Origin of the sequence: Thalassovita gelatinovora, assembly GCF_001458355.1 — a bacterium.
GTDB classification, from domain to species: Bacteria; Pseudomonadota; Alphaproteobacteria; order Rhodobacterales; family Rhodobacteraceae; genus Thalassobius; species Thalassobius gelatinovorus.
The window spans coordinates 55030-103510 of sequence record NZ_CYSA01000010.1 but is presented as its reverse complement, the minus strand read 5'-3'; the positions used below and the strand labels follow the sequence as shown (position 1 = coordinate 103510).

Annotated in this window: 40 protein-coding genes, 1 tRNA gene and 1 pseudogene (1 of these 42 cut by a window edge); 13 read left to right on the top strand and 29 right to left on the bottom strand. The window is 60.3% G+C overall.

Annotation, left to right across the window (positions count from 1 at the left end; genetic code table 11):
• The 3 genes and pseudogenes from TG4357_RS04745 to TG4357_RS04735 form a co-directional block, all read right to left on the bottom strand.
• A pseudogene (locus TG4357_RS04745) lies at window positions 1-302 on the bottom strand (IS256 family transposase); the annotation flags it as partial.
• A 332-nt stretch (window positions 303-634) separates the two neighbouring features.
• Window positions 635-721: transfer RNA gene (locus tag TG4357_RS04740), tRNA-Leu, on the bottom strand.
• A gap of 398 nt (window positions 722-1119) precedes the next feature.
• Entirely contained in the window at window positions 1120-2736 is a 1617-nt protein-coding gene (locus tag TG4357_RS04735) for a peptidoglycan-binding domain-containing protein (RefSeq protein WP_058261738.1), read from the bottom strand.
• 87 nt (window positions 2737-2823) lie between these two features.
• Here TG4357_RS04735 and lipB point away from each other — a divergent pair, with 87 nt between their 5' ends.
• Window positions 2824-3522: a lipoyl(octanoyl) transferase LipB gene (lipB, locus tag TG4357_RS04730; RefSeq protein WP_074647047.1), complete on the top strand. Its 699-nt coding sequence runs from the start codon at window positions 2824-2826 to the stop codon at window positions 3520-3522.
• A 192-nt stretch (window positions 3523-3714) separates the two neighbouring features.
• Window positions 3715-4212, top strand: coding sequence for a P-loop nucleotide/nucleoside kinase family protein (locus TG4357_RS04725; RefSeq protein ID WP_058261724.1), 498 nt, complete (start codon window positions 3715-3717; stop codon window positions 4210-4212).
• A gap of 85 nt (window positions 4213-4297) precedes the next feature.
• Here the strand turns inward: TG4357_RS04725 and argC are convergent, their stop codons facing one another.
• A complete protein-coding gene (gene argC / locus TG4357_RS04720; RefSeq protein WP_058261723.1) occupies window positions 4298-5209 on the bottom strand; it encodes an N-acetyl-gamma-glutamyl-phosphate reductase in 912 nt (303 codons plus the stop codon).
• A 239-nt stretch (window positions 5210-5448) separates the two neighbouring features.
• On the opposite strand from argC, the gene TG4357_RS04715 reads away from it, so the two are divergent.
• The 4 genes from TG4357_RS04715 to TG4357_RS04700 all read left to right on the top strand — a co-directional run bounded on the left by TG4357_RS04715 (window position 5449) and on the right by TG4357_RS04700 (window position 9239).
• Window positions 5449-5883, top strand: coding sequence for a c-type cytochrome (locus tag TG4357_RS04715; protein ID WP_058261737.1), 435 nt, complete (start codon window positions 5449-5451; stop codon window positions 5881-5883).
• A 415-nt stretch (window positions 5884-6298) separates the two neighbouring features.
• Window positions 6299-7972 carry a cytochrome c oxidase subunit I gene (gene ctaD, locus TG4357_RS04710; protein ID WP_058261722.1) on the top strand — a complete coding sequence of 558 codons (1674 nt, stop codon included), beginning with the start codon at window positions 6299-6301 and terminating at the stop codon, window positions 7970-7972.
• A 93-nt stretch (window positions 7973-8065) separates the two neighbouring features.
• On the top strand, window positions 8066-8731 hold the full coding sequence (locus TG4357_RS04705) for a MarC family protein (protein ID WP_058261721.1): 666 nt from the start codon (window positions 8066-8068) through the stop codon (window positions 8729-8731).
• A gap of 7 nt (window positions 8732-8738) precedes the next feature.
• Window positions 8739-9239, top strand: coding sequence for a DUF2244 domain-containing protein (locus TG4357_RS04700; RefSeq protein ID WP_058261720.1), 501 nt, complete (start codon window positions 8739-8741; stop codon window positions 9237-9239).
• Window positions 9240-9244: 5 nt separating this feature from the next.
• Here TG4357_RS04700 and TG4357_RS04695 read toward each other — a convergent pair whose 3' ends face one another.
• The 10 genes from TG4357_RS04695 to mraZ all read right to left on the bottom strand — a co-directional run bounded on the left by TG4357_RS04695 (window position 9245) and on the right by mraZ (window position 20041).
• Entirely contained in the window at window positions 9245-9916 is a 672-nt protein-coding gene (locus TG4357_RS04695; protein WP_199484624.1) for a phosphoribosyltransferase, read from the bottom strand.
• The gene (locus TG4357_RS04690) at window positions 9913-10569 is read right to left on the bottom strand and encodes a dienelactone hydrolase family protein (RefSeq protein ID WP_058261735.1); all 657 of its coding nucleotides are present in this window, start codon (window positions 10567-10569) and stop codon (window positions 9913-9915) included. Before TG4357_RS04690 ends, TG4357_RS04695 begins: the two co-directional genes overlap by 4 nt.
• A 161-nt stretch (window positions 10570-10730) precedes the next feature.
• Window positions 10731-12134, bottom strand: coding sequence for a UDP-N-acetylmuramoyl-L-alanine--D-glutamate ligase (gene murD, locus TG4357_RS04685; protein WP_058261719.1), 1404 nt, complete (start codon window positions 12132-12134; stop codon window positions 10731-10733).
• Between the two features lie 148 nt (window positions 12135-12282).
• On the bottom strand, window positions 12283-13365 hold the full coding sequence (gene mraY / locus TG4357_RS04680) for a phospho-N-acetylmuramoyl-pentapeptide-transferase (RefSeq protein ID WP_058261718.1): 1083 nt from the start codon (window positions 13363-13365) through the stop codon (window positions 12283-12285).
• Window positions 13366-13368: 3 nt separating this feature from the next.
• On the bottom strand, window positions 13369-14811 hold the full coding sequence (locus TG4357_RS04675; protein WP_058261717.1) for a UDP-N-acetylmuramoyl-tripeptide--D-alanyl-D-alanine ligase: 1443 nt from the start codon (window positions 14809-14811) through the stop codon (window positions 13369-13371).
• Window positions 14808-16304 (bottom strand): UDP-N-acetylmuramoyl-L-alanyl-D-glutamate--2,6-diaminopimelate ligase, encoded by a 1497-nt coding sequence (locus TG4357_RS04670; RefSeq protein WP_058261716.1) that lies wholly within the window; start codon window positions 16302-16304, stop codon window positions 14808-14810. The genes TG4357_RS04675 and TG4357_RS04670 overlap by 4 nt, the downstream gene beginning before the upstream one ends.
• Before the next feature lie 18 nt (window positions 16305-16322).
• A complete protein-coding gene (locus TG4357_RS04665; RefSeq protein ID WP_058261715.1) occupies window positions 16323-18107 on the bottom strand; it encodes a peptidoglycan D,D-transpeptidase FtsI family protein in 1785 nt (594 codons plus the stop codon).
• Window positions 18104-18451 (bottom strand): cell division protein FtsL, encoded by a 348-nt coding sequence (ftsL, locus tag TG4357_RS04660; RefSeq protein ID WP_058261714.1) that lies wholly within the window; start codon window positions 18449-18451, stop codon window positions 18104-18106. Before ftsL ends, TG4357_RS04665 begins: the two co-directional genes overlap by 4 nt.
• A gap of 3 nt (window positions 18452-18454) precedes the next feature.
• Window positions 18455-19444 (bottom strand): 16S rRNA (cytosine(1402)-N(4))-methyltransferase RsmH, encoded by a 990-nt coding sequence (gene rsmH, locus TG4357_RS04655; protein WP_058261713.1) that lies wholly within the window; start codon window positions 19442-19444, stop codon window positions 18455-18457.
• Between the two features lie 3 nt (window positions 19445-19447).
• Complete coding sequence (gene mraZ / locus TG4357_RS04650; protein WP_233487428.1) at window positions 19448-20041, bottom strand: division/cell wall cluster transcriptional repressor MraZ; 594 nt, start codon at window positions 20039-20041, stop codon at window positions 19448-19450.
• 746 nt (window positions 20042-20787) lie between these two features.
• Between mraZ and TG4357_RS04645 the strand changes: the two genes are divergently transcribed.
• Window positions 20788-22878, top strand: coding sequence for a DEAD/DEAH box helicase (locus TG4357_RS04645; protein ID WP_425329301.1), 2091 nt, complete (start codon window positions 20788-20790; stop codon window positions 22876-22878).
• A 123-nt stretch (window positions 22879-23001) separates the two neighbouring features.
• On the opposite strand, the gene TG4357_RS04640 is transcribed toward TG4357_RS04645, so the two are convergent.
• On the bottom strand, window positions 23002-24072 hold the full coding sequence (locus TG4357_RS04640; protein WP_058261712.1) for an Mrp/NBP35 family ATP-binding protein: 1071 nt from the start codon (window positions 24070-24072) through the stop codon (window positions 23002-23004).
• 307 nt (window positions 24073-24379) lie between these two features.
• Between TG4357_RS04640 and TG4357_RS04635 the strand changes: the two genes are divergently transcribed.
• Window positions 24380-24598 carry a YjiS-like domain-containing protein gene (locus TG4357_RS04635; RefSeq protein WP_058261711.1) on the top strand — a complete coding sequence of 73 codons (219 nt, stop codon included), beginning with the start codon at window positions 24380-24382 and terminating at the stop codon, window positions 24596-24598.
• Window positions 24599-25269: 671 nt separating this feature from the next.
• On the opposite strand, the gene TG4357_RS04630 is transcribed toward TG4357_RS04635, so the two are convergent.
• Window positions 25270-27690 (bottom strand): ATP-dependent helicase, encoded by a 2421-nt coding sequence (locus TG4357_RS04630; protein ID WP_058261710.1) that lies wholly within the window; start codon window positions 27688-27690, stop codon window positions 25270-25272.
• 196 nt (window positions 27691-27886) lie between these two features.
• Between TG4357_RS04630 and TG4357_RS04625 the strand changes: the two genes are divergently transcribed.
• Both TG4357_RS04625 and TG4357_RS04620 read left to right on the top strand, forming a co-directional pair.
• Complete coding sequence (locus TG4357_RS04625) at window positions 27887-29017, top strand: alpha-hydroxy acid oxidase (RefSeq protein WP_058261732.1); 1131 nt, start codon at window positions 27887-27889, stop codon at window positions 29015-29017.
• A 213-nt stretch (window positions 29018-29230) separates the two neighbouring features.
• Complete coding sequence (locus tag TG4357_RS04620; RefSeq protein WP_058261709.1) at window positions 29231-32668, top strand: pyruvate carboxylase; 3438 nt, start codon at window positions 29231-29233, stop codon at window positions 32666-32668.
• Window positions 32669-32849: 181 nt separating this feature from the next.
• Here TG4357_RS04620 and TG4357_RS04615 read toward each other — a convergent pair whose 3' ends face one another.
• Both TG4357_RS04615 and TG4357_RS04610 read right to left on the bottom strand, forming a co-directional pair.
• On the bottom strand, window positions 32850-33647 hold the full coding sequence (locus TG4357_RS04615; protein ID WP_058261708.1) for an inositol monophosphatase family protein: 798 nt from the start codon (window positions 33645-33647) through the stop codon (window positions 32850-32852).
• 155 nt (window positions 33648-33802) lie between these two features.
• Complete coding sequence (locus TG4357_RS04610) at window positions 33803-34708, bottom strand: LysR family transcriptional regulator (protein WP_058261707.1); 906 nt, start codon at window positions 34706-34708, stop codon at window positions 33803-33805.
• Between the two features lie 97 nt (window positions 34709-34805).
• On the opposite strand from TG4357_RS04610, the gene metF reads away from it, so the two are divergent.
• Entirely contained in the window at window positions 34806-35672 is an 867-nt protein-coding gene (gene metF, locus TG4357_RS04605; RefSeq protein ID WP_058261731.1) for a methylenetetrahydrofolate reductase [NAD(P)H], read from the top strand.
• Between the two features lie 71 nt (window positions 35673-35743).
• Window positions 35744-36232, top strand: a complete 489-nt coding sequence (locus TG4357_RS04600) for a PaaI family thioesterase (RefSeq protein ID WP_058261706.1) — start codon at window positions 35744-35746, stop codon at window positions 36230-36232.
• Here TG4357_RS04600 and TG4357_RS04595 read toward each other — a convergent pair.
• The 3 genes from TG4357_RS04595 to TG4357_RS04585 form a co-directional block, all read right to left on the bottom strand.
• Window positions 36216-37280 (bottom strand): T6SS phospholipase effector Tle1-like catalytic domain-containing protein, encoded by a 1065-nt coding sequence (locus tag TG4357_RS04595; RefSeq protein WP_058261730.1) that lies wholly within the window; start codon window positions 37278-37280, stop codon window positions 36216-36218. The two genes, TG4357_RS04600 and TG4357_RS04595, sit on opposite strands and share 17 nt — an antisense overlap.
• On the bottom strand, window positions 37246-39555 hold the full coding sequence (locus TG4357_RS04590; protein ID WP_058261705.1) for a xanthine dehydrogenase family protein molybdopterin-binding subunit: 2310 nt from the start codon (window positions 39553-39555) through the stop codon (window positions 37246-37248). The genes TG4357_RS04595 and TG4357_RS04590 overlap by 35 nt, the downstream gene beginning before the upstream one ends.
• Window positions 39556-39617: 62 nt before the next feature.
• Entirely contained in the window at window positions 39618-40748 is a 1131-nt protein-coding gene (locus TG4357_RS04585) for a type III PLP-dependent enzyme (RefSeq protein WP_058261704.1), read from the bottom strand.
• A 104-nt stretch (window positions 40749-40852) separates the two neighbouring features.
• On the opposite strand from TG4357_RS04585, the gene TG4357_RS04580 reads away from it, so the two are divergent.
• A complete protein-coding gene (locus TG4357_RS04580) occupies window positions 40853-41284 on the top strand; it encodes an Lrp/AsnC family transcriptional regulator (protein WP_058261703.1) in 432 nt (143 codons plus the stop codon).
• A 197-nt stretch (window positions 41285-41481) separates the two neighbouring features.
• On the opposite strand, the gene TG4357_RS04575 is transcribed toward TG4357_RS04580, so the two are convergent.
• The 8 genes from TG4357_RS04575 to TG4357_RS04540 form a co-directional block, all read right to left on the bottom strand.
• A complete protein-coding gene (locus TG4357_RS04575) occupies window positions 41482-42714 on the bottom strand; it encodes an NAD(P)/FAD-dependent oxidoreductase (protein ID WP_058261702.1) in 1233 nt (410 codons plus the stop codon).
• A 56-nt stretch (window positions 42715-42770) separates the two neighbouring features.
• Complete coding sequence (gene cynS / locus TG4357_RS04570) at window positions 42771-43223, bottom strand: cyanase (protein WP_058261701.1); 453 nt, start codon at window positions 43221-43223, stop codon at window positions 42771-42773.
• A 39-nt stretch (window positions 43224-43262) separates the two neighbouring features.
• On the bottom strand, window positions 43263-44120 hold the full coding sequence (locus TG4357_RS04565) for a sulfurtransferase (protein WP_058261700.1): 858 nt from the start codon (window positions 44118-44120) through the stop codon (window positions 43263-43265).
• A 116-nt stretch (window positions 44121-44236) separates the two neighbouring features.
• Window positions 44237-45340, bottom strand: a complete 1104-nt coding sequence (locus TG4357_RS04560; protein ID WP_058261699.1) for an acyl-CoA dehydrogenase family protein — start codon at window positions 45338-45340, stop codon at window positions 44237-44239.
• Window positions 45341-45429: 89 nt separating this feature from the next.
• Entirely contained in the window at window positions 45430-45984 is a 555-nt protein-coding gene (locus TG4357_RS04555) for an OsmC family protein (RefSeq protein ID WP_058261698.1), read from the bottom strand.
• 51 nt (window positions 45985-46035) lie between these two features.
• Window positions 46036-46851 carry an ABC transporter permease gene (locus TG4357_RS04550; RefSeq protein WP_058261697.1) on the bottom strand — a complete coding sequence of 272 codons (816 nt, stop codon included), beginning with the start codon at window positions 46849-46851 and terminating at the stop codon, window positions 46036-46038.
• The gene (locus TG4357_RS04545; protein WP_082644073.1) at window positions 46848-48143 is read right to left on the bottom strand and encodes an ABC transporter substrate-binding protein; all 1296 of its coding nucleotides are present in this window, start codon (window positions 48141-48143) and stop codon (window positions 46848-46850) included. The genes TG4357_RS04550 and TG4357_RS04545 overlap by 4 nt, the downstream gene beginning before the upstream one ends.
• A gap of 16 nt (window positions 48144-48159) precedes the next feature.
• A protein-coding gene (locus TG4357_RS04540) for an ABC transporter ATP-binding protein (RefSeq protein WP_058261696.1) crosses the window boundary here: on the bottom strand, window positions 48160-48481 show its 3' portion. 545 nt of this gene lie beyond the right edge of the window; 322 of the gene's 867 nt are visible here — the last part of the coding sequence; its start codon lies off the right edge, out of view — the gene reads right to left on this strand; its stop codon occupies window positions 48160-48162.

The following is a 48481-nucleotide window of genomic DNA, read 5'->3' as shown; positions in this document are numbered from 1 at the left end:
AGGATGCTGGGCGTGAAGGTGATCTTGTCTTCGCCCGCTCCGCGATCCCGAACGCGCGGCACCTTCACGGACACAGGACCAATGCCGGTCATCACCTCGCGTTCGGGTAAATGACCATGGCGCACCAGGCGCGCGCGGCCGTCATCCAGCCTGTCCCCCGAAAAGGCGGCCATGAGCGTAGACAGTTCCGCGTGGATCGCCTGTTCGATCAGCTTGCGCGCGCCATCTCGGAGGATGCCAGTGAACGGGTCAGTGGAAAAACCCGATGGATCCGGCAGTTGGGTGATGGTAGTCTCTGGCATGTGGCATATCCCTTTCTCGGCAGAGAATTGACGGCGTCTGAACACCGCCATGATATGCCGCCCCTCAGGGCATCACCAACTTTCGCGCGTTTCTCGCCATCCTGAACCGCTACACCACTCTTGGCATACCTGTCACAGTGCCCGTAGGATAAGTCTGTCTAGGGAAAGGGGAAGTCTGAACACACCCCGATTTGTGCAACAAAGCCGTCAGCGGACCATTTATAAGGAGAAAAGAATCGCGGGCTGACCTATCTGTCAACGGGGAGCATCCATCAAGCGGCCCACAGAACGGCCCCTTGAATTGGCATAACTCATTTATTTTACTGGATTTTTGGTGCGGTCGAGAAGACTCGAACTTCCACTCCGGTTAAGGAACAGCGACCTCAACGCTGCGCGTCTACCAATTCCGCCACGACCGCACTGTCTAGGCTCGGTGAAAGGCTATCTACGGGATGTTGGGATGGGCTGCAAGAAAGATTTTACACGATTTTCCGCCCGACGTCGGGCAATGATCTCGCGTAGCAGAAAAAGGGCGATAAGGCTCAGCGCGACGGCTATCACGCTATAGCCTCGTTCGGGTTGATCGGGGAAAAACAGCTTGTTGATCCTGCGCCCGGGCAGGAAGTTCACCGCAGCGGCGACCATCAGCCCGCGCCAGAAGACGGACCGGGCATCCCGGTCAGCCGTACCAATGTCATGACGATCAGGGATGCGGGTTTGTTGCCGTGATCGGTCCCTGCCCTACCGGATCATAAAATGACCGACTGGAGATGAGAACGCGGCCGCAAGATGGGCGGCCGCGTCTTTTTTTAAATACTCAATTATCCAGCGAAAAGCTGGGCAGACCCGATGCCGATCCACCAGCGGGCATGGTCATCGCGCCGCCATTCAGACCGGCAGAGGCGGCTTTGATCAAGCCGACGCGTTCGGGCTGACCGGGGGCAAAGACCGGTTCGGCCCCTGCTTCCAGCGCATTGACCGACAGCGCGTACCAATCTTGCGCCCGGGAAGCCGATTTCGTCACGCCAAAGCCCTGCGACAGGTGATGACCAACCAGTTCGGCATAAGGTGCCTGCCCGATGCCGACCATCAGCAAGGCCGATCCCAGCGCCACTTCCATCTTGTCGCGGCGATAGCCCGAAAACAGGCAGATCCGCGCGGTGTTGTTGAGCTGCGGCAGCGACATGTTCGATTGCAGCACGAATTTCTGCACCTCGCCGGTCACTTCGGCGGCGGTCGCGCCCTCGAGCTTGGCAATGAACGGAGCCAAGGCCGGGCCGAAAGCATCGCATTGCGCATCGACCTGGGCCGAGTTCAAGCCCTGCACCTTGGCGACCATGTCTTCACCCGCGCCGATCGCATAGGTCCGGGTCAGGCAGAACTGTTCGCTCAGTGCCAGATCGGGATCGCGCAACGTGGCCATGGTGACAAAACCACCATTGGAATTGGTCAACAGGCTGACTTTGCTGCAATGGCTGGCCAGCGAAGCCGCAGGTTTGCTGTCTCCGGCCATGGCGAAGGGTTGGATGCCGCCCAGCGGTGCCGCCGCCATCGTCGTTTGCGGCGCGGTGGTTTGCGGTGCCGGTGCGGGAACCGGAGCCGGAGCCGGAGCTGCAGCCATCGTGGTGCTGCCCGGTTCGATCAGCGAACAATTGCTTTGATGGCAAGAGAAGCTGGCCGGGGTCACACCACGGGCCTGAAAATCGATCCGGCGATAGCCCTGCGGCATCGAGGCAAAAACCATCACCGTACAATGCGAGGTGCCACACCAGAACGAACTGCCGCTGACGGAGGTGTCGAGAATGTAGTCGTTCTTGCCGTCATTGTTCAAATCGGCCAGTTGCATGAAACCCGACCGCTGCATCAGCTGTTCGGCGCTGGGTTCGGTGCTGCTGGCGATTTCGTCGATCGCTTGGCTGACTTCGACCGGGACGCCGCCATAGCCGGTGCCGTAGCCGCCAGCGCTGCGGCTGCCGGTCGCTTCGTCGCGCCAGGTATGCAACAGGCCGCGCACGCCCTGCGGGCCCTGCATCGCCTTGATCACCTGCGGGCCGCCGATTTGGGCCCGGCTGTAGGACGACACCAGAAAATCGCGTTCATAAGGGGACAGCCTGCCGGTCGCGGGAAAGCCCATAAAGACTTGATATTGCGAAATCGCGGAACGCGACCGGCTGCCCAGCACACCATCGGGAGTGCCCGCCGGGAATCCGAAATAGTTCAGCGATGACTGGACGTCGCGGTTTTGCTGACGAGTGACGGAATTGGTGGTGGTGTAAACGGTGCGTTTCTTGTTCTTGCTGGCCTCGTTCAGGATCGCGCCGCCGATGAGACCACCGACGATGGCCGCGCCCAGATTGTCAGAAAATGCCGGAGCTGTTGTCGTGCTGACAAGCAGAGCGGCGGCTAAGGTGGTCTTAAGCGACTTGGAAAACATCATCCTCGCTCCCTATAGATATGAAATAATAGAATCAGAGTAACGCAAAACCCAGCGTTTAGGCGAGGGAAAAGAACCCGCGCTTCAATGCGGCACAGGCGCAGGACAGAAAGGCAGACCATGGTCGAATGGATCACCACCGACGGATTGACCGGATATGACGAAGCCGTGGCCTTCATGGAAAACCGTGCCACGGCCATCGCGGCGGGCGAAGCCGGGGAATGCGTCTGGTTGGTTGAACATCCCCCGCTTTACACCGCTGGCACATCGGCCAAGCGTGAAGATTTACGCGATGCCGACCGGTTTCCGGTCCATCAAAGCAAGCGCGGCGGGCAATATACCTATCACGGGCCGGGGCAGCGGGTGGCCTATGTGATGCTGGATGTCGGCAAGCGCGGCCATGATGTGCGCCGTTTCGTGCAACAACTGGAAAACTGGGTCATTGCGACGCTGGACGAATTCAACATTCGCGGCGAAATCCGTGACGGCCGGGTCGGGGTCTGGGTGCAACGGCAGGACAAGCCGCTGACCGCTACGGGGGCCGTGCCCGAAGACAAGATCGCCGCCATCGGTATTCGGCTGCGCAAATGGGTCAGCTTTCACGGGGTATCGATCAATGTCGATCCCGATCTGGAGCATTTCGGCGGCATCGTGCCCTGCGGCATCACTGAACACGGCGTCACCAGTTTGGTCGATCTGGGATTGCCGGTGACGATGGAGGATCTCGACGTGGCACTGCGCCGCAGTTTCGACGCCGAATTCGGCGAATTGCCGTTGGAACGGTAAGGCAGGAGTGGTGCCGCGCCGCCGTGGACATCGGAATAAATATGGTGTTTCTACCGAGTATGAAAACCTTGATTCAGACAATCGACGTTCAGCGTCAGATCCGAATTACCGTCCCGGCCTGACACGCCGGGCCGGGCAATTGGTATCTGAATCTCATATGCGCCAGACGCGCCGAACCAAGGTTTCCTTTCAATGTCTCTTTCATCTCCAACACTGCACATGTTGTGCGGAAAAATCGCCGCCGGAAAATCCACGCTGGCAGCCAGACTTGGTCGTTCGAATGGAACGGTCCTTATTGCCGAAGACGATTGGCTGAACGCCCTTTTCGCTGCGGAAATGTCGTCGGCATCGGATTATGTGCGATGTGCGGGCAAATTGCGAACGATCATGGCGCCTCATATATCGTCGCTGTTGAACGCGGGGGTTTCGATTGTTTTGGATTTCCCCGCGAACACCGTTGAAAACCGTGCCTGGATGCGTGACATTCTTGAGGCGACCGACGCGTCTCATCAATTGCACGTGCTGAATCCGCCAGACGATCTTTGCCTGGCACGGCTGCGCCAACGCAACGCGCAAGGCGATCATCCGTTTGCGGTGACCGAGGAGCAGTTTCGCCGGTTTTCCAAGCACTTTGTCGCGCCATCGCCGGACGAAGGGTTCAATATCGTGTTGCACGATGAAAACGGATGACTGTGCGCTGCGGCTTTTGTCACTTTGGGGGCAAGACGGACATCACCGAAATGGAAACGCCCCGGTCAAACGGGGCGTTTTTAGTTTAATCCGCGCCAATCATCAGATCGAGGTTCTGCACCGCGGCCCCCGAGGCGCCCTTGCCCAGATTGTCCAGCACCGCGATCAACACGGCCCGCCCGGTTGCCGCGTCGCCGCGGACCGAGATTTCCAGATCGTTGCTGCCGTTCAGCGCGGTCGGATCGATGCGGCTGTCCTGATCTTCGATCGGCGCAATACGGATGCGGTCGGACCCGGCGTAATGCTGCGCCAGCGCCGCATGAACCTGCGCCATGTCCACCGTCCCCGGCAATGCCGACAGGTGCAGCGGGATCTGCACCGCCATACCTTGCGCGAAATTGCCCACCGAAGGGACGAAGATCGGCATCCGGTCAAGACCGCAATAGGCGACGATTTCGGGCAGGTGTTTGTGGGTCTGGCCGGTGGCATAGATGAAGGCACCGGGTGCTTCGCCCGCGTCATATTCAGCGATCAACCCTTTACCACCGCCGGTATAGCCGCTGATCGCGTTGATGCTGATCGGGTGATCCGCCGGGATCAGCCCCGCCGACACCAACGGCGCCAGCAATACGATCGCACCGGTGGAATAACAGCCCGGATTGGCGACATAGCGCGCGGTTTTGATCCGCGCGGCCTGATCCGCGTTCAGTTCCGGCAGACCGAAGGCCCAATCGGGATTGACCCGATGCGCGGTCGAAGCGTCGATGATCCGCACCGGCAGATCGGCGGACAAAGCCACGGATTCCTTCGCCGCCGCATCCGGCAGGCAGAGAATCGCGACATCGGCCGCCGCAAAGGCCGCTTTACGTGCCGCAGCATCCTTGCGCAGATCCGGGTCGATCTGGACCAATTCGATATCCGGACGGCGGGTCAGGCGATCGCGGATCTGAAGTCCCGTCGTGCCAGCTTCGCCATCAATGAATACCTTGGTCGTCATGATCGTCCTCTTTCATTCGAAAACCGCGCGTCTTTGCGCGATCCCGCTCCTATCCCGAATGACCCGGATTCAGAAGTGTTTTTTGCGGAAACCCGGGTAAAATCCCCGGAAAATCATCTGAATGGGGCCAAGACACGCGAGACTGCGACAATTCTTCTTGTCTTTAGCCTGTTGATAAAGTGTTGATGTGCGGTATCTATCACGGGACGCGAACCGAAACCAAATACAAGAGGCCCGCAATGAACAAACTGCTGACCGCTACCGCCGTACTGGCAACCTTGGCCGCACCGGTCTTTGCCGAAGGCGATATCGATAAAGGCGAAAAGGCCTTTAAGAAATGCAAAGCCTGCCACACGATTGAAGCCGATGACGGCACCGTGATCATGAAAGGCGGCAAAACCGGCCCGAATCTTTACGGCGTGATCGGTCGTACCGCCGGCACTTATGAAGGCTTCAAATTCGGCAACAGCATCATCGCTGCCGGTGAAGCTGGTGTTGTCTGGGACGAAGAGACCCTGGCCAAATATACCGCCGACCCCAAAGAGTTCCTGAAAGAGGCGACCGGTGACGGCGCGGCAAAATCGAAAATGTCGTTCAAGCTGAAAAAGGGTGGCGAAGACGTCGCGGCCTATCTGGCATCGGTGGCTCCGGCCCCGGAACCCGCTTCGGAATAAGCCCGAACATTCAGAGTTTCCGACAGGCGCACGGGTTTCCGTGCGCCTTTTTTTGTCCGGCACATGCGGCGGCGCGACAAAACACCGACCCCCAGCGGGGCACAGATATCCAAACCTTCCCGTCTTTTGCCGGGATTAATGCACGCTGATCGGGTTTACCGTCGGCCACGCAGCAGTGCCAGATGGTCGGTAGCCCCCTATTCGAATGGGGTTTGCCCGGCTTGCAAACCGGTTTCGACGGCTGAAAATCACCGCCGGTTGTCGGCAAACCGTCTGACAGGGTGCGACAATATTATTTGATCTGCATCAAATTCGGGAATTGCTGTTGCGGCCCGGGCATTCTAAAACGGGGAATGAACACGGGCGCATGGGGACTCTCTATGCGCTTTTCAATACACCAACAGGAGGCAAGAGCATGGCAGACGCAGCCATCCACGGCCACGAACACGAAGATAATCGCGGTTTCTTCACGCGCTGGTTCATGTCCACCAACCATAAAGATATCGGTATCCTTTACCTGATCACGTCCGCCATCGTCGGTCTGATTTCGGTTTGTTTTACCGTTTTCATGCGCCTGGAGCTGATGGAGCCCGGCGTTCAGTTCATGTGCCTGGAAGGCGCGCGGCTGTTCGCTGACGCGACCAGCGAATGCACCCCGAACGGGCATCTGTGGAACGTACTGATCACCTATCACGGTGTTCTGATGATGTTCTTCGTCGTTATCCCGGCGCTGTTCGGCGGTTTCGGCAACTATTTCATGCCATTGCAGATCGGCGCGCCGGATATGGCGTTCCCGCGGATGAACAACCTGTCTTACTGGCTTTATGTTGCCGGTACCGCGCTGGGGGTTGCTTCGATGCTCAGCCCGGGCGGCAATGACCAGTTGGGGTCTGGCGTCGGTTGGGTTCTCTACCCGCCGCTCAGCGTCAACGAAGGCGGCATGTCGATGGACCTGGCGATCTTTGCGGTTCACGTGTCTGGTGCCAGCTCGATCCTGGGTGCGATCAACATGATCACCACCTTCCTGAACATGCGCACCCCGGGCATGACCCTGTTCAAGGTGCCGCTGTTTGCCTGGTCGATCTTTGTCACTTCGTGGCTGATTCTGCTGTCGCTGCCGGTTCTGGCGGGTGCCATCACCATGCTGCTGACCGACCGGAATTTCGGCACCACCTTCTTTGACCCCTCAGGCGGCGGCGATCCGATCCTGTATCAGCATATCCTGTGGTTCTTCGGCCACCCGGAAGTGTATATCGTGATCCTGCCCGGCTTCGGTTTGGTCAGCCACGTGATCGCCACCTTCTCGCGCAAGCCGATCTTTGGCTATCTGCCGATGGTCTGGGCGCTGATCGCGATCGGGGGTCTGGGTTTTGTCGTGTGGGCGCACCACATGTACACGGTCGGCCTGTCGCTGAGCCAGCAGAGCTATTTCATGCTGGCCACGATGGTGATTGCGGTGCCAACAGGGGTGAAGATTTTCAGCTGGATTGCCACCATGTGGGGCGGTTCGGTTGAATTCAAGGCACCAATGTTGTTCGCATTCGGCTTCCTGATCCTGTTCACCATCGGTGGCGTGACCGGCATCGTGTTGAGCCAGGCCGGTATCGACCGGGCTTACCATGACACCTATTATGTCGTGGCACATTTCCACTACACCATGTCGATGGGCGCGGCCTTTACCATCTTTTCGGGGATCTACTTCTACTTCGGCAAGATGTCTGGGCGTGAATATTCGGAATTCTTTGCCAAGATCCATTTCTGGCTGTTCTTCATCGGCGTCAACCTGACCTTCTTCCCGCAGCACTTCTTGGGTCGTCAGGGTATGCCGCGCCGTTATATCGACTATCCGGAAGCATTCGCTTACTGGAACAAGATTTCGTCGATTGGTGCGCTGATTTCATTCAGTTCGTTCATCCTGTTCTTCGGCATCATCATCTATGCCCTGCTTAAGGGTAAGAAAGTGACCGAGAACAACTACTGGAACGAACATGCGGATACGCTGGAATGGACCCTGCCCTGCCCGCCGCCGGAACATACGTTTGAAACCCTGCCCAAGCAGGAAGACTGGGACAAGGGCCACGCGCACTAATCGGCCCGACCAGAGAATAAGAGATTGGCCCGGGCAGCAATGTCCGGGCCATTTCAATCCATCCCCTCACCCTCATTCAGCAGACACCCATAAATGTCCCTTGATCTGACCAACTTACTACGCGAATTCATTACCTTGTTCGTGGTTATTGACCCAATCGGGTCGATACCGGTGTTTCTCTATGCGGTTTCGCACGTGCCACCCGAACTACACCGCCGCTTTGCGATGCGCGCGGTCTTGGTCGCAACGGTCGTGCTGTTGGTTTTTCTGGCCACGGGGCAGTTGTTGCTGGAATCACTGGGGTTGCACCTCGGGGCGTTCCAAATCGCTGGCGGAATCATTCTGTTCCTGTTCGCGCTTTCGATGATTTTCGGGGACTCGAAACCCGCAATCGAAATTGAATCGGCCGAGCGCAACCACCTGTCCGGTGCAGTGTTCCCGCTGGCAATGCCTTCTATCGCCTCTCCCGGTGCGATGCTTGCCGTCGTCATCCTGACCGACAACAACCGCAATTCGGTCCCTGATCAGGCGATCACCGCTGTGCTGCTGCTGGGGGTGCTGGTCATCACGCTGGCCTTGCTTCTGTTGGCGGTTCAAATTCAGCGCTATATCGGTGAAACCGGTGCCAGTGTGATCAGTCGGGTCATGGGCATCATTCTGGCCACTGTTGCAGTGGACGCTGTTCTTGTCGGTTTCGTGACGTTGGGCGTCCTGGACCTGTCGAATGCACCGACCATATCCGACATCCCCACCCGCTGACGCCTGAATGCCTTATCGCTGGACCTCAGAACACGACACGCTTTTGACCCTGTGGCCACACCGGTCGTTGCCGCGCAAAGGGTTTGCGGCGATGATCCTGCTGGCCTTCACGCTGGGCACGGTGCCGCTTTATGCGCTGATCGGCACGGTGTTTTTGTGGGGTATTCTACCCTTCGTGCTGGCGATGGTCGGCGCGCTGTGGTGGGGGTTGGAACGGTCTTACCGCGATGGCGAAATCTTGGAACACCTGCGATTTGACGGAACCAACTTGATTCTGTGGCACAAACCGGTGCGCGGCGAGGTCAAGGAATGGGTCTGCAACATCTACTGGGTACGGGCTGAAATGCATGTCAGCGGCGGCCCAGTGCCGTTCTATATCACGCTCAGCGGCAATGGCCGCAGGGTGGAAATCGGCAGTTTCCTGTCCGAAGATGAACGCAAACAACTGTTCGCAGAACTCCAAACCACGCTATCCAGACTGCGCGCCGCCACCGATCCGGTGGAATAGCACAATCAGCCCTCGGGCGGTGGCGGTCCGGCAAGCCGATCCGCCTCGGCCAGCAGCCGCACCACCTCGTCATCATCGACCTGGGAAAAATCGTCATAATGCAGTCCGATGGCACGTAGAGGGTCGGGCATCGTCAGACAGATCACCTCGTCCACCTCTTTGCCAAGATCGGCGATCACCTCGCGCGATGCGACCGGCACCGCCAGCACCAGCCGCGCCGGATCGCGCCGTCGCACTGCCAACAGGGACGCCCGCATCGTCGCCCCGGTGGCGATACCGTCATCGGTGACGATAGCGGTGCGGCCCTTGACCGGCACCGGTTTGCGATCCCCAAGATAGAGCGCCCGGCGGCGCGCAATTTCTTGCAAGCGTGGTTTCGACATCGCTTCGATATCCGCCGCGTTCAATCCGAAAGCGCGGGTTATACTGTCATTGATGACGATCTGCGGGTCGTCACCATTGACCACCGCCGCCACCGCCAGTTCCGGCTGTCCCGGCGCGCCGATCTTGCGCACCATGACCAGATCCATCGGTGCGTGCAGCGCCCGGACCAATTCGATCGCCACCGGCACGCCGCCGCGCGGCAGCGCCAGGATCACCGGGTCGGCATAGGCTTTCTGCGCCACGACCTCGGCCAAGGCCTGCCCCGCGGTCTGGCGGTCTGCAAAACGCATCATGGCTGACCTCCTTCGGCCTTGAAATGGGTTTCGAACCAATCCGCCGCCAATGCGATCACGCGGTCCAGCGTGCCGGGTTCTTCGAACAGATGCGTGGCTCCGGGAACGATCTGAATTTCATGCGGGCAGGTCATCTGCGCCGCCGCCGTCTCGTTCAGGTCGATCACCGGCCCGTCATGGCCGCCCACGATCATCAGCACCGGCGCGCGCACCTTCGGCAAGACCTGCCCGGCCAGATCGGGCCGCCCGCCGCGCGAAACCACGCTGGCAAAGCGGTCAGGCGCCTGCGCCGCCGCGACAAGGGCGGCAGCGGCCCCGGTGCTCGATCCGAACAGGGCCACCGGCAGATCGGCCAAAACCGGCTGCCCGACGACCCAGTCCACCGCCTCGACCATCCGCCCGCCCAGCAGCGGGATATCGAAGACGTTGCGCCGATCCAGCGCCTCTTCCTCGGTCAGCAGGTCGAACAGCAGCGTAGCGATGCCGCGCTGCCCAAGGGCCTCGGCCACGTGGTTGTTGCGCGGGCTGAGATGGCTGCTGCCGGCACCATGGGCAAAGATCACCAATCCGATCGGCACCTCGGGCCGTCGCAAGACGCCGGCAAGCCGCGTTGTCCCCACCTGAACCTGACGTTTGGTCGAATGATCATCCATCACCGGGCCCCCTTGTTGCCATGGCCGAAACCCTGATTTGGGTCCACGATCATCCAAGAAAAGGTGAAGGACAGCCCCCCGGCTGTCTTTGACAGAAGTCATTGCCCGCGCCGCTGCCACGATATTTCCACGTGGCCCAGGCAGCCCTGCCCGGCCCCAGGTCAGAGCCCGAGAGCGGCCATCACACAAGCCGCGAAATCATCGCCGCGTTGTTCGAAATTGTCATATTGATCGAAACTGGCTGCCGCCGGGGCCAACAGCACCGTATCTCCCGGTTCGGCGTCTTTTATCGCTTGGGCAACGGCCTGCGCCATCGTGGTGCAGACCTCGGCCTCGCAACCGTCCAGTTGCAGCGCGAACCCGGCTGCTTCGCGGCCGATCACATAGGCTTTCTTCACCGATCCCAGCGCGTCCTGAAGCGGGCCAAGCCCGCCTTCCTTCTGCAACCCGCCGCAGATCCAGCGGATGTTGGAAAACGCCTGCAGTGCCTTTTCGGCGCTGTCGACATTGGTCGCCTTGCTGTCATTGACGAACCGGATGCCCCCCTGTTCCGCGATGGTCTGGCTGCGATGGGGCAAACCAGCGAAGCTTTGGAATGCCGCTTCGATCACCCGTGGTGCAAGCCCAAGACTGCGGCAGGCGGCATAGGCGGCACAGGCGTTTTGGTGGTTATGCGCCCCCGGCAAGCCGGTGATGGCGCGCAGATCGATCGACCCGGCCTGCCGCCCCTTGCGGTATTCGCTCAGATATCCCTTGCGGGCAAAGACATTCCAACCCGGACCGGTCAGTTTCGCGGCGGCCGATACCCGGATCACCCGATCATCGCCCGGTCCCTGGCTCAGTTGGTTGGCCAAATAGCGGCCTTCGTTTTCATCCACGCCGATGACGGCGCGGTCCGGTCCGCCTTCGGCAAACAGCCGACGCTTGGCGGCGAAATACCCGCCCTTACCACCATGCCGGTCCAGATGATCGGGTGTCAGGTTGGTGAACACGGCGATATCAGGGGTCAGCGCGCGGGCCAGATCAGTCTGATAGCTGGACAGTTCCAACACAATCACGTCGCCGTCTTCGGGCGGTTCGATATCCAGCACCCCGCGGCCGATATTACCGGCCAGCTGCGCCTTCTTGCCAGCAGCATCCAACACGTGATGGATCAAGGCCGAAGTGGTGGATTTTCCGTTCGATCCGGTCACCGCGACCACCCGCGGCGGGCTGTCGAAATAATCCCAATCCCCCGACCCGAAAGAGCGGAAAAACAGCCCGATATCATTGTCCACCGGCACCCCTGCGGCCCAGGCGGCGGCGACCACCTTGTTCGGGTCGGGATAGAGATGCGGGATACCGGGGCTGACGATCAGCGAGACGATTTCGCCGAAGCCACCGGGGGCCATCAGGTCGCGAATTTCGAACCCCTCGGCCTCGGCGCGGGCCCGCGCCTCTGGATTGTCATCCCAGCAAACCGGCACTGCGCCGCCCACCTGCAAAGCCCGCGCCGTGGTCATCCCCGAGCGCCCCAATCCCAGCACCGCCACGTGGCGGCTTTCAAATCCCGTGACAGGTATCATGTTTTTTCTTTCCCATTCTCAATACCGCAGGCTTTCATCGTTCCCCAAATACTCCCGCGCGGCGCGCGAAATCCCGAGGAGAGGGCCAAAGGCCCGCGACGAGACAAACCTGCGCGCCAAAGGCGCGCACCATGCCACAGAAGCCGCCTTAGCGCACTTTCAGCGTCGCCAGCCCGATCATCGCCAGGATCAGCGAAATGATCCAGAACCGGATCACGATCTGCGGTTCGGCCCAGCCCTTTTTTTCGTAATGGTGGTGGATCGGGGCCATCAGGAACACCCGCTTGCCGGTGCGTTTGAAATAAAGCACCTGAATGATCACGCTCAGCGCCTCGACCACGAACAATCCGCCAACGATGGCCAGCACGATTTCGTGCTTGGTGGCGACCGCGATGGCCCCCAAGGCCCCGCCCAGGGCCAGCGATCCGGTATCGCCCATGAACACGGCAGCGGGCGGCGCGTTATACCACAAGAATCCCAGACCGCCACCGACCAGACCGGCGACAAAGATCAGGATTTCGCCGGTGCCGGGGACGTAATGCACATCAAGATATTCGGTGAAATCGACCCGGCCGACCGCATAGGCGATGATGCCCAATGCGGTGGCGGCTATCATCACCGGCATGATCGCCAACCCGTCAAGACCGTCGGTCAGGTTGACCGCATTGGCCGCGCCGACGATGACGATCATCGCGAAGGGAATGAAAATCAGCCCCAGATTGATCAGCGTATCCTTGAACACCGGCAGCGCCAGCCGGTATTGCAGCGCCTCGGGATGGTAACACGTGGCCCAGTACCCGGCGATCCCCGCGATCACAAAACCCAGTAGCAGCCGCAGCTTACCCGGCACACCTTTGGTATTCTGCTTGGACACCTTGGCATAATCGTCGGCAAAGCCGATAGCACCGAAGGCAATGGTCACGAACAGCACCAACCAGACGAAAGGATTGTCCAGCCGGGCCCACAGAATGGTCGAGGTCAACAGCGCGCCGACGATCAGCAACCCGCCCATGGTCGGGGTACCGGCCTTGACGAAATGGCCCTCGGGGCCGTCATCGCGGATCGGCTGACCCTTGCCCTGACGTTTGCGCAACACGTTGATCAGCGGCCTGCCAAAGATAAAGCCAAAGATCAGCGCAGTCATGAAGGCCCCACCCGAGCGGAAGGTGATATAGCGGAACAGGTTGAAGAAATCGCCCCCATCCGAAAGCCCGGTCAACCAATACAGCATCTGTTACGCCCCTTGTTCAGATTGGGGCGCGGCATGGCCCAGTTTTCGGATCGCGTCAACAACCTTGGACACTTTCGATCCTTTCGAGCCTTTCACCAGCACCACATCACCGGCATCAATCAGCCGATGCGCCCGGTCGGCCAGCTTGCCAGCGTTTTCGGCCCATTCGCCGCGCTTGCCGGGGGGCAGTTGCGCCCAAAGCCGGTTCATCCGTGGCCCAACGCAATGGATCACGTCGATCTGCGCCACGAAGGGCAGATCGGCGAGAGCCTGATGCATGACGATTTCGTCGGGGCCCAGTTCCAGCATATCGCCCAGAATCGCGACCCGTCTTCCCTTGGCGACACGGCCTATACCGTCCTTGGGACGGGCGGCGGCCAGCACTTCCAGGGCGGCGGCCATCGAGGTCGGGTTGGCGTTGAAGGCATCATCGATCAAATCAATGGCCTGATCCTCTGTGACCGGGTCGAACTGAATCCGTTCGCGCAGCCCCCGGCCCGCGGGTGGCACCCAGCGCGCCAGATCGGTGGCCGCCATGGTCGGATCGAGCCGCAGCGCATGGATCACCGCCAACACCCCCATCGCATTGACCGCGAAATGACGCCCCGCGGCCATGATTTTATACAGCACCGGCTGACGCCAGCGGCGGCCCGTTGCCACGGTGACATCATCGACCAGCGTCACCTCGGTCAATCGGTGGTGATTATGCGGCGCTTCGCCGAAACTGAGGATACGCGCCTCCCGGGCACGCGCCGCCGCCGCCAAAATCGGTGTGACGCTCAAATCGCCATTGATCACCGCCACACCGCCCGGTTCCAGCCCGTCGAAGATCGTGGCTTTTTCGCGGGCGATCGCGTCGATACTGTCGAAGGCTTCGAGATGGGCGGCGGCGACGGTGGTGATCATCGCCACATGCGGCCGCGCCATGCGCGCCAACGGTGCGATTTCTCCGGCATGGTTCATGCCGATCTCGATCACCGCGAAACGGGTGTCGCGCGGCATCCGCGCCAGCGTCAGCGGCACCCCCCAATGGTTGTTGTAGCTGGCCTCGGCGGCATGGGTTTTGCCCTGCCCCGACAGCACCATGCGCAGCATTTCCTTGGTCGACGTCTTGCCCACCGACCCGGTAACGGCAATCACCTTGGCCTTGCTGCGGGCGCGGGCGGCGCGGCCCAGATCTTCCAGCGCAGACAACACATCCGGCACGATCAGCAGCGGCGCATCTTCGGCGACCCCTTCGGGCACATGGGTGACAACTGCCGCAGCCGCGCCGTTGTTCAGCGCCTGCGCCACGAAATCATGACCGTCGCGCGCCGCCTGCAACGCCACGAACAGATCACCGGGTTGCAGTGTGCGGGTGTCGATGGAAACGCCGCTGGCTTGCCAATCGGCGGTGATCCGCCCGCCGGTGGCGCTGGCGGCTTCTTCTGCGGTCCACAACATCATGCCATGCCCCCATCCAGCGCCGCAACCGCCACGCTGGCCTGTTCGACATCATCAAAGGGATAGGTGTTTTCTCCGATGATCTGACCGCTTTCATGGCCCTTGCCAGCGATCAGCAATGCGTCGCCCGGTCCCAGCGCATCGACGCCGCGCAGGATCGCTTCGGCGCGGTCGCCGACTTCAATCGCATCGGGGCAGCCCATCAGCACGTCCGTGCGGATCGCGGCGGGGTCTTCGCTGCGCGGGTTGTCGTCGGTCACGATCACCAGATCGGCATTGTCCGCCGCCGCCTGCCCCATCAAGGGCCGCTTGGTACGGTCGCGATCGCCGCCCGCCCCGATCACCGCCACCAATCGGCCGATGACATGCGGGCGCAGCGCCTTGAGCGCGGTTTTCACCGCGTCGGGGGTGTGGGCGTAATCAACAAATACCGTGGCACCATTGGCCCGCGTCGCGGCCAATTGCATCCGGCCCCGCACCGTGCCCAGATGTGGCAGGGTTTCAAACACTCGGTCAGGATCGGCCCCGGCGGCGATCACCAGGCCTGCGGCCAAAAGCACGTTATCGGCCTGAAATCCGCCGATCAGCGGCAACCGGACCAGATAGACCTGATCCTGAAACCGGAACCGGATTTCCTGTGTCGTCGCGTCGAAGCGTTGCGCCTGCAATTGCAGGTCGGCCAAAGGCAGCCGCCCGACCCGGATCACCCGCTGGCCGCGTTCAGCCGCCAGCGCGGCGATATCCTGACCGCGCGGATCGTCGATATTGACCACCGCGACACCGTCATCGGGCAATACCCGCGAAAACAGCCCTGCCTTGGCCTGAAAATAATCGTCGAACGTGGCGTGATAATCGAGGTGATCTTGGGTAAAATTGGTAAATCCAGCCGCACACAGATGCACCCCGTCCAAGCGTCGCTGTGCCAGCCCGTGGCTGGAAGCTTCCATCGCGGCATGGGTGACGCCCGCCGCCGCGCAGTCCGACAACATCCGGTGCAGGGTGATCGGTTCCGGCGTGGTGTGGTGCAACGGGGCCTGAAAGGCACCTTCGACCCCGGTAGTGCCCAGATTGACCGCCTCGAACCCCAGTTCGGACCAGATATGGCGGGCAAAGGTCGCAACCGAGGTTTTGCCATTGGTGCCGGTCACTGCCACCATGGTTTTGGGCTGCGCCCCGAACCATAAGGCAGCGGTATAAGCCAAGGTCTGCCGCGGATCTACGGCGATGATCAGCGCGGCGTCGTTGCGCGCCAGCGCGTCAGCTGCGATCTGCGCCCCTTCTGCATCCGTGAGGATTGCATCTGCCCCCCGATCCAAAGCGGTTTCAACGAAAGTTGCGCCATGTATTTTTGTACCCGGCAATGCGGCAAACAGGAACCCTTTGCGGACCTCGCGGCTGTCCACAGCCAGGCCGGCGATGAACGGGTTGCGCCCGCCCTGTGCCGTCAACCCCAGTTCGCCCAGAGATTTACCCCGAGATTTGCCCTGCTCTGCCATCGACGCGCCTTTCCCGGCTTAATTTGATGTCAGCGTTATATCAGCCAGAGTGTCGGGTTCAATCTCGGGCCGCAGCCCCAGCAATGGCGCGACTCGGCGGATCATTTCCGCTGCCACCGGCACCGCGGTCCAACCAGCGGTGCGGCGCGGTTTGTCACCCGAATTTTCAGACGGTTCATCCAGCGTCACCACCAGAACATATTTCGGATCATGCGCCGGGAACATCGACGCGAAAGTGGCGATCACCCGGTCGTCGTAATAGCCGCCGCCGTTTTCCTTGGGCTTGTCGGCGGTGCCGGTTTTACCCCCAACGGCATAGCCGGGCACTTCGCCAAAGCTGGCAGTGCCTTCGGACACCACCTTGCGCAACATCAGCCGCGCGGCGCGGGCGGTTTGAGCCGACATCACCCGTGGGCCGGTCTGGGTTTTGTCCTGCTTCAACAAGGTTGGATTTACCTTGGTGCCACCATTGGCGATCGCGGCATAAGCGGCAGCCAAGTGCATCGGCGTCGCCGACAAACCGTGACCGTAGGAAATCGTCATCGTCGACAGTTCCGACCAGTTTTTCGGCAGCAGCGGTTTCCCGCCACCCGCTTCGGTCAGTTCCACCGGGGTTGCTTCGAACAGGCCCAGATTGCGCAGGAAGTCCTTCTGCCGCTCCACGCCGATCTGCTGCGCCATCCGGGCAGTGCCGATATTGGACGACTTCACGATGATCTTGGTCAGGCTCAGTTCCTTGCCGTAATTGTGGAAATCCCGAATTTTGAATTTTCCCCATCTCAGCGGACCACGGATATCGACCATGGTAGAGGGATTGGCCAATCCCAGTTCCATCGCCTGTGCGGCGGCAAATATCTTGAAGGTCGAGCCAAGTTCGTACACCCCTTGCACCGCGCGATTGAACAGCGGGCTATCGACAGCATGGCCTTGGGTCGGTGGCCGCGGCCGGTCGTTGGGATCGAAATCGGGCAATGACACCAGCGACAGGATTTCACCGCTATGCACATCCATCAGGATCGCTGCGGCCCCCTTGGCGTTCATCAGCTTCATCCCGCCCGACAGCACCCGTTCGGTGGCCGCCTGAACCGACAGGTCCAAGGACAGTTGCAGCGCCTTGCCTTCGTTGGCTGGGTCCCGCAACAAATCGTCAAACCGGCGTTCAACGCCAGCAACACCGATCACTTCGGCAGCATGAACGCCTTCGCGGCCAAATCCGGCCCCGCCCAGCACATGGGCGGCCAGATGGCCGTTGGGGTAAAGCCGCATTTCGCGCGGCCCGAACATCAGCCCAGGATCGCCGATATCGTGGACCGCCTGTTTCTGTTCGGGGCTTAGTTTTTTGCGTATCCACAGAAATTTACGTTTTCCGGTGAAATCTTCCAGCAGTGTTTCGCGGTTCAGTTCGGGGAAAATCCGCGCCAATTCGGTGGCGGAATGTTCCGGGTCGATCATTTCTGTCGGTTGGGCATAAAGCGCGTAAGTTTCCAGATTGGTGGCCAGGATGCGGCCCTGACGGTCAATGATATCAGCGCGTTGCGCGACGATCGCGGCACCGGCCGCGCTGGCGCGGGGTTCGGTCGGTTCGGTCGCTGACAGCGCCGCCATACGCAGCCCCACCGCCGAAAAGGCGCATAGGAAAAACAACCCCAGCACCAGCAGGCGGCTTTCGGCGCGTTGACGGGCGCGGTCGCGCATTTCTTCGTGCCGCAGACGGATGTTTTCACGTTCGATGGCGTCGGGGTTTTCGCCCTTGGAACGGGCATCCAGAATGCGGGCCAGCGGGCGCAGCGGGGTCCGGATCATTGCAGTTCCTCGCTTGATGATACGTCGACCGGATCGGTGATGACAAAGTTCGAATTCAGCGCCGGATAAGCGATTTGATCAGTCTTGCCGAACTGTTCGGGGGCCAGCGGCAGCAGGCCAAGCCGGTCATAATTGATATCGGCCAGTTCGCGCAGCCGGTCGGGACGGTTCAGATAGGCCCATTCGGCCTTGAGCGTCGCCAGCCGCGACCGCGCTTGCCCGATAGCGGTCTGCAAATCTTCGGTTCGGTCCAGCGCGGCCTGTGTTTTGTAATTTTCCTGATAGGCCCAGAACGCCAGCCCGATCACGATCAAAGCGGTGACGATATAGAAAAAGCTGCGCATTTCTCAAGTCCCTCTCAGCATTGGCATACCCAACCCCTTGCGGTCGCAGGGGCCTGCTGCGGCGTCGGTCCGAATGCCGACCCGCAGCTTGGCGCTGCGCGAGCGCGGGTTTTCCGCCAGTTCCTGATCGTCCGGCCCGATGGCTTTGCGTGATTTCAGGCTGAACTGGGTCGCGACTTCTTCTTGTTCCGGCGCATAGCGGTTGGTACGCCCGCCGCTGCCCGATCGTTGCTGCAAGAACCGTTTCACCATCCGGTCTTCGATCGAATGGAAGGTGACAACGGCCAGTTGCCCGCCCGGTTTCAACGCCCGTTCGGCCGCTTCCAGCCCGCCGATCAATTCGCCGTATTCATCGTTCACCGCGATCCGCAGCGCCTGAAAGCTGCGGGTGGCGGGATGCGATTGTCCGGGTTTCGACCGCGGCAGGCAGGATTCAATGATCTTTGCCAGCCGCAGGGTGGTGGTGATCGGTTCCAGGTCGCGTTCGCGCAGGATCGCGCGGGCGATGCGGCGGCTGGCGCGTTCTTCGCCGTAATGAAACAGGATATCGGCCAGATCGCTTTCGCTGGCATCGTTGACGATGTCGGCGGCGGAACGGCCTTCCTGGCTCATCCGCATGTCGAGCGGGCCTTCCTTCATGAAGGAAAACCCGCGCTCTGCCAGATCAAGCTGCATCGAGCTGACTCCGAGGTCCAGCACCACGCCATCGAGGTCAGAGCCGTATTCGTCCAGCCGGGAAAACACCCCCTGCACCAATTCCAGCCGGTCACCATATTGTCCGGCCCAAGGCGCGGCCAGTTCCAGCGCCAGCGGGTCGCGATCAACGCCGATCACCTTGTCCGCGCCAGCTTCCAGCAATGCGCGAGAATAGCCGCCAGCGCCAAACGTGCCATCCAGCCAAACACCGGAAACCGGCGAAACCGCCTTGATCAGTGGACGCAATAGAACGGGAATATGCGGCGCATCATCGGGGCTTGGGACCGTTTCGGTCATCAGTTATGCCCCCTTTGCACCATCCAGCAGTGACAGCGGATCGAAGTCGTCGTCCTGTTCGGCAAGGAATTCATTGAGATCAGCGTCTTCCTCTGCCGTGTATGTATCGGCATTCCAGATTTCGAAATAATCGCCACGGGCCGCCATCGTGGCGACGCCTTCCAGCCCGATCTGTTCGCGGCGCTCTTTCGGCAACACGATACGACCATCCCGGTCAATCTCGGTTTCCCAGGATTTCCCGAGGATCATCTGGCTGGCGTATTTACGTTGTTTTGAACCGCGCGGCAGAGCTTCGATATCGGCTTCGATTTCGGCCATCGCATCAATCGTATAGGCGTGAAGACAGCCTTTGAGATGCGGACCGTACAGCACCACTATGCGCGGGCTTGGGCTTTGCGGAAAATCGGGGTCGCCATCTTCGAGCACACGACGAAAAGAGGCTGGGATCGACATCCGCCCCTTACCATCAACCTTCTGGTCGAATTCGCCTCTGAAACTCAGACCCACTGTCCCGGCCCGTCCCTTGTTGCCCACCCAGATGAATTGATACCGAACCGCAAGCCTGAAAAACGAAACGGCGGATTGAGCTGCTGCCACTGCCCAATCCGCCGCCACCGTCCCGCTTTGCGGGGTGTCCAGCTGCGCGCGCCACCTGGGGGGATGTCTGCTCGCTCGCGCGCCGGATCTCTTGTATTTCGATGAAAGCGGGCGCCTGTATGAAACCTGACTTTAAGTTTTTACCTGGGGTCTTTTTGCCCCTTGATTTTCCCGTCCTCATCTCGTGATTTAGGAATGACATGGGAATTCATGGAAATCAACAGGAATTTTCCCCACATTCTTAGTATCAAGGCTGATCGCAGTATATTGAGCGGTCAGAAATGCGCCTGTTTTCAGCCACAAATTGGCCCAATTAGACACAGCAGCACATATTCACACAACATATAGCTCTAAAAACAGACCGCCAGAAAGTTCCACAATATCCCAAAAAAAGTTGCCGAAAGACCAACGCCGTCAGCATATTTGACAGGCAACCACAAACCAAGTGAGCGATTCACTATAAAAATATGGGAAATTCACAAGATCTCAGAGATTGATTCGGATCGGATTCGGTCAAGTTTTTCGATTATTCCCATAAATTCCCAAAACGGCCACGCCGTCCCATTTCTCACCCGCTTGCCCCTTGGGTCCATCCCGTCACTGCATCGTCGGCGGATTTGCGATCAGCAGGGCATTGATCCCTGCGGCCGGGATCGGGCAGCGCCCTGCGGAGACCATCCTTTGCCCGTCAGTAAAGTTTCCGCTTCTCATTTGCGTAAAAACCGGATAATCGGCACGGCTTACACATGCGGTTCGCCCATTTCCGACCCTTCGGGACTGTCGCCACCGCCGAGGACAACTATTCCGACATGACGCTTCCTTCTGTTCTCCCTGCCGCGCTGGCCGAGGCGCTGACCGCACGTGGCTATGAAACGCTGACCCCTGTGCAACAGGAAATGATCCGCGACGATTTGACTGAAAACGACCTGCTGGTTTCAGCTCAGACCGGATCGGGCAAAACCGTTGGCTTTGGCCTGGCGCTGGCCCCGACCCTATTACAAGGGGAAGACCGCCTGCCCCATGCCGCCGCCCCTATCGCGTTGATCATTGCGCCGACACGGGAATTGGCGTTGCAGGTGCGGCGCGAATTCGAATGGCTTTATGCCCCGACCGGAGCGGTTCTGGCGTCCTGCGTGGGCGGCATGGACATGCGCACCGAACGCCGGGCGCTGGAACGCGGCGCCCATATCGTTGTCGGCACACCGGGCCGGTTGCGCGACCATATTCAGCGCGGCGGCATCGACCTGTCGGCGATCCGCGCCGTGGTTCTGGACGAAGCCGATGAAATGCTGGATCTGGGCTTTGCCGAAGATCTGGAATTCATTCTGGGCTCTGCCCCCGAAACCCGCCGCACCTTGATGTTTTCGGCCACCGTACCGCGTGAAATCGAACGGCTGTCGAAGAATTTCATGCGCGAAGACGCGGTGCGGGTCAAAACCACCTCCGCCACGCCGCAGCACAGCGATATCGATTATCGCGCCTTTACCGTTTCCCCGGCATCGAGCGAAGGCGCGGTGATCAATGCGCTGCGCTTTTACGATTCCGAAAACGCCATCGTGTTCTGTAATACCCGCGCGATGGTCAACCGGTTGACGGCGCGTTTGTCAAACCGGGGATTTCAGGTTGTCGCCCTGTCCGGTGAATTGAGCCAAAGCGAACGCACCCATGCGCTGCAATCGATGCGCGATGGCCGTGCACGCGTCTGCGTCGCCACCGATGTGGCCGCCCGCGGCATCGACCTGCCCAAGCTGGACTTGGTGGTGCATGCCGAATTGCCAACCGGATCGGAAACCCTGCTGCACCGGTCGGGCCGGACCGGGCGCGCCGGGCGCAAAGGCGTTTCGGCGTTGATCGTGCCCCATCGCAGCCAGAACAAGGCCGAGCGGTTGTTGCGCTTTGCCAAGGTGAACGCCGAATGGGGCCCGCCGCCATCGGCGGACGATGTGCGCGGCAAGGACCGCGAACGGATGCTGGCCGATCCGGTCTGGACCGATCCCGCGCCCGAAACGCAGGCTGATTTCATCGAAACCCTGACCGAAACCTTCAGCCCCGAACAGTTGGCCAAGGCCTATCTGGCGCTGTACGAAACCCGCCATTCCGCCCCCGAAGACCTGGACCTGTCCATGGCCAAGCCGGAAAAGCGCGACCGCACCCCATTTGGACCTTCGGCATGGATCAGCCTGTCGATCGGGCATGACGCCAAGGCCGAAGCGCGTTGGCTTTTGCCGATGCTGCTGCGTTCCGGCGGTATCGAAAAAGATTCGATCGGCGCGATCCGTATTCAGGACCAACAGACTTTTGTCGAAATGAAAGCCCCGGCCCGTGACACGTTCATGACCCGGATCGGCGCAGACGCGACGCTGGAACAAGGCATTCAGGTCACGGTCTTGGCCTCTGCCCCGGAACTGGGCGCGCGCTCCGCGCCCCGGCCGCCGCAATCCAAACGCGTCTGGGACAAGCCCGAAGGCGGTGCCCCGAAATCCAAGCCGTATAAAAAGCGCGAAGACGGCGCAAAGCCCGACGGTTTCAAGAAACGGGACGATTTCAAGAAGCGCGACGACTATAAGAAGCGTGATGACGCTGTTCACAGTGCGGCAGGACCGCGCAAGGACAAGTTCAAACCCAAGGATGGCGGCCCGGACAGCACGGACAAACCGCGTGCCAAGAAGAAGTGGGACAAACCCGCGCCTGACGGAAAGGCACCGCGCAAAAGTGCCGCGTCCAAATATAAAGCCGGAGCTTCAAAAACGTCGGAACGCATGGGCAAGCCCAAACCGCGCCATAAGTCAGCAGGCCCGGATCGCGGCCCCAACGCGACGCCGAAACGGAGGAAATAACCACCGACCGCCAACCGGTTTGCAAATATATCAAGGGCCGCGCTTATCATTGGATAAGCGCGGCCCTTGTCGTTTTGCGATCAGCCTTTTGGGCCGGTCGGCGGCAAGGCGAAAACATTTGCCCTAGGCCATGCCACCCTTGACCAGACGGTCAGCGAGTTGAGCATAGGCTTCGGCCACCGGGCCTTCGCCGGTGGCCACCGGCGCCCCGCCATCGCCTGCCAACCGGGTTTCGAGGTCAATCGGCAATTGCGCCAGCAACGGCACGCCCAGCTTTTCAGCTTCGGCTGCGACGCCGCCATGCCCGAAGATATGCGTTTCATGGCCGCAATTGGGACAATGGAACGAAGACATGTTTTCGATCATCCCCAAGATCGGGGTTTTCAACGTATTGAACATGTCGATGGCTTTGCGCGCATCCAACAGCGCGACATCCTGCGGCGTCGACACAATGATGGCCCCGGTCAGCACCGCGCGCTGACACAGGGTCAGTTGCACATCGCCGGTTCCGGGCGGCAGGTCGACGATCAGCACGTCCAGTTCGCCCCAATTCACCTGTCCCAGCATCTGCTGTAGCGCCCCCATCAACATCGGGCCACGCCAGACCACCGCCTTGTCCGGGTCCATCATCAACCCGATCGACATCAGGGTGACGCCGTGGGCGTGCAGCGGTTCAATGGTTTTGCCGTCCGGGCTGGCGGGGCGTTTGCTGACCCCCATCATGCGCGGTTGGCTGGGACCGTATATATCCGCATCCAGCAGCCCCACCTTGCGACCCTGTTTGGCCAATGCCACGGCAAGGTTCGACGACACGGTGGATTTGCCCACCCCGCCCTTGCCCGACCCGACCACAAGGATACGGTCGACACCGGCCGGTTTCAGCGGTTCGGCCTGCGGTTTGGGATGACCGCCGACTTTCAGGCTGGGGGCCGGTTTTTGTTCCGACGGGCCATGCGCGGTCAGCGCCACGCTGACCGAAGACACCCCCGCAAGCGCGGCAACACAGCGTTCGGCCGCAGCGCGCAGTGGTTCCATCGCGCGCGCGGCGTCGGGGCTGGGCGCTTCGATCACGAAGCGGACTTTGCCATCCTCAATATGCAAGGCCCGCACCATGTCGCGGCTGATCAGATTGCCGCCGCCGGGGATTTCGATTCGTTCCAGCGCCGTTTCAACGTCTGCTCGGGTCACAGCCATGGCAGCCTCCTTTTTTGATTCGTCGCAATAAATGGTCGTTTTTGCGGTGAGGGCAAGCCCCGGGCGCAAGCCCGCTAACGCGAATGTTACGAAAGACGCTACGAAAGTTGTAGAGCATTTACACCTTATGCCCACGTTCTGTGCAAACTGCAGCTAACGCCGGGTAAATAGGTCAGCACTTCATATGCATTTCGCGCATAGCTGCAATGCAGCATCGGTCATTGTGCAGTTGCAGCAAAAGCCCCAAATTAGGTTCAACGAAACGAACACAACACGCCTCAAGCAACAACAAGCGAGAGAATAAAAAATGGCTACTGCATCCGATATCCGCACAGAACACAGCGGGATTGTTGATCGCGCTGCCGGCTTCTTCACTGAAGTGGGCGCACGTTATGCCCGCTACAAGACTTACCGCGCGACACTGAATGAACTGACCGCACTGGGCGACCGTGATCTTCGCGACATGGGCCTGTGCCGGGCGCAACTTCGGTCGGTGGCATGGGAACACGCCTACGACGGGCACTGATTTTACGGTTCAGAAGCTCCTCTCCTCCTCCCTGGGGCTTCTGTTAAACGGCGGCGACATCTTCCTCCTCCCTGATGTCGTCGCACCTAATTCGGACCAAATGGTCCAACCAGATGCGAAACCTCTCTCCTCCTCCCTGAGGTTTCGTTGTCAAGAGTGGCGGTCCCCTCTCCTCCTCCCTGGGGATCGCCGCGCCTGACGCTACAGAATACGACGGGACCTTCTCCTCCTCCCTAGGTCCTGATCGTTGTCAAGAGCGGCGGTCTCCTCTCCTCCTCCCTGGGGATCGCCGCGCCTGACACCACAGAATACGACGGGGCCTTCTCCTCCTCCCTAGGTCCTGATCGTTGTCAAGAGCGGCGGTCTCCTCTCCTCCTCCCTGGGGATCGCCGCGCCTGACGCCAGATACGGTGACCTTTCCTCCTCCCTAAGGTCACCGGAACAAAGACGGCGATGTCCTCTCCTCCTCCCTGGGCATCGCCGTTTTTTTATGTCTGGAAAGCTGGAAATGCAGGCCGGGACCAAACTGGCCATATCTGCCCACCAAATTTGAACAGCACCGATCGCGGCGCGGATGCGCGCCAGAACGTCAGCGGGCAGATCGCAGGCGGATGTTTCGAGACGTCGGCCTGGTCCGGGCTGGGTCTGACAGGTTTTTAGATTATCGAGCCTTAAAACGGCACGTCGTCAGCACCGGTGATAAACCGCGCCACGACCTTCTTGATCCCGGCCTTGTCGAAATCGATTTCAAGCTTGTCACCTTCGATCCCCAGAACCGCGCCATAGCCGAATTTCTGATGGAACACCCGATCCCCCACGGTGTAGGCGCTGACCGCTTTTAGGTCGATCACAGTGTTGCGGCTTTCGCGCGATTGGCTCTGCGGCCGGGCGCTGCTGCGGTCCTGCATCCGTTTCCAGCCAGGGGAATTATAAACATTGGCTTCGGAGGCGCGGGTTTCCAACCCCGATTGCATCGGGGATGCCGCACCATAGCCACCACCATAAAGACCCGGCGGGGTGAGAACTTCGACATGGTCTTCGGGCAATTCGTCGATAAAGCGCGACGGCAGTTGCGATTGCCACTGACCGAACACACGGCGATTACCAGCAAAGGAAATGGTGCACAGTTGTTCGGCCCGGGTGATGCCGACATAGGCCAAGCGGCGTTCTTCTTCCAACCCCTTAAGCCCGGTTTCATCCATCGAGCGTTGCGACGGGAATAACCCGTCTTCCCAGCCGGGCAGAAACACGACGGGAAATTCCAGCCCCTTGGCAGCATGAAGCGTCATGATCGACACTTTGGCACCGTCATCGCCCTGTGCATTGTCCATGATCAACGCAACATGTTCCAGAAACCCCGACAGGTTGTCGAACTGTTCCAACGCCTTGACCAGTTCCTTGAGGTTTTCCAGCCGGCCCGGTGCTTCGGGCGATTTGTCGTTCTGCCACATCGCGGTATAGCCGGATTCGTCCAGAATGATCTGCGCCAGTTCGACATGGTTGAGATCGGGATCGCCGAAACGTGGTTGCGGCGCGGGACCGTCGTCAATCACCGCGGTATCGTCTTCATCAAACGCCAGCAGCGGACCGCGGGTCAAGTCGTGCCAACGGGCCAGATCATCAACCAGTTGCCGCAGGGCCGCACCGCCCTTGCCCTTGATATCGCCATTCGCCAAGGCGATCCGCGCCCCATCGACCAGGCTGACGCCGTTGGCGCGGGCAATGCCCTGAATGGTTTGTTGCGCCTTGTCGCCAAGGCCACGTTTGGGCGTGTTGACGATCCGTTCAAACGCAAGATCGTCGTCCGGGCTGACCACCACCCGGAAATAGGCCATGGCATCACGGCTTTCCAACCGTTCGTAAAAGCGCGGACCACCAATGACGCGGTAAGGCAGGCCGATGGTCAAAAAGCGGTCCTCGAAAGCGCGCATCTGGTGGCTGGCGCGGACCAGAATGGCGATCTGATCCAGATCGAACGGGGGCAGCCTCCGGGTGCCGCGTTGCAGGGCTTCGATTTCCTCGCCGATCCAGCGGGCTTCTTCTTCGCCGTCCCAATGGCCGATCAGGCGTAGCTTTTCGCCGCTTTCGGCCTCGGTCCACAGGGTTTTGCCAAGACGGTCTTCATTGCCCGCGATCACGCCCGAAGCGGCGGCCAGAATATGCGGGGTGGACCGGTAATTCTGTTCCAGACGCACCACTTGCGCGCCGGGAAAATCCGCTTCAAACCGCAGGATATTGCCCACTTCGGCACCGCGCCAGCCATAGATCGACTGATCGTCATCACCGACGCAGCAGATATTCTTATGTTCGCCTGCCAGCAGCCGCAGCCAAAGATACTGCGCCACGTTGGTATCCTGGTATTCGTCCACCAGGATATATTTGAACCAACGCCGATATTGCGCCAGCACGTCTTCGTGGGTCTGAAAGATCGTCACCACATGCAGCAACAGATCGCCGAAATCCACCGCGTTCAATTCGCGCAGGCGGGTCTGATACTGATCGTAAAGTTCGGTGCCGCGGTTGTTGAACGCCCCGGCTTCGGAGCCGGGCACCTGGGCCGGGGTCCAGGCGCGGTTTTTCCAATGATCAATGATGCCGGCAAGCTGGCGCGCGGGCCAGCGTTTGTCGTCGATATTATTGGCCGCGATCAGTTGTTTCAACAGCCGGATCTGATCGTCGGTGTCCAGAATGGTGAAATTGGATTTCAACCCCACCAGTTCGGCATGACGGCGCAGCAGCTTGACGCAGATGGCGTGAAAGGTGCCAAGCCACGGCATGCCTTCGACCGCCTGCCCCAACATCCGACCGACCCGATCCTTCATTTCGCGCGCCGCCTTGTTGGTGAAGGTGACGGAAAGGATTTCATTGGGCTGTGCCCGGCCGGTATTGAGCAGATGCACGATCCGCGCGGTCAGCGCCTTGGTCTTGCCGGTTCCGGCGCCGGCCAACATCAGCACCGGCCCATCAAGCGCTTCGACCGCAGCACGCTGTGCCGGGTTCAGTTCGTCCAGATAGGGGGCGGGCCGCGCCGCGATGGCGCGGGCCGACAGCGAAGCGCCTTCAAAGGCGTCATTTTCGTCGAAACTGCTCATGCCGGCAATCTAGCGTGGGCAGCGGGCGAGATAAAGAGACGTTCTTATTCTGTTCCCATGTTTTCGCCTGGCACCGGAGGGATCAGGGGGCGTTGCCCCCTCTGGGCCGCTGGCCCATTCACCCCCAGAGTATTTTTTGCAAGAAGAAACAACAAGTTTGCTGGACATTCCGGATCTGGATTGCCCAAATGTGCAGATGAATTTGCACAAAAAATATCCCGGCCTCAGCGATCTGAAGGCCCAGGCGCGACGGCGGATGCCGTGGTTCGTGTTCGAATATCTTGACAGTGCGACCGGGACGGAAAAGACCCAAGCGCGCAACCGGCAGAAGCTGGACGAGATCGTGCTGATGCCCTCGATTCTGCATGGCGAGACGGAACCGGACCTGTCGGTAGACCTGTTCGGACAGCGACTCGCGCTGCCTTTCGGGATCAGCCCGGTCGGTATGTCGGGATTGTTCTGGCCCGATGCGGAACGGATTTTGGCACAGGCGGCAACGCGGCACGGAATGCCTTACGGGTTGTCGACCGTGGCCAGCCGGACGCCGGAGGATGTCGCCGAGTGTGTGAACGGCAATGGCTGGTTCCAGATCTATCCGCCAAGAGATCCCGAGATTCGCGCGGACATGTTGCAGCGTGCCCGCGCCGCCGGGTTCAGCACGCTGGTGCTGACCGTTGATGTGCCGGTGGCCAGCCGCCGCGAACGGCAGGTACGGTCGGGGCTGACCAGCCCGCCGCGATTGACGCCACGGTTGTTGACCCAGGTGGCGCGTTGTCCGGCCTGGGCGATGGGCATGGCGCGGCTGGGGATGCCGCGGATGCGGCTGATCGACAGCTATGCCAGCAATGTCACCGGGTTGGGATCGACGCAACATGCGGGCTATCTGCTGCGCACCTCGCCCGATTGGGACTACCTGAAGGCGCTGCGCGACGGCTGGAATGGGCCGTTGGTGGTCAAGGGGGTGCTTGATCCACGCGATGTCGCCCCATTGGAAGCCGCCGGGGTTGACGGGATCTGGGTGTCGAACCATGCCGGGCGGCAATTCGATGCCGCCCCTGCCTCGATCGAGGCGCTGCCGGCGATCCGGGCGGAAACCCGGTTGCCGGTGATTTTCGACAGCGGGGTCGAAGGCGGGTTGGATATCTGCCGCGCCATCGCGCTTGGGGCCGATTTCGTGATGTTGGGGCGGGCCTGGCATTTTGCGCTTGGGGCATTGGGAACCAAGGGTCCGGATCATCTGGTCGACATGCTGCGGCAGGACCTTGTGGCCAATCTGGGACAGATGGGCGTGACCCGGCTGACCGATTTGCCGGGCCGATTGGCATAGCAACATTGCCGCTGGGGCAGTCGGTGTCATGCAAAGTTCATTTTGCATTTTTGCATAACTGATTGCGCAAACAGAGCGTTTCCTTTCATTTCTGCGTCACAATGCTTGACTTTGGTCAGGAAATGTAACCGATATGCCGCAAAACATCGAGTGCTGCATTGCAGCATAAAATAGTGTATGCTCCATACAAGATCTTCAGACCGGGGACCCACCATGGCCGAATTCAACAAAATCCTGATCGCAAACCGCGGCGAAATTGCAATCCGCGTCATGCGGGCGGCGAACGAGCTGGGGAAAAAGACCGTCGCAGTCTATGCCGAGGAAGACAAGCTGGGGCTGCACCGGTTCAAGGCCGATGAAGCCTACCGGATCGGCGAAGGGATGGGGCCGGTGGCGGCCTATCTGTCGATTGACGAAATTATCCGGGTGGCCAAACTGTCGGGAGCGGACGCGATCCATCCCGGCTATGGGCTACTGTCGGAAAACCCCGATTTCGTCGATGCCTGCGAGGCAGCGGGCATTGCCTTCATCGGCCCCAAAGCAGCGACCATGCGCGCTCTTGGCGACAAGGCCAGCGCCCGCCGGGTGGCGATCGAGGCCGGGGTGCCGGTGATCCCCGCGACCGAAGTTCTGGGCGATGACATGGAGGCGATCAAGGCAGAAGCCGCGACGGTCGGCTATCCCTTGATGCTGAAAGCGAGCTGGGGCGGCGGTGGGCGCGGCATGCGGCCGATCCTTGGCCCCGACGAATTGGCCGAGAAAGTAATGGAAGGTCGGCGCGAAGCCGAAGCGGCCTTTGGCAATGGCGAAGGCTATCTTGAAAAGATGATCATCCGGGCGCGCCATGTCGAGGTTCAGATCCTCGGCGACAGCCATGGCGCGATCTATCACTTGTGGGAACGCGATTGTTCGGTGCAGCGGCGTAATCAGAAAGTGGTCGAACGCGCCCCTGCCCCTTATCTCAGCCAAGAACAGCGCGAAGAAATTTGCGAATTGGGCCGTCGCATCTGCGCCCATGTGAATTATGAATGTGCCGGTACGGTCGAATTCCTGATGGATATGGACAGCGGCAAGTTCTATTTCATCGAGGTCAATCCGCGGGTGCAGGTGGAACATACCGTCACCGAGGAAGTCACCGGCATCGACATCGTGCAGGCGCAGATCAAGATCGCCGAGGGCAAGCCGCTGGCCGAAGCCACCGGCATGGCGCGGCAGGAAGATATCGTTCTGCATGGCCACGCGTTGCAGACCCGGATCACCACCGAAGATCCGCAGAACAATTTCATCCCCGATTACGGCCGCATCACCGCCTACCGCTCGGCCACCGGGATGGGGATCCGGCTGGATGGCGGCACCGCCTATGCCGGCGGGGTGATCACCCGCTATTATGACAGCCTGCTGGTCAAGGTCACCGCCTGGGCGCCGACGCCCGAAGCGGCGATTCACCGGATGGACCGGGCGTTGCGCGAATTCCGTATTCGCGGCGTTTCCACCAATATCGCCTTTGTGGAAAATCTGCTGAAACACCCGACCTTCCTCAACAATGAATACACCACCAAGTTCATCGACGAAACACCCGGGCTGTTCGAGTTTTCCAAGCGCCGCGACCGTGGCACCAAGGTTCTGACCTATATTGCCGATATCACCGTCAACGGTCATCCAGAAACCGAAGGCCGTGCCAAGCCCGAAGAAATCCGGGTGCCGAAACCGCCCGTTTCGGCCGATGCAGTTCTGGCCGGGTCCAAGACCCTGCTGGAGCAAAATGGTGCAAAAGCCGTCGCCGACTGGATGTTGGAACAAAAACAACTGCTGCTGACGGACACCACCATGCGCGACGGGCATCAGTCGCTGCTGGCGACAAGGATGCGGTCGATCGACATGATCCGGGTGGCGCCGGTCTATGCCGCCAATCTGCCGCAGCTGTTCAGCGTTGAATGCTGGGGCGGGGCAACCTTTGACGTAGCTTACCGGTTCTTGCAGGAATGCCCGTGGCAGCGGCTGCGGGACCTTCGCGCAGCGATGCCGAACCTGCTGACACAGATGTTGCTGCGTGCATCCAACGGGGTTGGCTATACCAACTACCCCGATAACGTGGTGCGCGAATTCGTCCGTCAGGCAGCCGAAACCGGCATCGACGTATTTCGGGTCTTCGACAGCCTGAATTGGGTCGAAAACATGCGCGTGGCGATGGATGCGGTGATCGAAAGCGGCAAGATCTGCGAAGGCACCATCTGTTATACCGGCGATATCCTTGACCCCAACCGGGCCAAGTACGACCTGAAATATTACGTCGCCATGGCCAAGGATCTGGAAGCGGCAGGCGCCCATGTTCTAGGGCTGAAAGATATGGCGGGGCTGCTGAAACCGGCCGCTGCACGGGTTCTGGTCAAGGCGCTGAAAGACGAATTGACCATCCCGGTGCATTTCCACACCCATGACACCAGCGGCATTGCCGGTGCGACCATCCTCGCCGCCGCCGACGCGGGCGTCGATGCGGCGGACGCCGCGATGGATGCGTTTTCGGGGGGCACCTCGCAGGCCTGCCTGGGATCGATCATTGAGGCGCTGCGCAATACCGACCGCGAAACCGGCATCGACATCGCGCGTATCCGCGAAATTTCCAACTATTGGGAACAGGTGCGGGCGCAATATGTGGCGTTCGAATCCGGCCTGCAAGCCCCGGCTTCGGAAGTATATCTGCATGAAATGCCAGGGGGGCAGTTCACCAACCTGAAGGCGCAGGCGCGCAGTCTTGGGCTGGAAGAACGCTGGCACGAGGTGGCGCAGACCTATGCCGACGTGAACCGCATGTTCGGCGATATCGTCAAGGTGACGCCGTCGTCAAAGGTCGTTGGCGACATGGCGCTGATGATGGTCAGCCAAAACCTGACCCGCGCCGAAGTCGAAGACCCGGACAAGGAAGTCGCCTTCCCCGACAGCGTCATCGACATGATGCGCGGCAATCTGGGCCAGCCGCCGAACGGTTTCCCCGACGCCATCGTCAAGAAGGTGTTGAAAGACGAAGCCCCGAACACCGAACGGCCCGGCAAACATCTGCCCCCCGTCGATCTGGAAGAAAAGCGCACGGAAATCAGTGCGGCGCTGGACGGGATCGCAATCGATAATGAGGATCTGAACGGATACCTGATGTATCCCAAGGTCTTTACCGATTACATGGGCCGTCACGAAATCTATGGCCCGGTGCGCAGCTTGCCGACCACGACCTTCTTTTACGGCATGGAACCGGGCGAAGAAATCGAAGCCGAGATCGATCCCGGCAAGACGCTGGAAATCCGGCTGCAGGCGGTTGGGGAAACCAGCGAGGATGGCGAGGTCAAGGTGTTCTTTGAACTCAACGGCCAGCCCCGCGTGATCCGGGTGCCGAACCGCTTGATCAAGTCCTCGACCCAGGCCCGGCCCAAGGCCGAACTGGGCAATCCCGCCCATGTCGGCGCACCGATGCCCGGCGTGGTGGCCAGCGTCGGCGTTTCCGTCGGTCAGAAGGTCAGCGAAGGTGATCTTCTGTTGACCATCGAAGCGATGAAAATGGAAACTGGAATCCATGCCGAACGCGACGCGGTGATCAAGGCGGTCCATGTCCTGCCCGGCGGTCAGATCGACGCCAAGGATTTGTTGATCGAATTCGAATAAGGCCAATCCCCGCAGCGGATCGGCATCCTTGAAACCCTGCGGCCCGCTTTGGCGGGCCGTTGCATTTTGCGCGGGTGTTTGCGATCAGATCAAAAACCGGGGTCTGGAAACGCAACAACCGCCCCTTTTGCGGGGCGGTTGATCGTGACACGCATACTGTACTGTATGGCAACAGCCGGGGTCAGGCCCCGCGGGCGCGCACGAGACCAGCGAATTTTTCGAACAATGCACCATTGGCTGTGACGATATCACCGTCTTGCAGCGGTTCATGACCGTCCCGGATCGCGCCGACCATACCACCCGCTTCGGCGACGATCAGCGTCCCGGCAGCGATATCCCAGATGTTCAGTTCGCGTTCCCAGAACCCGTCATACCGTCCCGCCGCAACATAGGCCAAATCCAGCGCCGCCGATCCCCAACGCCGCACACCGGCGCATTCGGGCATGATCCGGGCCAGATCCTGCAACGTCGCCGGCAGTGTTCTTTTGCCAGCGAATGGAATGCCGGTGGCAAAGATCGCTTCGATCATCCGATGCCGACCCGACACCCGCAGCCGGTTGGAATCGTTCATCCAGGCACCAGCGCCCTTTTCGGCATAGAACATTTCGTCCTTGGCGGGATCATAAATCACCCCCGACACGATCTGACCTTTATGTTCCAGCGCGATCGAAATCGCCCAATGCGGCAACCCATGCAGGAAATTGGTGGTGCCATCCAGCGGATCGACGATCCAGCGCCGGGTCGGGTCCTGCCCCGGCTCTTCACCGCCTTCTTCGCCGAGCCAGCCATAGGTCGGGCGCGCGCCCATCAGTTCTTCCTTGATGATCGCCTCGGCGGCGATATCGGCCTTGGACACGAAATCGCCCGCGCCTTTCATCGAGACCTGAAGGTTTTCCACTTCGCGGAAGTCCTTCACCAGCGAACGGCCAGCTTTACGGGCGGCCTTGAGCATGATGTTGAGATTTGCGCTGCCTTGCATCGGTTCGGTCCCTCAGTTTCCAAGCCGCGCGTATACGCCGCGAGGCCGCGCTTGCCAAGGGGGAAGCCGGGATTTCAATCCGGCTGGTGCGGGGGCGCTGCCCCCACCGCCGCAAGCGGCGGCCCCCCGGAGTATTTGAACCAAGATGAAAGCGGTTACTGGCGCTGCAATTTAACCGGTTCGGTACGCGCCAGACGGATGAAATGGGCAAAATAAGGCCGGGTGGCGTCATCGGTGCGCACGGCGGCATAAAGCCGTTTTGTCAGGCCTTTTTCGGTGATCGGGCGCGTGACGTAATCGGAGGAATATTTCACTTCGCGCACCACCCAATCAGGCAGCACGGTGACGCCACGGTTGGAGGCCACCAGCAGCAAGATCACCGCGGTCAGCTCGACCGGGCGCAGCGCCGCCGGTTCGACCCCCGCCGGGGTCAGCAATTCGGTAAAGATGTCGAGCCGGTTGCGATCCACCGGATAGGTGATCAGGGTTTCAGCGGCGAAATCTTCGGCCTCGATAAAATCCTTTTGCGCCAACGGGTGGGCGCTGGAAGCCACAAAGACCGGCGAATAGTCAAACAGCGGTACGAATTCCACCCCAGGCAGTTTGTCGGGATCAGAGGAAATCACCAGATCGACTTCTTCGCGTTGCAACGCGGGCAGCGCGTCGAAGGCCAGACCAGCGCGGATATCGACATCGACCTCGGGCCAAGCTTTGCGGAACTGTTCCAACACCGGGAACAGCCATTCGAAACAGGCATGGCATTCGATAGCGATGTGCAGCCGGCCGGTTTTGCCGCTAAGGATGCCTTTGAATTGTTCTTCCAGCGCGGCCATTTCCGGCAGGATCTTTTCTGCCGCCCGGAGCAGCCGTATCCCCGCTGCCGTCAGTTTCATCGGTTTCGAGCGACGCACGAACAATTCCACCCCGGTCTGTTCTTCCAGATGCTTGATCTGGTGGCTGAGCGCCGATTGAGTGATATTCAACTGATCCGCCGCCCGAGCCAGACCGCCGGAATCGTGGATGGCCTTGATCGTGCGCAGGTGTCGCATTTCGATGTGCATTGTGAGCGAACCTCATGTTCACCTTGAGAATTATGAAGTTGTCTCACAATCGAATTTGCGCGACAAGGGGGCAGCCCAAAAAGATGGACCCTGTATCATGACCGTGCCCGCCGTATCGTTCGAGTTTTTCCCACCGCAGAACCTGGAAGCATCGTTTCGCCTATGGGACACGGTGCAGGCGCTGGCGCCGCTGGGGCCACGGTTCGTTTCGGTGACTTACGGCGCGGGCGGCACGACCCGCGATCTGACCCGTGACGCGGTGGCGACGATCCATAAACATTCCGGCCTGAAAGTGGCGGCGCATCTGACCTGTGTCGATGCCACCCGCGCAGAAACTCTTTCGATCGCCGACGGGTTCGCCGAAGCGGGCGTGAGCGACATCGTGGCGCTGCGTGGCGATCCGCCCAAGGGCACCGGCGCGTTCCAGGCGCATGAGGACGGCTTTGCCAGCTCGGTCGAATTGATCGAAGCGCTGGCAGCCAAAGACAAATTCACCATCCGGGTTGGTGCCTATCCTGAAAAACACCCTGAATCCGCCGATCATCAGGCCGATATCGAATGGCTGAAACGCAAATTCGATGCCGGGGCCGACGAAGCGCTGACCCAGTTCTTTTTCGAGGCGGAAACCTTTTTCCGGTTCCGCGATGCCTGTGAAAAGGCCGGGATCGACAAGCCGATCATCCCCGGCATCCTGCCGATCGAGAATTTCAAAGGCACCCGCAATTTCGCCAAGCGCTGCGGCACTTTGGTACCCGACTGGGTCACCGATGCCTTTGAAAAGGCCGAACGCGACGGTCGCCACGATCTGCTGGCCACCGCGCTGTGTACCGAACTGTGCAGCGACCTGATCGAAGGCGGCGTGGACAGCTTGCATTTCTACACGCTGAACCGCCCCGAACTGACCCGCGATGTCTGCCATGCACTGGGCGTCACGCCGCAGGCGCGGCTGGAGAACGTCGCGTAACAACCGCTTTCCCGGGTTGTCCGTTCCCTACCGCCACGCCAGTCTAAACTGAACGCGTGGGAGGACAGAACATGGCTGAACGGAAAATCGCAACATCGCCGGACGACTTGCCCAGCAAAGAAGAAATGCTGAACATTTCGGGTCTGGAAGCGATGCAGCGGATGCTAAGAGGCGAAACTGCCGGGCCGCCGATCGCGGGAACGTTGGGTTATGCCATTTCCGAAGTCACGGATGGGCGCGTCGTTTTTTCGGGTGCGCCGGATTTCAATGTAACCAACCCGATGGGCACGGTGCATGGCGGCTGGTACGGCACGCTGCTGGACAGTTGCATGGCCTGCGCGGTAATGACCAAAGTGCCCAAGGGCAGCACCTATACGACGCTGGAATACAAGATCAACATCCTGCGCCCGATCCCTCTTGGCATGAAGATCGAAGCGGTTGGCACCGCCCAGCATGTCGGCCGGTCGACCGGCATCGCGATTGGTGAAATCCGCGGGGTGGAGGATGGCAAGCTTTACGCGACCGGGTCGACTACCTGTATTGTCATGAAATTGCGCTAGACTTCGGCAACGGCACGTCGCGCAGATCGGCCTGCACGGTTTCGTGCAAGCGTTCGGATGGGTCTGCGCCGACGAAGCGGCGCTTGCGCAGCAAGAACATTTTGCCCCAACCGCGCCAAGTGCCGACCGAGGGGGCTTCGGGATCACAGGGGAAAAGCCGGTGCCAACCTTCCGGCAATGGCAACCCACAGTCCTGCGCCCGTTCCAGCATCCAGACCAGCGGGATATTGGACAGCGGGCGCGCAGCCTGAAAATCTCCCAGCTGACCGCCGACATCGCCATGGGCACCGCGAAACCAGACCTGTTCGATCCGGTCCGCATCGGTGTCAGAGCTGTCCCACAGCACCGGTTCAAACACCGCGCGGGTTTCATCCTTTGCCAGAGCATGAAAGCCATATTTCACCGATCCGCCCAAGTCGTGCGAATGGAAAGAATGCTTTTCTTCGGTCCATCGCCACAAGATGGGCAGCCGCCAGCCCAGCGCCTTCACCGTATCCCAGACGCCGATCATTTCGATCTTGAATTCATCATGGCAATGGGCGGCGCGGAACGCGGCACAGGCGGGGCTGCCGGGGGCGCTTTGATAATGGCGATAGGCCAGTTGGATATTGCGTTCGGTCGCGGATCGGGGGCGCAGCAGCCCGACTTGATCAATCACCCCGCCCAGCGATCGCACCGCGTAGGCCCCGCGCGAATAGCCAAACAGGAACACCCGGTCTCCGGGGCGGTAGCGGCTGGCGAGATAGCCATAGGCGCGGCGGATCTGCCGGTTGATACCGCGCCCCATCAGAACATCGGGGGCATGGCGCCATTCCACCATCTGAACCCCGGCTTCATAATAGACGGAAATCGGTGCCCCCATCTGCGCCAGCAACCGGTAAGTCAACCCGGCATTGGTTTCCGCGCCCGGTTCCAGCGTCGACATGGTGCCATCAAGGATAATCACATGGGTCAGCGCACCGCGCGGCGCGCTGACCGGGGAATGCCCCGACCAGAAGCCGGGTTTGACCCATTCAATTAGCCGTTTCGTCAGCCTTCCCAGCTGCATGGCGCAAAGCCTCCCAGACATTCACGGGCGTCGCCGGCATGTCGATCCGGCGCACACCGCGTTGCCACAACGCGTCCAGCACCGCGTTCATCGTGCTGGCCATCGCGCCCACGGTACCTGCTTCACCGCATCCTTTCATGCCCATCGGGTTCGATGTCGACGGCACCGCTTCGGTGGTGAAACCGATCATCGGCAGATCGGCCGCGCGCGGCATCGCGTAATCCATGAAGGACCCGGACAGAAGTTGCCCGTCATCATCATATACGACCCGTTCCATCAGAACTTGACCCGCCCCCTGCGCCACGCCGCCATGCACCTGACCTTCGGCCAGCAGTGGATTGATCAGGTTGCCGAAATCGTCAACCACCGTATATTTCGCCAGTTCGACATCGCCGGTATCGGGGTCGATTTCAACTTCGGCGACATGGGCTCCGTTGGGATAGGACCGGGCCGGAAGGGTGGCGCGGGCTTCGTGCATCAGCAAATCCTGACGACCGTCGACACGCGCCATTTCTGCGGCTTCCAGCAAGGTCGGAGTCAGGTTCGATCCCGGCGCACGGAAAGTTTCGTCGTCAAACCGCAAATCGTCTTCGGACACCCCCATCTTGTCGGCCAGATAGGGGGTGAACGCCGCGATCATCTTGTCCACCGTGGCCAGCGTGGCATTGGCTTGGGTCGTCACCGACCGCGATCCACCGGTGCCACCTCCCTGCGCTATCAGGTCACTGTCGCCCTGCACCACGAAAATCCGGTCCTGCGGGATGCCGGTCTGATCGCTGAGGAACTTGGCATAGACCGTTTCATGCCCCTGCCCGTTCGATTGAGTCCCGACATAGATCGTCACGGTGCCATCGGCGTTGAATTCCACCTTCGCGCCTTCGGACGGGTCACCAAGTATGCTTTCGATATAATAACTCAGCCCGATGCCGCGCAGCTTGCCGCGTGCTTCGCTTTCGGCGCGGCGGCGTTGAAACCCGGCCCGGTCGGCAAAGGTTTCAGCCGCGCCAAGCACCCGGTTGAAATCCCCCACGTCATAGGTTTCCCCAGTCGCAGCCTTGTACGGGAAGGCGTTTTTCGGGATGAAATTGATCCGGCGCAAATCCCATGGGTCAACCCCCAATTCGCGGGCCGCCTGGTCCATCATCCGTTCCAGAACATAGATCGCTTCGGGCCGTCCGGCCCCACGATAGGCATCGACCTGGGTGGTGTTGGTATAAAACCCTTCGGAATGCAGATAGGTCGCCTGCACGTCATAGGTGCCCGCCAGCACCCGGGCGAACAGGTTGGTCTGCATCAACTGACCGAAATTGCTGTTATAAGCGCCCAAATTACAGCGGGTATCGACCCGGTAACCGATGATCCGGTTGTTTTCGTCAAAGGCCAGCGCGGCATCGCTGACCAGATCGCGGCCATGATGATCGCTGAGCATCGCATCCGACCGTTCGCCCATCCAACGCACCGGCCGGTTCAGCACCATCGCGGCATGGGCGACGGCGAAATATTCCGGGTAAGCCGGGGCTTTCATGCCAAAACCACCCCCCACATCGGGGGTGGTGACATGGACCTGGTCGGCGTCCAGCGACAAGGTATTGGCCAGCGCCCCTTTGACCGCCCAGACCCCCTGACCACCAAAGGCGAAATGCAGCCGCTGGTCGCGCCAATCGGCAAAACAGCCGCGCGGTTCCATCGAATTGACGATGATCCTGCTGTCGACGATTTCCATCCGCACCACTTTGGCCGCGCGGTCAAACGCGGCGCTACAGGCTGCTTCATCGCCCAGACCCCAATCGAAAGCCCGGTTATCCGGGGCTTCTTCATGCAGCGCTTCACCGCCCGGATACATGTCCAGCTTGGCCGGCAGATCGTCATAGTCCAGTTCGATCAGTTCGGCCGCGTCGCGAGCCTGATCCAGCGTTTCAGCCACGACCACCGCCACCGGTTCGCCAGCGAACCGTAGCTTGCCCTGCGCCAGTACCGGGCGGTACGGAGCCGCGGCAGGCGATCCGTCACGGTTCTGGACCGTCACCGCTGTCAGACCTTTGGTGATACCGGCCTGTGCCAAATCATCGGCCGTCAGCACCATATGCACGCCGTCGCTGTCGCGCGCTGCCGAGACATCCAGAGAGGTGATCACCGCATGCGCCACCGGGGACCGGAACACCACCGCGCGCAAAGCGTCCTGCGGGGCGGCATCGTCGATATAGGCCCCGTGGCCAGTTAGAAACCGGACATCCTCTACCCGTTTGATCGGCTGGCTTTTCCCGAACTTTTCCATTCCGCACTCTCTTTATGGCCTTTTGTCGAGAGAGTAACCTGACGCAGCCGAGTGTCCAGCCCTCAACCGCAGAGTGACGCAACGGTGACGGAGTGTGTCGGCCCATAGCCATTGAACCGGGTGGCCAGCGCCAAAGAATAAGCCCCCATCCCGTCGAACAGGACATAATCGCCCTCTTGCAAATCGTCAGGCAAAGCGATCGGATCGGGCAGCCGGTCCAGACTGTCGCAGGTCGGCCCGAATAGTATGCGCGACACCGGGCGACCTGTGCGGGCTTCGCCATTGGGTGCAACGCAGCGCAACCGGTCCAGCCCGCCCATATCGCGCAGTTCCGACAGTGCGCCATAGATGCCGTCATTGAGAAACACCGAACCATCCGCCCGCACCGCCTTGACCCGGGTGGCAAGGCTGAACGCTTCGGCCACCATCGCCCGGCCCGGTTCGCAAACCAAGTGCGGCACCCGATCGAAAGCCGCCGCCGCGGCTTGCCCAATGCGGCCGAAAATACGATTCAGATCGGGTGCGGGACCGGCCCGGTGCGCGGCAAAACCGCCGCCGACATTCAGCCGATCAAGGGTCACCCCGGCGCGGCTTGCCACATCGGCGGCCGCCGAGATATAGGCTTCCCACGCTTCAGGCGCGTCGCATTGCGTGCCCGGATGAAAGGTCAGTGCCGGACGATAGCCCCGCGCGGCCACCTGTCGCAACAACGCCACCGCGAGGTCCGGCCCGACCCCGAATTTCGCCCCAAAATCATAGGCCGCGCCCTTCACCGGCAGTGCCAGCCGGACGCTGATTTCCAGATCTCTGCCCAGCACCGCAAGCTTGTCCAACTCGCGCGGGCAATCGACCGATGCCGAAGCGATCCCGAACTTTGCCGCCGCCGCCACTTCGGCAGGTGATCGGACCGGGTTGTTATAATGCAGGACTGCATCGGGGCACACCGCCCGCACCGCCGCCATTTCCACCGGAGAAGCAACATCGAACACGGTGATCCCGGCGGCCACCAGATTGACCAGAACCGCCTCGTCCGGGTTGGCCTTGACCGCGTAGCTGACCAATCCGGGAAACCCGTCGAGAAACCGACAAGCCTGCTGCTGCAGGGTGACGGGACTGAAATACATCACCGCCGCGTCCGGTTGAATACGCTGCAAATGCTGCCTTGGCGACAGCCAATGGGGTTCGGGCCGCATGAAATACCTCGCTGTTTTTTTTCACTATCGCCTGAAGAGACGTCAGAATTGCTGGTAAAGTTGCCCAAATTGACTCTTTCTTTCGTCAGTTTCATAATCATTTGATGCAAAATGACGAAACAGATACCGCCCTGCTGACCCTGCTGACCGAAAATGCCCGCCTGTCGGTCACGGCCTTGGCCCGCAAGCTGGGGCTTGCCCGCACCACGGTGCAGGCCCGGATCGACCGGTTGGAAACCAATGGGACCATCGCCGGGTATACGCTGCGGCTGGGGCGGAAATCCGCCCCCCGGCTGAAGGCAACGGCGCTATTGTCTATCGAGCCGCGCTCAGGTCCGGCAGTACTGGCGCGGCTGAAATCGCTGCCCAACGTGGTCCGGGTCCATACAACCAGCGGACGGTTCGACATGATCGTAGAGCTTTGCGCGCGCAGCACCGAAGAACTGGATGACACCCTGGACCGGATCGGCGACGCCAAGGGGGTGAAAAGCTCAGAAAGCCTGATACAGCTCAGCACCAAGATCGACCGCAGCTGACATAGAGGCGGGTCTGCGCGGCACGCGCATTGGGGACCAGCCCTCAAACCCCCGGAGTATTTCAGCCCAAGGCTAGGTTTTCCGTCTCAGCACTGTCAGAGACTTTTGACACTTTTTAAGCTGACGTGGTCCCAAAAGGTAAGGCTTCGCATGGCGCTGCCCCGATGGATGAGCCAGCGCCAATTAGATTGCCCCGGTCAGGCCGCGCAATCGGAGATCAGGGGCAGCGCCTTGAGCGGTGTGGCCGGATCGGACACAGCGTCAGCCACTGGCGATTGCCCTGCCTCGATCAGACGCTTGCCGGTCATATAGGCACGCGGGTCGTTCACCGCGTCCACCGCCAGCAATTTGGTGCCGCGGAAATACCAGTGACTCTGGCTACCGAGCTTGTCTCCGGGGCGGGTAACGACATGGTCGAACCCGGTATTGAGACCGGCGATTTGCAGCTTGGTATCGTATTGGTCGGACCAGAACCATGGCCGCGCCACATAGGCCGAGCCCTGTCCCAGCATCGTGGCCGCCGTCGCTTCGGCCTGATCGATCGCATTGGGCACGCTTTCAAGACGGATGCGCGCGCCTTTCCATGGGAAAGAGGCGCAATCACCGGCAGAAAAGATGTTTTCACAGCTGGTGCGTCCGTAATCATCAACCTTGATACCGTTATCGACCTCGATTCCGGCCGCTCCGGCCAGGGCGGTGGACGGGCGCACGCCGATACCGCAGATGACGAAATCGATGTCGATCTCTGCCCCGGTGGTCAATCGTGCCGACAGCTGCCCGTCCGGCGACCGGGACAGTATTTCCAGCCCGCAGTTTTCTCGGATGTCCACGCCATGCGACGCGTGCATCGCCTTGACCCAGTCCGCCGTTTCCGCGCAAGCGACGCGGGCAAGGATACGGGGCGCCATTTCCACCAAGGTCACAGCGACCCCCTGTTGTGCCGCCACCGCGGCGGCTTCAAGACCGATATAGCCACCGCCAACGATCAGAACCCGGCGCCCAGGGCGAAACTCATGCGCTGCCGCGTCGGCATCGGCCAGGGACCGCATGGTATAAACGTTGTCCAACTGCCCGCCGACGGCGTCGGGCAAACGGATCGGATCGGCCCCGGTGGTCAAGGCAATCATGTCAGCAGCAATCTGGGTGCCGTCGTCTATGCGCAGCGACATGGTCTGCGGATCAAGCGCAGCCACCCGTGCCCCGGTGATCAAGTCGATGCCCTGTTCGGCATAAAAGGTTTCGGGGCGAAGAAAGAGCCGTTCTTTGTCCAAAGCGCCCAGCATGTATTTCTTCGACAGCGGCGGGCGTTGGTAAGGTGGCACCGGTTCGGCACCAATCAAAGAAAGCCGGCCGTCGAAACCCAGATTACGAAGCTTTGCGGCCAAGGCAGATCCTGCCTGACCGGCCCCTATCACGGCGATATGTGTCATGTCGGAAACTCTTTCAGGTCACGGGCGCGCGATGAATTGCGCGCCCGTTGCAGGGATCAATACATCTTGTAAGGCAGGAATTTGCCGTCGAGCACGATTTTCACCCGGTCGCCAGCGGGATTTTCTTCGCGCGAGATGTCCATGGTGAAATCGATGGCCGACATGATGCCGTCGCCGAATTCTTCCTCGATCAGGGTTTTCATGGTGGTGCCATAGACGCTGATCACTTCATAAAGACGATAGATCAACGGATCGGTCGGCACCGCCGAGGGCAAAGATCCACGATAGGGCACCGTCATCAACAGGGCGGTTTCCTCGTCCGAAAAATTCAGACCCAAGGCGTTGCCCGCCTTTTCGATCTGGTCCTTGCTCAGGGAAATCTGGCCCATCAGCGCCGCCGTCACCCATTCCTTGGACTGGCCAACAGCAGTTGCGACATCGGCCCATTTGATATCGTTGAAGGTCTTGTGCGCGACGATTTTCTCGGTCAGCTCTGCGCGGGTAGTCATCGGGTATTCTCCATTTAGTGAGTTAGAAATCTTGGTGAATCAGGCGCCGAACGGCAGACCTTCCTCGATCGGCAGGGACGGATCGCGCGACCATTCGTTCCATGATCCGAAATAGATCGACACGTCCTTCACCCCGGCTTCTTTCAGCGCGAGAAAGGTGTTCGATGCCCGCGCACCCTTGAAACAGTAGATTTTCACCGGCGTGTCGGGGGTGATGCCCACGGTGGCGCATTCGGCCAGCACTTCGTCTTTCGATTTCAACATCGACCCATGCGCGGTGGGCTTCATCATCCGGTACCATTCGATCCAGACGGCACCGGGAATGCGCCCCTTGCGCGGACAGAAGTCAACGCCGTAGGGTGACGAGGAGGTGGCGATCCACTCGTCGATGTCACGCACATCAAGGATGACGGCGCTGTCGTCTTCGATGGCCGCTTTCATGTCTTCGACATCCATCATGATCGACGCGGCCGCTTCGTCGATGTCGAACCCGGCGGATGCAGGAGCCACTGTTTCGGTCGACACCGGCATGCCATCGGCAGCCCAGGCCGCGAAACCGCCATGCAGGACCTTCACCTTGGGATAACCAAGGAAGCTGAGCAGATAGAACCCGCGGCACGATTGACCAAAGCCGGTGTCCATCGAGGCTTCGTAGATCACGGCGGTCTTTTCGCCGTCGAGCCCCGCCGCACCGAATTCAGCGGCGAATTTTTCTTTCAGTGCGGCCATGCCCGAAGCATCGGAGGTGGCCAGGAAGGTGAAGATGTCGTGCATGTTCACCGCGCCGGGGATGTGGCCAGCGGCATAGCTTTCGGGGTCACGGGTGTCGATCACGACGGCAACGTCGCCATCAATCATGAGCTTGAGGTCTTCGGGGGAGACGAGTGCTGTAGTCATAGGCTTGTTTCCTTTTCTTGGTCCCTGTTGGAGAAAAATACTGACAATCGTTCTCAGGCCCCGTGGCACGGCAGGTGCGCCACGGACAATTCGCTCTCCTCCCTCGAAAATTCGTCTCAGCCCAGTTCGGCCAGCATCTTGCGCAGGTGCTTAGTCGCCGGGGTCACGATGCCGACAAAATAGGCTTCGCGCATGCGGCGTTGCGCTGCGCCGTGGCTGACATAGCCGCGCGCGCCGCAATGCAGCATAGCGTAATGGGCCGCCTCCATAGCCAATTCGCCGCCCTTGAGGCGCGCTTCGAGCACGCGCTTCCAGAATTCCGGGCTTAGGTCATAAGGCGTCTTCGACATTTCCAGCACGTCGGCGACAAGGGCGTCATATTCGGCCTGGAAATCCTCCGGCTGCTTGTCGAGAAACTTGTTCACATGTCCAAGCGGGCCTTTGACCTGCTCCATCTGGTCGATCGCACTTTTGATCATGCCAGCGGCCATACCGCATTGCAGCAGAACGAAGCCGCCACGGATGCGCTGAATGAAAGCCGGGGCCGGGTCGCCGACCACCTGTTCGTCGGGAATGAAGACATCGCGGAACTGGATGTTGGCAGTGGCCGTCCCACCCATCGCAACGAATTCGTGGTCAAGTTTGAGCCTGACGCCCTTGGATTCGTCCGCGTGGGCAATGGCCATCACGGTCTTGAGCTGATCGCCGTCCTCGACCGAGAACATGATGCCGAACCAGCCGTCTTCGGACAGGTTTGACACCCAAGGCAGCAGCCCTTTCACCGAATAGCCGCCCTCGACGCGCTTGCCTTTGAGGCGCAGCGGTTCGATTTCGGCGATGGATTTCATTGGGTTGGACATGCCGGTCCCGCCCAACACTTCGCCGGTGGCAACCTTGGGCAGAATGTTGGACTTGAGCCAATCATTGTCTGAACTCGCGATGTACCAGGCCAGCGTATCCTGACACCACATGCAAAAACCGGTGGACAGACAGGTTTCGGACGCCTTGGCCATCGACAAGATGGCATCGGACAGGTCCGTACCCGCTTCAGTCCCGCCAATATGGGTGCCATAGGCCCCGGCAGCGCCCATGGCGCGCATGATCTCTTCGGGATAAATGCGTTCTTCGTCGATTTTGCGCGCCATCGGGGCGAGGGTTTGACACGAAATCCGTTCGATTTCGTCCATCTGGATTGCGTTTAAGGGTGTCGCGATATTCATGGCAGAGCTCCTGGGCAGGCATCGGAAAAGAGAGGTGGAGGTGGTGGCCCTGCCCCCCGGCTTCGCGCGACCGAGGGACAAGGTTTGGGTCAGACGGTTTCGGCGATCATGTTCACCGGCCGCGAGAAGGTGTTGAACACTGGCGACCACTGGATCACGTGGTTGACCAAAGCGTCGATTTCTTCCTGCGGGCAGTCGGCTTTCATGTCGACTTTGATGCGCACATCGGTGAAACCAACCGGCTTTGCCGATACATCGCCGGTGCCCCAGACGGCAGTGATGTTCAGATCACCTTCCAATTCCAGTTCCAGCGATTGCACGGTGATACCGCGGGCAACAGCGTTGGCGTGCAGACCAACCGCAACACAGGACCCCAGAGCGGCCAGAGAAGCCTCGGACGGGTTCGGCGCAGTGTCGTCGCCCAGCAACGCTGGCGGTTCGTCGACGATATAGGGTTCAAGGTTTCGGATATAGTTGGCGTGGCGGAAACGGCCCTCGGCAACGGTTTTACATTTCAGCGTTTTGATCGCCTGGGGATTTTCCTTGCCCTTTGCGATCAACCCTTCCAACCCGGATTTGTCGATCGGGTCGAGACCCGCGTCGGGAGCAAGGCAGCCAGTGAGTGCGGTTGCAGGTTCGGACATCTGAATTCTCCTTTGGTAGTCAGATATTTGGTCTCGTCTTTTGGAGGCGCGTCAGTGATCTTCGCGCAGCCAGTTGAATTTCTTGATTGCCATCATGCAAAGCCAGTCGAGCATGAAGCCAATGACACCGATCACCACCACCACGGCCCCAAGCTGGGCATAGTCGAGCGTGTCGCGGGCATCGTTGATCGCGTAGCCAAGGCCCGAGGTCACCCCGAGATATTCGGCCGGCACCAACACCACCCAAGCCACACCAAGCGCCAGCCGGATCCCTGACAGGACATCGACCGCGATCGCCGGCAGGATCACCACGAAGAGCATGTGGATCGGATTAGCGCCCAAGTTCCGCGCCACCTTGAGCCAAGCCGGGTCGATCCGGCGCACCCCACCGGCGGTGGAAAACAGAATCGGCCAGACGGCGGCCATAGTGATCAGGAAGATGATCGCACCATCCCAGGTCTTGAACGCCATTACAGCGATCGGCATCCAGGCGAGCGGTGAAATCATCCGCAGGAATTGAAACGGCATGTTGGCCACTTCATTCACCCGCTTCATCCGCCCGATGGTGATCCCCACCGGCACCCCGATTGCCGCCGCATAGAGCAGACCCAACCCAACCCGCATCAGCGACGGGCCAGACATGCTCACCACCTCGCCGGTCACGATCATTTCCCACAGCCGCGTCAGTGTCGGTGCCGGGGCAAAATCGGCGAAAGCGAACAGATCATCGTTGTTGGCGACGACCCAGCCGCCGCCCCACCAAAGGGCCAGCAGAATACCGATGCCGAGAGCGGCATTCACCACCCCCCGGGCACGGCCCAGCCCGGGTAGGCTGAACCGCATGGGAATATCGGCCAGCGTGCTCATAGTTTCAGGATCTCGGTACGGGTATAGGGATCGCCACCGCTGACCGAAGGATCGCTTTTCCACTCGGGGTATTTTTCCAGCGCGTTCTTGACGAAGTTGTAATCGACCAAGTCATTGGCCACGAATTCAGGGTCCAGCCCGTCTAAGAAAGTCGTATCGCCCGACACCACTGTCTTGTTCATTGCCCCGACGATCAGCTTGGTCGCCGAAGGATAGGGCCAAGGCTGGAAATCGATCCGGCCGTTGAGGAATTCGCCTTCGTTCTTGATCGCGCCGGATTCGATATAGTCGGGATTGTCGGCGTAAAGCGTCATCGCACGCTTCACCACCGCAGCGGGGGCTGGCAGGTATCCTGCCCCGTCCTTGGAAAGCAGTTCTGCCACTTCTTCCTTGTTTTGCGACGCATAGATCGACGCCTTGACCACCGCGTTCATCACGCCTTGGGTCCATTCCGGTTTCGCCTTGGTGGTCTCTTCGTTCATGCAGACCACACAGCAGGGATGATTTTTCCAGATATCGCCGGTAAACCGCAGCATCCGGGCCCCGGCCTTCAATTCGCCCAAGGCGTTGAACGGTTCGGCCACGATATAGGCGTCGATCTTCTTGGCGGCCAAAGCGGGCGGCATTTCGGGCGGAGGCAGGACCTGCAGGTTGCATTCGTCGGGGGCAATCGCTTCACCCTGCGCCTTGATCACCGGCTTGATCCCGGCGGCGCGCAGCGCGTATTGCAGCACGATATTGTGCATCGAATACCAGAACGGAACCGCCACCTGTTTACCGCCTAGACCGGCGAAATCGGCAATATCGGTATGACGCCCCACCACCAAGGCCGACCCGTTGGTATGAGCCCAGGCCATCACCTTGACCGGGAAGTTGTTGTTGTAGCGCATCCAGACCGGGATCGGTTTGAGGAAGTGCACCAGGTTGAACTTGCCCGCCGCGAAGCCTTCGATCAGCGGCGACCAGCCGCGGATCAGCGTCGGTTTTTCGGCCTTGACACCTTCTTCTTCGAAATACCCTTTGGCATGGGCCACCAATAGCGGAGTCGCGTCGGTAATCGGCAGATATCCGATGCGCAGCACGTCATCATCTTGGGCTTGTGCCATCTGCGGCAGCGCCCCGGTCATACCGGCCAGCATCGCAGCCATGCCGCCCTTGGCCAGAAGATCCAGCGCCGAACGACGGCCAGGATCGAAGTCGGTTTCGCCGCCGCAGCAGGCACCGTGGAGGTCGAGTTCATGCCCGTGTTCATGCTGGTGCGAACAGGTCTTCTTGTGATGGGGATCGGTCATAGGTCTTTCGGTCCTCTTAAAGCTGCGCGAAATCGTTTTCGGTGGGGACATCGCTCATGTCGGCGACATCGGAATAAATGCCCATAAGGCGGGAATGTTCGTTCTGGAATGGCTCGGACCCGCCGCTGCGCTCGTCCTCGGTCAGGGCGATCTGGGTGTCTTCGGCGATGCGTCCTGGATTGGCTTCGAGCACCAGAACACGGTCGGCCATACGCACCGCTTCGCCCACATCATGGGTCACGATGACCAAGGTAAGGCCGAGGGTCTTGGCAATCTTACGCACGTCTTTTTGCAAAGCGCGGCGCGTGAAGGCATCAAGCGCCGAAAACGGTTCATCC

What these genes read in the sequence shown, in the direction of transcription:
- TG4357_RS04595 (WP_058261730.1), bottom strand. Translation starts at nt 37,280, where the DNA reads ATGCAGCTGGGAAGGCTGACGAAACGGCTAATTGAATGGGTCAAACCC.
- murD (WP_058261719.1), bottom strand. Translation starts at nt 12,134, where the DNA reads ATGATACCTGTCACGGGATTTGAAAGCCGCCACGTGGCGGTGCTGGGA.
- TG4357_RS04635 (WP_058261711.1), top strand. Translation starts at nt 24,380, where the DNA reads ATGGCTACTGCATCCGATATCCGCACAGAACACAGCGGGATTGTTGAT.
- TG4357_RS04675 (WP_058261717.1), bottom strand. Translation starts at nt 14,811, where the DNA reads ATGATGTTGTGGACCGCAGAAGAAGCCGCCAGCGCCACCGGCGGGCGG.
- lipB (WP_074647047.1), top strand. Translation starts at nt 2,824, where the DNA reads ATGCGGCACAGGCGCAGGACAGAAAGGCAGACCATGGTCGAATGGATC.
- ctaD (WP_058261722.1), top strand. Translation starts at nt 6,299, where the DNA reads ATGGCAGACGCAGCCATCCACGGCCACGAACACGAAGATAATCGCGGT.
- TG4357_RS04575 (WP_058261702.1), bottom strand. Translation starts at nt 42,714, where the DNA reads ATGACACATATCGCCGTGATAGGGGCCGGTCAGGCAGGATCTGCCTTG.
- TG4357_RS04620 (WP_058261709.1), top strand. Translation starts at nt 29,231, where the DNA reads ATGGCCGAATTCAACAAAATCCTGATCGCAAACCGCGGCGAAATTGCA.
- cynS (WP_058261701.1), bottom strand. Translation starts at nt 43,223, where the DNA reads ATGACTACCCGCGCAGAGCTGACCGAGAAAATCGTCGCGCACAAGACC.
- TG4357_RS04665 (WP_058261715.1), bottom strand. Translation starts at nt 18,107, where the DNA reads ATGATCCGGACCCCGCTGCGCCCGCTGGCCCGCATTCTGGATGCCCGT.
- TG4357_RS04580 (WP_058261703.1), top strand. Translation starts at nt 40,853, where the DNA reads ATGCAAAATGACGAAACAGATACCGCCCTGCTGACCCTGCTGACCGAA.
- TG4357_RS04545 (WP_082644073.1), bottom strand. Translation starts at nt 48,143, where the DNA reads ATGACCGATCCCCATCACAAGAAGACCTGTTCGCACCAGCATGAACAC.
- rsmH (WP_058261713.1), bottom strand. Translation starts at nt 19,444, where the DNA reads ATGACCGAAACGGTCCCAAGCCCCGATGATGCGCCGCATATTCCCGTT.
- TG4357_RS04585 (WP_058261704.1), bottom strand. Translation starts at nt 40,748, where the DNA reads ATGCGGCCCGAACCCCATTGGCTGTCGCCAAGGCAGCATTTGCAGCGT.
- TG4357_RS04670 (WP_058261716.1), bottom strand. Translation starts at nt 16,304, where the DNA reads ATGGCAGAGCAGGGCAAATCTCGGGGTAAATCTCTGGGCGAACTGGGG.
- argC (WP_058261723.1), bottom strand. Translation starts at nt 5,209, where the DNA reads ATGACGACCAAGGTATTCATTGATGGCGAAGCTGGCACGACGGGACTT.
- TG4357_RS04705 (WP_058261721.1), top strand. Translation starts at nt 8,066, where the DNA reads ATGTCCCTTGATCTGACCAACTTACTACGCGAATTCATTACCTTGTTC.
- TG4357_RS04695 (WP_199484624.1), bottom strand. Translation starts at nt 9,916, where the DNA reads ATGATGCGTTTTGCAGACCGCCAGACCGCGGGGCAGGCCTTGGCCGAG.
- TG4357_RS04715 (WP_058261737.1), top strand. Translation starts at nt 5,449, where the DNA reads ATGAACAAACTGCTGACCGCTACCGCCGTACTGGCAACCTTGGCCGCA.
- metF (WP_058261731.1), top strand. Translation starts at nt 34,806, where the DNA reads ATGACCGTGCCCGCCGTATCGTTCGAGTTTTTCCCACCGCAGAACCTG.
- TG4357_RS04725 (WP_058261724.1), top strand. Translation starts at nt 3,715, where the DNA reads ATGTCTCTTTCATCTCCAACACTGCACATGTTGTGCGGAAAAATCGCC.
- TG4357_RS04640 (WP_058261712.1), bottom strand. Translation starts at nt 24,072, where the DNA reads ATGGCTGTGACCCGAGCAGACGTTGAAACGGCGCTGGAACGAATCGAA.
- TG4357_RS04550 (WP_058261697.1), bottom strand. Translation starts at nt 46,851, where the DNA reads ATGAGCACGCTGGCCGATATTCCCATGCGGTTCAGCCTACCCGGGCTG.
- TG4357_RS04700 (WP_058261720.1), top strand. Translation starts at nt 8,739, where the DNA reads ATGCCTTATCGCTGGACCTCAGAACACGACACGCTTTTGACCCTGTGG.
- TG4357_RS04630 (WP_058261710.1), bottom strand. Translation starts at nt 27,690, where the DNA reads ATGAGCAGTTTCGACGAAAATGACGCCTTTGAAGGCGCTTCGCTGTCG.
- TG4357_RS04645 (WP_425329301.1), top strand. Translation starts at nt 20,788, where the DNA reads ATGCGGTTCGCCCATTTCCGACCCTTCGGGACTGTCGCCACCGCCGAG.
- TG4357_RS04690 (WP_058261735.1), bottom strand. Translation starts at nt 10,569, where the DNA reads ATGGATGATCATTCGACCAAACGTCAGGTTCAGGTGGGGACAACGCGG.
- TG4357_RS04625 (WP_058261732.1), top strand. Translation starts at nt 27,887, where the DNA reads ATGAATTTGCACAAAAAATATCCCGGCCTCAGCGATCTGAAGGCCCAG.
- TG4357_RS04565 (WP_058261700.1), bottom strand. Translation starts at nt 44,120, where the DNA reads ATGACTACAGCACTCGTCTCCCCCGAAGACCTCAAGCTCATGATTGAT.
- ftsL (WP_058261714.1), bottom strand. Translation starts at nt 18,451, where the DNA reads ATGCGCAGCTTTTTCTATATCGTCACCGCTTTGATCGTGATCGGGCTG.
- mraY (WP_058261718.1), bottom strand. Translation starts at nt 13,365, where the DNA reads ATGCTGTATTGGTTGACCGGGCTTTCGGATGGGGGCGATTTCTTCAAC.
- TG4357_RS04735 (WP_058261738.1), bottom strand. Translation starts at nt 2,736, where the DNA reads ATGTTTTCCAAGTCGCTTAAGACCACCTTAGCCGCCGCTCTGCTTGTC.
- TG4357_RS04555 (WP_058261698.1), bottom strand. Translation starts at nt 45,984, where the DNA reads ATGTCCGAACCTGCAACCGCACTCACTGGCTGCCTTGCTCCCGACGCG.
- TG4357_RS04615 (WP_058261708.1), bottom strand. Translation starts at nt 33,647, where the DNA reads ATGCAAGGCAGCGCAAATCTCAACATCATGCTCAAGGCCGCCCGTAAA.
- TG4357_RS04590 (WP_058261705.1), bottom strand. Translation starts at nt 39,555, where the DNA reads ATGGAAAAGTTCGGGAAAAGCCAGCCGATCAAACGGGTAGAGGATGTC.
- TG4357_RS04610 (WP_058261707.1), bottom strand. Translation starts at nt 34,708, where the DNA reads ATGCACATCGAAATGCGACACCTGCGCACGATCAAGGCCATCCACGAT.
- TG4357_RS04600 (WP_058261706.1), top strand. Translation starts at nt 35,744, where the DNA reads ATGGCTGAACGGAAAATCGCAACATCGCCGGACGACTTGCCCAGCAAA.
- TG4357_RS04560 (WP_058261699.1), bottom strand. Translation starts at nt 45,340, where the DNA reads ATGAATATCGCGACACCCTTAAACGCAATCCAGATGGACGAAATCGAA.